The sequence below is a fragment of the Anaerotruncus sp. DFI.9.16 genome (genome assembly GCF_024461615.1).
In the GTDB taxonomy this organism is placed as follows: domain Bacteria; phylum Bacillota; class Clostridia; order Oscillospirales; family Ruminococcaceae; genus Anaerotruncus; species Anaerotruncus massiliensis.
Map to the genome: position 1 here is coordinate 1 of NZ_JANFZX010000019.1, position 49,038 is coordinate 49,038.

Consider the following 49,038-nt stretch of genomic DNA (forward strand, 5'->3'; position numbering starts at 1 on the left):
GTTCCTTTTCGTCCGTCCGAAAAGGAACCCGTGGCGCGCGGCGGAACGCGCAAGTGATTCTTGCCGCTTGGAAAGCGGCAATTCCCGTAAAGCGCCGCCGCCCGCAGGGCAAAAAATCCAAAACCGCCGGCGGCGCCAGACTCTCGACAATATCGTCCGTTTGCGGTAAAATCGATGGAGATCACCGGAAAGGGGGAGACGCCCGTGGCGAAAAAGATGAGGCTTTACCTGCTGGCCGAGGGCTATGTGCAGGGGGTGGGCTTCCGCTACTATGCCAGCTATACGGCGCGGGGGCTGGGGCTCACCGGCTGGGTGCGCAACCGGGAGGACGGCGCGGTGGACATGGAGGTGCAGGGCGCGCCCGACGCGGTGGAGGCGTTTACGGCGGCGGTGCGGCGCGGCAGCCACTACAGCGAGGTGCAAAACCTGACGGTGCAAAAGCTCGATCCGATCGAGGAGTACGGCTTCCGCACGCTGAATTAGGAGGGGAAGGGATGACGCGGACGGCGGGCGGCGTGGAATACGAGCTGACCCGGAAGGCGGTCAAAAACCTCAATCTGCGGGTGCGCGCCGACGGGTCGGTGCATGTTTCCGCGCCCCGGCGCACGCCGCTTTCCGAGGTGGACGGGTTTGTCGCGGGCCGTGCGGCGTGGATCGCGCGGGCGCGGGAACGCCTGACGGCGCATGCGGGGGAGGCCGAGGCGGCGCGTGAGGCGTACACCGACGCGGAATGTCTCGAGGCGTTCACGGAGGTGAGCGACCGGATCTATCCGCTCTTCGCGCGCCTGCTGCCGGAAAAGCCCGAGCTGCGGGTGCGGTGGATGAAGAGCCGCTGGGGGGTGTGCTGCCCGGCGAAGAACCGCATCACCCTCAACAAGCAGCTGATGGGAAAGCCGCGCGCGGCGATGGAATACGTGGTGCTGCACGAATACGTGCACTTCCTGCACCCCGACCACCAGGCGGGGTTCCACGCGGAGATGGCAAAATGGATGCCCGACTACAGGGAACGGCGCAAACTGCTGAAAACGTGAGGATTTGGATGAAATGACAAAAAGAGCGGAGGATTTTACATATTGTTAAAGAATTAACACATTGAAAAAGAAACCGAAATGTAGTATCCTTATAGAAAGAAAACGGATGGGGCCGTCGCGCGGGAAAAGGGGAACGAAACCGCGGCCCCGCCGGGAAAACAAGAACCGGAGGAAACGACATGGAAATTTACGTCTGCATCGGAAGCTCGTGCCATCTCAAAGGCTCTTACAACATCATCAACGCGTTCAAGGAGCTGATCGCGGAATACAAGCTGGAGGACCAGGTGAGCCTGAACGCCTCTTTCTGCCTCGGCCACTGCCAGCACGGCGTGACGATCAAGGTGAACGACGAAATCGTCACCGGGCTCAACACCGACAACGCCCGGGAAATTTTCATTGATAAGGTCGTGAAGGAGCTGCAGCCGCAATGACCGACGTACTGAGCCTCAAGAAGGCCAACTGTAAAAACTGCCACAAGTGCATCCGCTCCTGCCCGGTCAAATCGATCCGTTTCGCCGACAACCAGGCGAAGATCATCCCGGAGGAGTGCATCCTGTGCGGGCGGTGCGTCGTCGTCTGCCCGCAGAACGCCAAGCGCGTGCGCAGCGACCTGACCGAGGTGATCGGGGCGGTGGGCTCCGGCAAGCGGGTCATCGCGACGCTCGCCCCCTCGTTTATCAGCGAGTTCCCCGTCTCGGGGATCGGGGAGATGGAGGGCTACCTCAAAAAGCTCGGGCTGTTCGCCGCGCGGGAGACCGCCGAGGGCGCCTATATCGTCAAGAGCGAATATGAAAACCTCATCCGCGATCACAAACAGGAGGTCATCATCTCCTCCTGCTGCCACACGGTCGTCACCCTCATCCAGAAGTATTTCCCGGCGGTCATCCCCTGTATCGCGCCGGTGATCTCCCCGATGATGGCCAGCGCGAAGCTCATCAAGGAGGAATACCCCGACGCCTACGTCGTCTTCATCGGCCCCTGCATCTCCAAAAAGGACGAGATGCAGAAGGTCCCCGGCTACATAGACTGCGTGCTCACCTTCGACGAGCTCGTGCAGTGGTTCCAGATGCGGCATATCGAGGTCGCGCCCGCCCCGGTGGCGGAGAGCGAGGGACGCGCCTCCCGCTTCTTCCCGCGCACGGGCGGCATCATCGAGTGCATGCACACGCGCGGCACCGGCTACAAGTACATCGCGGTCGACGGGGTGGAAAACTGCGTGCGCGCGATCGAGGCGATCGAGCGCGGCGGCCTCAAGGGGTACTTCGTCGAGATGAGCGCCTGCGAGGGCAGCTGCATCAACGGGCCCGCGGCGCGCGCCTACCAGGAGAACCTGCTCGACAGCCGGGTGCGGGTGGACGAGTTCGCCCAGCCGGACGAGGACAAAAAGCCCGACTTCGACATCGCCTGCGATTTCGGCCTCGCGCGCCACATCCCCAACGAGTTCGTGCACGAGCCCGACCCGCCCGCGGCGGCGATCACCGACATCCTCGCGCGCATGGGCAAAACCAAGCCGGAGGACGAGCTCAACTGCGGCTCGTGCGGCTACCCGACCTGCCGCGACAAGGCCAAGGCGGTCTACAACGGCAAGGCGGACATCACGATGTGCCTGCCCTACCTGCTGGAGAACGCGGAGAGCTTCTCGAACAACGTGTTCGCGGTGTCTCCCAACGCAATCCTCGTGCTTGACGACCGGCTGACCGTCCAGCGGATGAACATGTCCGCCTGCCACCTCTTCAACATCCCCAAGTCGAAGGACGCGATCGGCAGGGACGTGATCGACCTGATCGACCCGACCGATTTCCAGGATGTGCTTGAGACGGGCAACGATGTGATCGACAAGAAGATGTACCTGGCGGACCTCGACAAGCACGTCGAGCTGACGGTGGTGCGCGACGCGGACCACCACTGCCTGTTCGGCATCTTCAAGGACATCACGGCGGAGCAGGCGCGCAGGGAGAAGTACATCGAGCGCCGCGCCCAGACGATCGACATCACCGACAAGGTGATCGAAAAGCAGATGCGCATCGTCCAGGACATCGCGTCGCTGCTGGGCGAGACGACCGCCGAGACGAAGATCGCGCTGACCAAGATCAAGAACACCGTGCTCTCGGAGGACGAGTAGCCATGGAAAAACTGTTTATGGAGAACGGCTACATCAGCCTCAACAAGTACGGCGAGCAGCTGTGCGGCGACCGCGTCGAGGTGAAGAACAACCCGAGCGGCGACTTCACGATGGTGCTGGCCGACGGGCTGGGCAGCGGCGTCAAGGCGAACATCCTCTCGACCCTCACCTCCAAGATCATCGCGACGATGATGGACAGCGACATGACGGTGGAGGACTGCGTGACGACGATCGCGCAGACGCTGCCCGTCTGCTCGGTGCGCCAGGTGGCCTACGCGACCTTCACGGTGATCAAGGTGCACGGGGACGAGGTCTCCCTCATCCAGTACGACAACCCCGACGTGATCATGCTGCGGGACGGCAAAAGCGTCGACTACGAGCGGACCGAAAAGACGATCGCGGGCAAGAAGATCTACGAATCCCGCTTCCCCGCGCGCCTGGGGGACGTGTTCGTCGCGATGAGCGACGGCGTCATCCACGCGGGGGTGGGCCAGTCGCTCAACTTCGGCTGGGAGCGGCCGAACGTCGTCGAATACCTCGAGGCCCACTACAACGCGGCCATGTCGGCCAAGGCGGTGGCGGGGCTCGTGAGCGACGCCTGCCGCGACCTCTACATGGGAAAGCCGGGCGACGACACGACGGTGGCCGCACTGCGCATCCGCGAGCGCCAGCTCGTCAACCTGATGATCGGCCCGCCGGTCAACCCGGAGGACGATGAAAAGATCATGCGGCTTTTCTTCGGGCAGGGGGGCAAGACGATCGTCTGCGGGGGCACGACCTCCACGATCGTGGCCAAATACCTGAACACTTCCGTCAGGACCTGCCTCGACTACCTCGACCCCGAGATCCCGCCGATCGGCTTTATCGAGGGCGTGGACCTGTGCACCGAGGGGGTGCTCACGATGAAGCACGTCGTCGAACTCGCGCGGCGGTATTCGTCGGGCACCGACACCTACAGCGAATGGATCGGCAAGAAGGACGGCGCCTCGCTGATCGCGCAGATGCTCTTTGAGAGCGCGACCGACGTGAACCTCTTCGTGGGGCGGGCGATGAACCCGGCCCACCAGAACCCGGATATGCCGATCGATCTTTCGATCAAGCTGCGGCTGATCGAAGACCTCGCCAAATACCTCGAGCTGATGGGCAAGACGGTAAAGGTGAGCTACTACTAGATGACCAAACCCGCGGCCAGCCGCGTCAATGGAGGGTAACAGATGCAAATTACCGAACGCAATTTCGACACCAACGTCCAGATGCTGAAATACAAGGTCCTCAAGGGGGTCGTCGAGCACTTCGACCAGGGGACGCTCGAGAGCGCCTACCGGGACATCCCGATGGACATCGCCCCCGGCCCCAAGCCGACGACGCGCTGCTGCGTCTACAAGGAGCGCGCGATCATCACCGAGCGGGTCCGCATGGCGATGGGCGGCGACAAGGAGAACGCCAACGTCATCGAGGTGCTGCGCATTGCCTGCGACGAGTGCACGGTCAACCGCTACCACGTGGGCTCGGCCTGCCGCGGGTGCATCGCGCACCGCTGCGAGCACGCCTGCCCGACGGGCGCGATCGAGGTGCGCGACGGCAAGGCGCGCATCAACCAGGAGAAGTGCATTGAGTGCGGCAAGTGCGCGACCGCCTGCCCCTACACCGCGATCATGAAGTACACCCGCCCGTGCGAGAACGCCTGCAAAATCGGCGCGATCAGCATGCACCGGGATAATTCCGCGAAGATCGACAACGACAAGTGCATCTCCTGCGGCGCCTGCGTCTACCAGTGCCCGTTCGGCGCGATCGTCGACAAGTCGTTTCTGCTCGACGCGCTGACGATCATGCGGGAGAGCGAGAACAACACGAAATACAAGGTCTACGCGGTCGTGGCGCCGTCAATCTCCTCCCAGTTCAGCTACGCCAAGACCGGGCAGGTCGTGACGGGGCTCAGGAAGATCGGCTTCCACAGCGTCATCGAGGCGGCGCTCGGCGCGGACATGGTGGCCTACGCGGAGGCCGCGGAGCTCGTTGAGAAGGGCTTTTTGACCAGCTCCTGCTGCCCGGCGTTCGTCGCCTACATCAAGAGCGCCTTCCCGGGGCTTGTGGACAAGATCTCCCACAACCCCTCCCCGATGGAGGCGGTCGCGCGGTTCATCAAGCAGACCGACCCCACCGCGAAGTGCGTCTTCGTCGGCCCCTGCACCGCCAAGAAGATGGAGTTCCAGCAGGAGCACATCACCGGCATCGACTGCGTCATCACCTTTGAGGAGCTCCAGGCCCTCTTCGACGCGCGCGAGGTGAACGTCGAGAACCTCGAGGAGAGCCTGCTCGACAACGCCTCCTACTACGGGCGCATCTTCGCGCGCAGCGGCGGCCTCTCCGACGCGGTGGCCGAGGCGCTCAAGGAGCACGGCATCCCGGAGGACCAGTTCAAGGCGAACCCGATTGCCTGCGACGGCATCGAGGAGTGCAAGATCGCGCTGCTCAAGGCGAACAAAAACCTGCTGCCCAACAACTTTATCGAGGGCATGGCCTGCGTGGGCGGCTGCATCGGCGGCGCGGCCTGCGTGACCCACGGCCCCAAGGACAAGACCGAGGTCAACAAGTACGGCCAGCTCGCCAAGGAAAAAACGATCCTAGACGCCATCGCCGTTACACAAATTGCCAAATAATCCGCCCCGAAATGCAGGACTTTGCAAAAAGTCCTGCATTTTTTCTGCCATTTTACCCGAACGCGCTTGATTTTCCGGCGGAATTCCGCTATGATAGAAAGCTGAAAGAGGATCACCTTGCGTTTTGCAGGATGCAGAAGGAAAGGATCGGATATGGGCCAGGATTTATTGGCGCTCATCGGCAAAATGACCCCGCAATTTTCCAAGGGGCAGCGGCTGATCGCCAACTACATGATCAACCATTTTGACAAGGCGGCATTCATGACCGCCAGCAAGCTGGGCAGCACGGTGGGGGTGAGCGAATCGACCGTCGTGCGCTTCGCGTCGGAGGTGGGCTTCGCGGGCTACCCCGAGCTGCAGAGGGCGCTCCAGGAGCTCATCCGCAACAAGCTGACCACCGTGCAGCGGATGGACGTGACGAGCGACCAGCTCGAAAACGCCGACGTGCTCGCCAAGGTGCTCGGCAAGGACATCGAAAAGATCCGCCGCACCCTCGAGGAGACGAGCCGCGCCGACTTTGAGTCGGCGGTCGGCTGCATCTGCGCGGCGAAGAGCATCTATATCATCGGCGTGCGCTCCTCGTCGGCGCTCGCGCAGTTTTTGAGCTTCTACTTCAACCACATCTTCCCGAACGTCCGCCTCATCAACACCACCTCCCGCAGCGAGATGTTCGAGCAGATCATGCGCATCGGGCCGGAGGACGTGTTCATCGGCATCAGCTTCCCGCGCTACTCCAAGCGGACGGTGCAGGCCTCCCACTTCGCCGCCCGGAGCGGCGCGAAGGTCATCGCGCTCACCGACTCGAACCAGTCTCCGCTGGCGGAGAACGCCGACTATGTGCTGATGGCGCGCAGCGACATGGTCTCCTTCATCGACTCGCTCGTCGCGCCCCTCTCCCTCATCAACGCCCTGATCGTGGCGGTGGGCATGAAAAAGCATGACGAGATCGCCCGCACCTACGACCGCCTCGAACAGATTTGGGACGAATACGAGGTCTACGAAAAGCGCGGGGAGGAAGCCGGTGTCTGACCTTGTCGTGATCGGCGGGGGAGCCGCCGGGCTGTTCGCGGCGGGCTTCGCCGCGAAGGGCGGCGCGTCGGTCACGGTGCTCGAGCGGGGGACGCGCCCCGCCCGCAAGCTGCTGATCACCGGCAAGGGCCGCTGCAACGTCACCAACAACTGCTCGCCCGAGGACTTTTTGCGGAATGTGCGCACCAACCCGCGCTTCCTCTACGGCGCGGCCAGCGCCTTTTCCCCGGCGGACGCGATGGCGTTTTTCGAGTCGCTCGGCGTGCCGCTCAAGACCGAGCGGGGAGGCCGGGTGTTCCCGGTGTCCGACCGGGCGGCCGACGTGGCGGACGCGCTCGTCCGCTTTGCGAAGGCGTCCGGCGCGCGGCTGGAAGCATCCGCGCGCGTGACTGACATTCTGGCGGAGGGCGGAGGCGTGCGGGGCGTGCGGCTGGAGGACGGCCGCGAGCTTTCCGCGGACGCGGTGCTCGTCGCCACCGGCGGGTGCAGCTACCCCGCGACCGGCTCGACGGGGGACGGCTGGCGGCTGGCAAAGGCGCTAGGCCACACGGTCGTCCCGGCGCGGGCCTCCCTCGTGCCGGTGCGCGCGAAGGAGCCGTGGTGCGCCGAGCTGATGGGGCTTTCCCTCAAAAACGTGACCCTCACCCTGCGGGACGCGCGGGGGAAGGCGGTCTTCTCCGAGCTGGGGGAGATGCTCTTCACCCATTTCGGCGTGTCGGGGCCGCTGGTCCTCTCCGCCTCCTCCTACCTGACGGGGGACCCGGGGGGCTTCCGGATGGAGATCGACCTCAAGCCGGGGCTCGACGACCGGCAGCTCGACGCGCGGCTGCTGCGGGACTTTTCCGCGGCGAAAAACCGCGACTTCATCAACGCCCTCGACCAGCTCCTGCCCAAAAAGCTCATCCCGGTCGCGGTGAAGCTGTCGGGCATCCCGCCCGACCGCAAGGTGAACGCGGTCACGCGGGAGGAGCGGCGGGCGTTCGCAGCGCTTTTAAAAGCGCTGCCGGTCACGCCGGCGGGGCTGCTGCCCGTCGAGGCGGGGGTGGTCACGGCGGGCGGTGTGGCGGTCCGGGAGATCGACCCGCCCACGATGGAGTCCAAGCTCGTGAAAGGGCTCTATTTCGCGGGGGAAGTGATCGACGTGGATGCGCTGACGGGGGGCTACAACCTCCAGATCGCCTGGTCGACGGCCTTCCTGGCCGCGAAGGGCGTCAATCGGAACGGATAAAAGGAGAGAAACGGATGATTTCGATAGCGATAGACGGACCCGCGGGCGCGGGCAAGAGCACGATCGCCCGCGCGATCGCGAAGGAGCTCGGCTATATCTATGTGGACACGGGCGCGCTCTACCGCGCGATCGGCCTCTACGCCAACGCCAACGGTGTGGCGACGGACGACCCGGCGGGGGTCGAGCGGCTGCTCGGCGGCATCAAGGTGGAGCTGCGCTACAAGAACGGGGAGCAGCGGGTGTTCCTCAACGGCTACGACGTGTCGGAGGAGATCCGCCGCCCGGAGGTCTCGATGGCCGCGAGCAATGTGAGCGCCATCCCGGCGGTGCGGCAGTTCCTCTTCGCGCTCCAGCAGAATATGGCGGTCGAGCACGACGTGGTCATGGACGGCCGCGACATCGGCACGATCGTGCTGCCCGGCGCGCAGGTGAAGATCTTCCTGACGGCGTCGCCCGAGGAGCGGGCGCGCCGCCGGTACGACGAATTGAAGGCCAAGGGGCACGACGTCGACTACGACGCGCTGCTCGAGGAGGTCAGGCAGCGCGACTACAACGACTCGCACCGGGCGATCGCGCAGCTTAAGCAGGCGGACGACGCCCTGCTCGTCGACACGACGGGCAACACCCTCGAGCAGTCGGTCCAGGCGCTCACCAAGCTGGTGAAGGAGAGGCTGCGCGATGTTTTATAAGGTCGTAAGGGCGCTGTGCGCCGTCTTCCTGCGGCTGGCCTTCCGGTTCCGGGTGGTCGGCCTCGAAAACGTCCCCGACGGCGGGGGATTCATCCTCGCGGCCAACCACCGCTCCAACTGGGACCCGGTGCTGGCGGGGATCCCGGTCAAGCGCCACAAGGTCTGCTACATGGCCAAGGCGGAGCTCTTCCAGAAGAACGCGCTCTTCGCCAGGATCATCACCGCGCTGGGCGCCTTCCCGATCGAGCGCGGCAAGGGGGACACCGGCGCGATCGACTGGGCGGACCGCATCATCACCGGGGGCGGCGTGCTGGGGATGTTCCCCGAGGGCACCCGCTCGAAGACGGGAACGCCCGGCCGCCCCAAGTCGGGGGTCGCGATGATCGCACAGCAGACGGGGGCGGACGTGGTTCCCTGCGCCGTCTGCTTCGGGGAGCGGATCGGCTTCCGGTCGCCGGTGACCGTCCGCTACGGAAAGCCGATTGAAAACGCGCGGTTCGGGTTCGGCGCGGAGATCGCGCCGCACGAGCTCAAGGAGGCCAGCCGCCTTGTGATGGACGAGATCGTCAGGCTGCTGGAGGACGGGATTTGAAACGGATCACGGTGGCGAATACGGCGGGCTTCTGCTTCGGGGTCCGGCGGGCGGTGGACGCCGCCTTCGCGGAGGCCCGTTCGGGGACGCCCGCCTGCACGCTCGGGGAGCTCATCCACAACCCCCGGATCGTGGAGGAGCTCGCGCGCGCGGGCGTGCGGGTGATCGAAAGCCCCGCGGAGAACACGGACGGCCGGACGGTGATCATCCGGTCGCACGGGGTGCCGCCGCAGGTCTACGAGGAGCTGGCGGCGTCGGGCGCGCGGGTGGTCGACGCGACCTGCCCCTATGTCGAGAAGCTCCACCGGCTGGCGGCGGAGCACTCGGGGGAGAGCGTCACGCTCATCGCGGGGGACCCCTCCCATCCGGAGGTGGTGGGGATCGCGGGCTTCTGCGAGGGGGAGACGCACATCTTCCGTTCGGCGGAAGAGCTTGACAAAATCATTCCGATTTTGGATAATGGTGGAAATCGGCCCGTCACCCTGCTTGCACAGACGACTTTTTCGGTGCCGGAATGGGAAAAATGTGTAGAAAAACTTAAAAAAGTGTGTACAAAGCTCCGAATATTTGATACAATATGTATTGCTACTGAAAAACGACAGTCTGAGGCGCGGGAGCTGGCGGCCCAAAGCGATGCGATGATCGTGATCGGCGGCCGGAAAAGCTCCAACACCGCCAAGCTGGCGCAGCTCTGCGGGGCGTATTGCGACACCTTTCTGATCGAGTCTGCGGCGGAGCTGCATGATCTCGATCTGGGCGGTTATACTAGGATTGGCGTTACAGCGGGCGCGTCGACGCCGGCTTGCATAATTAAGGAGGTACATAAAACCATGAGTGAGATTCTTAAAGATCAGGACGAGCTTTCTTTTGAAGAGATGTTGAATGAATCCTTCAAAACAATAGATAACAGGGAGAAGGTCACAGCGACCGTCACGGGGATCGCGCCGAACGAGATTTCCGTCGACATCGGCACCAAGCACGCGGGCTACGTCCCGCTGTCCGAACTGACCGACGACCCCAACGCGAAGCCTGAGGAGCTCGTCAAGGTTGGCGACCAGATGGACCTGCTGGTCGTGCGCGTCAACGACGTCGAGGGCACCGTGATGCTCTCCAAGAAGCGCCTCGATGCAATTGCCGGTTTCGAGAAGGTCATGAACGCGGTGGACACCGAGGAGATCCTCGAGGGCACCGTCGTGGAGGTCATCAAGGGCGGCGTGCTGGCGCTGACCAACGGCGTCAAGGTCTTTATCCCCGCCTCCCAGGCCACCCTTTCCCGCAACGACAGCCTGGAGGACCTGCTCAAGAAGAAGGTCCAGTTCAAGATTCTGGAAGTCAACCGCCAGCGCAAACGCGCAGTCGGTTCGATCCGTGCGGTCCTGCGCGAGCAGCGCCGCGAGCTCGAGGAGAAGTTCTGGCAGGAGGTCGAGGTCGGCAAGCATTACACCGGCGTCGTCAAATCCCTCACCAGCTACGGCGCGTTCGTCAACCTGGGCGGCGTGGACGGCATGGTGCACATCTCCGAGCTGAGCTGGAACCGCATCAAGCATCCCTCCGAGATCGTCAGCGTGGGCGATACGGTCGAGGTCTACATCAAGGACATCGACGCGGAGAACAAGAAGATCTCCCTAGGCTACAAGAAGGCGGAGGACAATCCGTGGGTCATCATGCAGCGTGACTACGCGGTCGGCACCGTCTGCACCGTCAAGGTCGTCTCGATGACGCCGTTCGGCGCGTTCGCCCAGATCATCCCGGGCGTGGACGGGCTCATCCACATCAGCCAGATCTCCAACGAGCGGATCAACAAGCCCTCCGGCGTGCTTTCGATCGGCCAGGAGGTCGAGGTGAAGATCACCGAGCTCGACAGCGAGAAGAAGCGCGTCAGCCTCTCGATCCGCGCGCTGCTCGCCGACAAGGCGCCCGCGCCTGCCGAGGAGGAAGCTCCCGCCGCCGAGGAGTCCGCCGTTGTCTACGAGGCCGGCCCGGACGGCGCGCAGGGCGAGATCCCCGAGGATTCCGCGGAATAAACAGAACCGTTTTACCGGCAGGGCGCTTCGCGTCCTGCCGGTTTTCATTTGGGAACGGCGTTTTGGGACGGGGCCTGCCGAAGAAACCGCTTTGGAGCCGTATATTGTGTTTTTGGCAAAAAAGTGGTACAATATCTCTTGCTGTATGAATGGCAAGCATTGATGACTTTTACGGTTTTCCCGCCGCGCGGGGCCTTCCGGCCTTCGCGCCCGGTTTCCTGCGGATTTTCCGCGGGGACGGCGGGAGGTATCTGCGGAAAACGGAGGAATCTACGTGCCGATAAAACGCTGGAACGTCCGGCGCCCCGACGAGGCGGCGGCCAAGCGGCTCGCGAGCGAGCTGGGCCTGCCGCTGATTGCCGTGCGGGTGCTGGCCGGCAGAGGGTATGACACCCGGGAAAAGATTGAACGGTTCCTGTCTCCGGACGGGACGCTGACCGACCCGCTGGCGATCCGCGACATGGATAAGGCCGTGGCGCGCATCCGGCGGGCGCTTTCCGAGGGGGAGCGGATCGCCGTTTACGGCGACTACGACTGCGATGGCATCATGTCGACGGTCGTGCTCTACAGCTATCTCGAGTCCGCGGGCGCGGACGTCTGCTATTACATCCCCCAGCGCGACCGGGAGGGCTACGGCCTCAACCGGGAGGCGCTGAAGCTCATCCACGACGACGGGGTGCGCCTCGTCATCACGGTGGACAACGGCATCACGGCGATCGGCGAGGTGGAGTACGCCTCCTCGCTTGGGCTCGACGTGGTGATCACCGACCACCACAAGCCGCGCGAGGTGCTGCCCGCGGCGGCCGCGGTGGTCGATCCGCACCGCCTCGACGACGAGAGCGGATGCGAATACCTCGCGGGCGTGGGGGTGGCCTTCAAGCTCATCTGCGCGCTCGAGGGGGACGACGGCGAGCTGATGCTCGACCAGTACGGCGACCTCGTCGCCGTGGCGACGGTGGCGGACATCGTGCCGCTCACCGGCGAAAACCGCACGATCGTGCGGCGGGGGCTCGAGAGCCTCCAGAACACCGACAACGAGGGCCTGGCCGCGCTCATCCGGGTGTGCGGCATGGCGGATAAGCAGCTCTCCTGCGAGAACATCGCTTACGGCATCGTGCCGCGCATCAATTCGGCGGGCCGGTTCGACTGCGTCGACAACGCGATCGAGCTCTTCGTGGGAGGCGGCGACGAGCCGGAGGAGCTGGCCGGGGGGATCAACACCCTCAACGAGAAGCGCCGCGCGATCGAGGACCAGATCGTCCGGCAGATCATGCAGCAGCTTGAATCGGACGCCGAGGCGCTCGGCCGCCGGGTGATCGTCATCTACGGCGAGGGCTGGCACCACGGCATCGTGGGCATCGTGGCCTCGCGCATGGTCGAGCGGTTCGGCAAGCCCTGCATCGTGCTGTCGGTCGAGGGGGAGAACGCGCGCGGCTCGGGCCGCAGCGTCGAGGGCTTCTCAATCATCGACGCGATCGACTCCTGCTCCGAGCTGCTCGTGCGCTACGGCGGGCACAACCAGGCCGCCGGACTGACGGTCCCGATGGAAAAGCTGCCCGCCTTCATCGAAAGAATCAACCTCTGGGCGGCGGAGCACTACCCCGAGATGCCCCAGCAGACGATCAACATCGACTGCGCCCTTTCGCCGCGCCAGCTCAACGTCCACTCGATCCAGCCGCTCGCGCTGCTCGAGCCGTTCGGCTCGGGCAACGAGCTGCCCGTCTTCCAGATTCCCGGCTGCACCCTCCAGGGGGTCTATCCGATCGGGGAGGGCAAGCACCTGCGGCTGCGGTTTGCGGGGGAGGACACGGTCTTTTACGCGGTCTATTTCGGCATGTCGCAGGAAAACTTTCCCTATGCGGTCGGCGAGGTGGTCGATCTGGCCGTGACGGTCGACGTGGGGGAGTGGAACGGCGAGCTGCGCGTCTCGGTCAAGGTGAAGGATATCCACCTGACGGGGATCGATTACGATAAGATCCACCACTCGGAGCAGGTCTACCAGCGGCTGCGCCGCAGCGAGCCGGTGGAGGAGCCGGCGAGGGCGCAGGTGGTGCCCAGCCGGGACGACATCGCGGTGGTCTACCGCTACCTGCGCTCAAAAGGCAACCTTTCGGCGCCCGACGAGGTGATCTACGCGAAGCTGCGGGGGAACATCTCCTGCCTGTGCAAGCTGAAGCTCGCGATCGACGTGCTCGACGAGATGCACCTCGTTACCCGCGGCCCGGGCGGCAGGCATGTGGCGGTGGTGCCCAATCCGCAGAAGGTGGATATCTCCCAGTCGAAAATTTTGCGGGAGCTGCAATCCCGAAGCCTGCCGGCCGGCGTATGAACCGGCAACCTGGTTGCGGGCAATCGCCCGTGATGGAGGAAGCGAATGAAATACTATGTAATTGAAGATCTGCTGCAGGCGATCGAAAAGAGCGGCCGTCCCTACGACCGCGAAAAGATCCTTGCGGCCTACGAGGTGGCCAGAGAGGCCCACAAGGGCCAGTGCCGCGTATCGGGGGAGCCGTATATCTCCCACCCGATCGCCGTCTCGATCATCCTGGTCGACCTCGGTATGGACAGCGAATGCGTCGAGGCCGCGCTGCTGCACGACGTGGTGGAGGACACCGACGTCACGGCCGAACAGGTGCAGAAGCAGTTCGGCGCGGACGTGGCGCTGCTCGTGGAGGGCGTGACCAAGCTGGGCAAGATCAGCTTCACCTCCCGCGAGGAGCAGCAGGCGGAGAACGTGCGCAAGATGCTGCTCGCCATGGCGCAGGATGTGCGCGTGATCATCATCAAGCTGGCCGACCGGCTGCACAACATGCGCACGATCGAGGTCATGCCCGAGCAGAAGCGCCGCGACAAGGCGCTTGAAACGATGGAGGTCTATGCGCCGCTGGCGCACAGGCTTGGTATCCGCGCGGTCAAGGAGGAGCTTGAGGACATCTCCCTGCGCTACCTCGACCCGGTGGCCTACCACGAGATTGAAAAGATGCTCGAGCTCAAAAAGGCCGACCGCCAGAGCTTCCTGGAAAAGATCAAGGCGAAGATCCGCGAGCGGCTCGCGTCGGAATACAGCGAGGTCTACATCGACGGGCGGGTCAAGAGCGTCTACGGCATCTACCGCAAGGTCTACATCCAGGGCCGCGCCTTCGAGGAGATCTTCGACATCTACGCGGTGCGTATCATCGTCGACTCGGTCAACGAGTGCTACAACATCCTCGGCATCATTCACGACCTCTTCCGGCCGCTGCCCAACCGCTTCAAGGACTACATCTCCACCCCTAAGCCGAACATGTACCAGTCGCTCCACACGACGGTCATCGACAAGGAGGGCATCCCCTTCGAGGTGCAGATCCGTACCTGGGATATGCACCACACGGCGGAATACGGCATCGCGGCCCACTGGAAATACAAGGCGGGCATCACAGGGCACGACAAGCTCGAGGAGCGCCTCGCGTGGATCCGCCAGCTCATCGAGAACCAGAAGGAGGCGGACGACGTCGAGGACATCGTCCGCTCGATCAAGAGCGACCTCTCGCCCGAGGAGGTCTACGTCTTCACGCCCAAGGGGGACGTGATCGCCCTGCCGGTGGGCTCGACGGTCATCGACTTCGCCTACGCCATCCACACCGAGGTGGGCAACCGGATGGTGGGCGCGAAGATCGACGGGCGGATGGTCGCGCTCGACACGCCGGTGCGCACCGGCCAGATCATCGAGGTCGTCACGACTAACGCGAAGGACCACGCGCCGAGCCGCGACTGGCTCAAGATCGTCAAGACGACCGAGGCGCGCAACAAGATCCGCAACTGGTACAAGAAGGAGCGCCGCGAGGAGAACATCGAGCAGGGCCGCGCCGAGCTGGAACGGGAGTTCCGCCGCAACATGATCACCCTGCCGGAGGGCAAGGCGAAGGAGTTCCTGCTCGCGATCGCCAAGCGCCAGCACTTCGAGGTGGTGGACGACTTTTTGGCGGCGGTCGGCTACGGTGGCGTGCTGCTCTCCAAGATCATGCCGCGCGTCAAAGAGGACTACGTCAAGATGTACCGCACCGTCGAGCCGGAGGATCCGACCGAGCGGGTGCCAATCAAGCCGCACCGCGTGAAGGGCGCCTCGAGCGGCGTGATCGTCGAGGGGCTGGACAGCTGCCTGGTCAAGTTCGCGCGCTGCTGCAACCCGCTGCCGGGGGACGAGATCATCGGCTTCGTGACGCGGGGCTTCGGCGTGTCGATCCATAAAAAGGACTGCGCGAACGTCATAAACTCCATCAACGACCCGAACAACGCCGAACGCTGGGTGCGGGCCGAATGGGCGATGGAGAGCGCCAAGAAGGAGCACTTCAAGAGCACGATCGAGATCGTCACCGACGACCGCATCGGCGCGCTGGCGGATATCTCGGTGGCGCTTTCCACGATGCGCATCTCGATCAGCACCCTGATGGCCCGCGAGGTCAAGACGGGGGAGAACATCGTGACGGTGACCTTCACGGTCAGCGACATCGATCAGCTCAACTTTATCATCGGAAACCTCAGAAAGATCCCGGGCGTGACGAGCGTCACAAGGTCTGTGCAGTAGCGGCCCGGAATAAACTGGTAGGGGGATCGCCATGAAAGCGGTATTGCAGCGGGTCTCGTCCGCGAAGGTCACGTCCGGCGGGCGGGTGCTCGGGGAGATCGGGCAGGGGCTCGCGGTCCTGCTCGGCGTCGTGACGGGCGACGGGGTGGACGAGGCGGATTTCCTCGCGGAAAAGGCCGCCGGCCTGCGCGTCTTCGAGGACGAAAACGGCAAGATGAACAAATCCCTGTTGGAGGTGGGCGGCGGGATGCTCGTCGTCTCCAACTTCACCCTCTGTGCCGACGCGCGGCGGGGGCGGAGGCCCTCCTTTACGGGCGCGGCCGCGCCGGAGGAGGCCAACGCCCTCTACCTGCGGTTCGTCGCCGCGGCGAAGGACACGGGCGTCTCCCCCGTCGAGACGGGGGCGTTCGGCGCGGATATGCGCGTCTCGATCGAGAACGACGGGCCGGTGACCATCCTGCTCGACACGGACGAAATCATGAAGAAATAACCCGCGCCCGGTCCCGGCGGCGTTTCCGCCGGGGACGGCGCGGGAATTGCTGCCAGAGGTGAAAAGATGAAAGTATACACGATGCCGGTCGGCACGATGGGCACCAACTGCTACATCGTCGCGGACGGGGAGGCTAGCGTGGTCATCGACCCGGGCTTCCAGGCGGAAAAGCTCGAGGCGTTCCTGAGGGAAAAGGGCCTGCACCCCGAATACATCCTGCTGACCCACGGGCACTACGACCACATCGGCGCGGTGCGGGCGCTGCGGGAGGCGTTCGGCTGCAAGCTGGCGGTCGGGCGGCGGGATCTCGAGATGCTCGCCGACCGCCGCAAGAGCCTCGCGATCATGCGCGGCATGACCGACGAGGACTACCTGCTCACCCCCGACCTGCTGCTCGGGGAGGGGGACGCGGTCACGGCGGGGCCGATGCGCTTCGAGGTGATCGACACCCCCGGACACACGGCGGGCGGGGTCAGCTACAAATGCGGCGACCTGCTCTTCACGGGGGACACCCTCTTCGCGGGGGACATCGGGCGGATCGACCTCTACGGCGGGGACTACCCGTCGATGCTCGCCTCGCTCAAAAAGCTCGCGGCGCTGCCGGGGGATTACCGGGTGCTGCCCGGCCACGGCCCCGAGAGCACCCTCGAGCGGGAACGCAGGCACAACCCCTACATGAGCGGAGCGGCGCATGACGGTCTTTATTGACGGGCACGCCTGCGGCTACGAGCTCCAGCGGCTCACACAGATGTTTTTCCCCGGCGAGAAGGTCGCCGTGGAGCAGGGCGCGCCCCCGGAGGATTTCGCGGGCGATTTTCTGCACGCCCGGTACCGGGAGGGGCTTCTCGAGGCGGTTTCGCGCCTGGGGGACGGCTCCCCCCGCGCCCTGCGGGCCGAGGCGCCCGCCGGGGGAACCGCCGGGCTGGAGCACCGCTTCGGCGTGCTGGCCTATACGCTTTTGTCCGAGGGGACGGGCGTCCGCCCGCCCTGGGGGGTGCTCACCGGCATCCGGCCGGTCAAGCTCTTCGCGGCGCGGATGGAGGAAGGGATGGACGAGGCGGCCCTGCGCCGCCATTTTATGGACGAGCGGCTGGTGAGCGGGGAAAAGTTCTCCCTCGCCGTGGAGACGGCCGCCGTTGAGCGGGAGCTGCTTTCCCGGTCGACGCCCGACAGCTTTTCCCTCTACGTCTCAGTGCCCTTCTGCCCGACCCGGTGTGCCTACTGCTCGTTCGTCTCCCACTCGGTCGAGCAGGCCGCGAAGCTGATCCCCGACTATGTGGACCGGCTGTGCGGCGAGCTGGCCGCCACCGGAGAGATCGCGCGGGAGCTGGGGCTTCGGCTGCGTACCGTCTATTTCGGCGGCGGCACCCCCACCACCCTCACGGCGGACCAGCTCTCCCGCGTGATGGACGCGGTCGCGGCGCATTTCGACGTGGCCTCGGCGTGGGAATACACCGTCGAGGCGGGCCGCCCCGACACGGTCACGGAGGACAAGCTGCGCGCCATCAAGGCGGGCGGCGGGCGGCGGGTGAGCATCAACCCGCAGACCCTCTCGGACGGGGTGCTCGCGGAGATCGGCCGCCGCCACACGTCGGCGCGGTTCTTCGAGGCGTTCGAGCTCGCGCGGAAGGTGGGCTTCGACTGCATCAACACCGACCTGATCGCCGGACTTCCGACCGACACGCCCGAGGGCTTTCGCGCGAGCGTCGACGGGGTGCTCGCCCTCGCGCCCGAAAACGTCACGGTGCACACGCTGACGGTCAAGCGGGCCTCCCGGCTCTCCTTCGGCGAGGCGCGCGCCGAGCTCGCGCTCGTGGACGGGATGGTCGGCTACGCGCGCCGCGCGGCGGCGGCCGCGGGCCAGCGGCCCTACTACCTCTACCGGCAGAACGGCACCCTCGCAAACCTCGAAAACGTCGGCTATTCGCTGCCCGGCCGGGAGGGACTCTACAACGTCTACATCATGGACGAGACGCACACCATCCTCGCGGTGGGGGCGGGCGCGTCCACCAAGCTGCGCCACCCGGTCACCGGGGAGATCGAGCGGGTCTATAACTACAAGTACCCCTACGAGTACCTTTCCCGGTTCGACGAGGTCCTGCGGCGCAAAAAGCGGGTGCGGGAATTTTACCTGGAATAGGAAATCCGCGGCGGGCGCTTGTAAAAGCCCCGGCCAGCGTGTATAATATCCCTAGAATCTAACGGACGGAGGTCATGCTGATATGGGAACCATTGATAACCTGATCATCAAGGCGAAGGATTTGGCGAGCGCGGCCGGGAGCAAGGCGCAGGAGGTCGCGGAGCAGACGAAGGTCCGCGTGCAGGCCGCGCAGCTCAAAAACGACATCGACGCGAACTACCTGAAGCTCGGGGAGATCATCTACGAGCTCCGGAAATCGGGCGCGGAAAACGAGGAGCTCATCAACATGTGCATCGAGGAGATCTCCTCCCAGCTCGCGGAGCTCGACGAGCTCAACGGCCGGCTCGACGAGATGAAGCGGGTGCTGCGCTGCCCCGAGTGCATGAAGGAGAACCCGCTCGACGCGCTCTACTGCCAGCGGTGCGGCGCTTCCCTCAAGGAGCAGGCGCCCATCGAGCCGGAGGCGGCCGAGGCCCCGGAAGCGCCGGAGGCGCCCGCCGGGGATACCCCCGCGGAATAAGAAAACCATGAAAAAGGCGGAGATTCGTTTAGAATCTCCGCCTTTTTGCGTCTGTGGTCAGTCGTCCTCGAAGTCGAGGAACTTATACGCGGGCACGCCCAATGTCTTCGCGATATCGAACAGCAAATCCAAAGAAATGGCTTGTGCGATATTCGGTGCCTCAACCTGGCCGATATACGATGGATTCTTTCCGATCCTCTCAGCCAACTGTTCTTGAGACAAACCGCGCAGCCGCCGATAGTAGGAAACTTTTAAACCCAGCTTTATATACTCATCCCGATATTCAAACTTCATATTGGATTCCCCCCATATAAAGTTTACCAAGACCTCTTGAAAATTATTATCAAGTGATATATAATGAACATTAGGTATTAACTAATAAAAATTATATTCCAGACAATAAAGGAGAAAAGGATGGACGTTTACAAGGAAATGTATCTGAGGCTGTTCAACGAGATGACGGACATCAAAGACCTTGCGTCGGGCATGGCGACGCAGGCGTCGGAGATCGGTTACCGCGTCAAGGCGGCGCAGGCCGCGGTGGAAGAGATGTTTTTGGCGGCCGAGGAAAAAAAGGAAGCGGGCACGGATTAGTGCCCGCTTCCTTTTTACCGTCACAGCTTCTTTCATTTCGGGGTTGATGTATCGTCCGGGATATGCTATACTATTTATTTATCTAATAGACACGAATGTGGACGAAAAAGAGAGAAAAGAAAAAGGAAGGGTCCAATGGAAGAGAGAAAAGAAAACCGCATGGGCACCATGCCGGTGGGCAAGCTGCTGGTGACGATGTCCCTGCCGATCATGATCTCGATGCTGATCCAGGCGCTCTACAACATCGTGGACAGCATCTTCGTGGCGCAGATCGGGGAGAATGCGCTCACGGCGGTGTCGCTGGCCTTCCCGGTGCAGAACCTCATCATCGCGGTGGGCATCGGCACCGGCATCGGCATCAACTCGCTGCTCTCCCGCAGGCTTGGGGAGCGTCGCTTTGACGACGCGAACGCGGCGGCGGAAAACGGCATCCTGCTCTCCCTCTGCAACTGGCTGGTCTTCGCCATCTTCGGGGGGCTGTTTTCGGAGGCGTTTTTCCGCGCCTTCACCGAGAACCCCGAGATCATCTCGATGGGCACCGACTACCTGACGGTCTGCACCGTCTTTTCGTTCGGCTGCTTCATGCAGTTCGCCTGCGAGCGGATCTTGCAGGCCACGGGCATCACGATCTACAACATGATCACCCAGGCGACCGGCGCGATCATCAACATCATCCTTGACCCGATCATGATCTTCGGCCTCTTCGGGTTCCCGAGGCTGGGAGTCAAGGGCGCGGCGATCGCCACCGTCATCGGGCAGATCGTGGCGATGCTGATGGGGCTGTGGTTCAACGCGAAGAAAAATAAGGAAGTCCACATGGATTTCCGGCATTTCCGTCCGAACGGCCGCATCATCGGAGAAATTTACAAGGTGGGCGTGCCGTCGATCGTCATGCAGTCGATCGGCACGGTCATGACCATCGGCATGAACAAGATCCTCATCGCCTTTTCGGAGACGGCGGTCGCCGTGTTCGGCGTCTACTTCAAGCTCCAGAGCTTCGTCTTCATGCCGATCTTCGGGCTCACCAACGGCCTCGTGCCGATCGTGGCCTACAACTACGGCGCGCGCAAGCGCACCCGGATCACCGCTTCGATCCGCCTGGCGCTCGTCTACGCGCTGAGCATCATGGCGCTCGGCCTGCTGATCTTCCAGCTCTTTCCGGTGCCCCTGCTCCGCCTTTTCAAGGCGTCCGACGCGCTGCTCTCCATCGGCGTGCCCGCCCTGCGGATCATCAGCATCAGCTTTTTGGGCGCGGGGGTCGGCATCGTGCTCTCCTCGGTCTTCCAGGCGATGGGCAACGGCGTGCTCAGCCTGACCATGTCGGTCGCGCGCCAGCTCGCGGTGCTGCTGCCGGTGGCCTGGCTGATGGCGCGGTTCGTCGGCCTCGACGCCGTGTGGGCCGCGTTCCCCGTCTCGGAGTACGTGTCGGTGACGATCGCGCTTTTCATGTACCGCTATGTCTACCACAACCACATCGCGACCCTCGCGGACGAGGCGTAGCCGCCCCGCTCCCGCGTACCCGTTTTCGCAAACGGAAAAGCCGCCTCGTCAGAGGCGGCTTTTTTTCACGCGGTGCGGGGGACGCGCCCGGCCGCGGGCCGGGCGGACGCGTTCTGCGAACGCGTCCCCGCGCGGATGCGCGGGTTCCGCCGCCTGTGTCTCCCGCCGCGCTCAGATGCGGTCGATGAGGCCGAGAGTGATTTTGGCGCAGCGCCGGGCGGCGTGCCCGACGAAGGTGTCGTAGTCCATGCCGCCGCTGTCGTCGGCGCCGTCCGAGATGCACCGCACGACGGCGAAGGGCACCCCGCTCAGGTAGCAGGCGTGGCCGACCGCCGCGCCCTCCATCTCGATGGCGTCGGCGCGGGTTTCGCGGGCGATCCGCTCCTTGACGGCGGAATCGGTGACAAACTGCTCGCCCGAGACGATCTCTCCGCGCACGCAGCGGACCCCCTGTCCGGCGGCGAGCTCCTCCACGAGGGAGGCGAGCCGCTCGTCGGCGGGAAAGCGGGAGCAGTGGGGGAAATACTTTTGCAGCAGGCGTTCCTCGAGGTCGTGGTAAAAGACGGTGCGCGCCGCGACGAGGTCGAGGATGCGCAGCCTGTCCGAGAGCGCGCCGGCGACGCCGCTGTTGATCACATAGTCCGCGCCGAAGCGGGAGATGAGCATCTGCGCGCAGACGGCGGCGTTGACCTTGCCGACGCCGCAGGTGGCTGCGACGACCCGTTTGCCCGCGCGCTCGGCCGAAAGGAATTCACAGCGGCCCACGGTTTGGATTTCCCCGTGGGAGAGGGCCTCGCGGATGAGGTCAAATTCGCTGTCCATCGCGCAGATGACGCCGATCGTAACCATAAAAATCAAGTCCTCCAAACGGTTCAGATGCTCCCATTCTACCCGAAAGGGCGGGGGAATGCAACCGCGGTATAGTAATAAACGGCCCGCTGTGGTAATATAGGTGTATTAATTCGGGACGGGGGTGTGGGAATGGAGCAGCGCCACAGGCACGGCTATCTGTATGGGACGATGGTGCTGGCGGCCGGGACGGTGGTCGTCAAACTGATCGGCGCGCTTTTCAAGATCCCGCTCACCAACATCCTCGGCGGCGTGGGCATGAGCTACTTCAACGTCGCCTATGAGCTCTACTATCCGCTCTACGCCCTCTTTGTGTCGGGCGTGCCGGTGGCGGTCTCCAAGCTCGTCAGCGAGAGCATGGCCTGCGGGCGCGCGCGCGACGCGCGCAAGCTCCTGCGGGTGGCGGGGGCGGCCTTCCTCGCGGTCGGCGCGGCGGGAAGCCTGCTCATGTTTTTCGGCGCGGGGTGGTTTTCCGCCCGGGTGCAGAACCCGGGCTCGGTGTGGGCGGTGCGGATGCTCTCCCCGGCGCTCTTCTTCGGCTGCCTGATGGCGGCGCTGCGCGGTTACTGGCAGGGGATGCAGGACATGGCCCCCACCGCCGTCTCGCAGATCGTCGAGGCGGTCGCGAAGCTCGCGTTTGGGCTGGCGCTCTCCTACGGCGTGACGGTGGCGGGCCTGCGGCAGTTCTCCCTGGAGGAGACGGTGTTCGGCGCGCCCTGCGCCTCGGCGCAGGAGGCGCAGATCGCGGTGCTGCCCTACGCGGCGGCGGGCGCGATCCTCGGCGTGACGGTCAGCACCCTCTGCGGCGCGGTCTACATGGCCGCGCGCCACAGACTCGGGCGCGGCGCGATCACCCCCGAGCAGTGGAAGGCGTCGCCGCCCGCGGCCCCGTCCCGCGCGCTGCTCAAACGGCTGGTCGCGATCGCGGTGCCGGTGTGCGTCGCCTCGCTCATCACCAACCTCACCTCCTTCATCGACCTCATCTCGGTGATGAACCGCCTGGGCCACGCGATCACCCGGCACCCGGGCGTGATCGAGGGCATCTACGAGGGGCTCATCCCGGGCGGGGTGGGCCGGGAGATGCTCGCCTCCTACCTCTACGGCTGTTATTCGGGGCTGGCGGTGCCGGTCTATAACCTGGTGCCCTCGCTCACCACGACGATCGGCGTGAGCCTGCTGCCCGCCGTGTCGGCGGCGTGGGCGGTGCGCGACCGGAGGGCGCTGGAGCGCAACGTCGCGTCCGCGTTGCGGCTGGCCTCCCTCATCGCGATGCCGGCGGGGCTGGGCATCTGCGCGATGGCCGGCCCGGTGCTGCGGCTGCTCTTCTTCTCCAAGCCGATGGAGTCGGCGGTCATCTCCCCGGCGCTCCACCTGATGGGGCTGAGCGCGATCTTTGTGGCGCTCTCGCTGCCGGTCAACGCGATTTTGCAGGCGGTCGGGCGCGCCGACCTGCCGGTCAAACTGCTGCTGGCAGGCGGCGGGCTCAAGCTCGTGCTCAACTTCCTGCTCGTGGCGGTGCCCCGGCTCAACATCCAGGCCGCGCCCGTCGGGACGCTCGTCTGCTACGCGTTCGTGCTCTTCGTGAGCTTTGGGGTGCTGGTAAATTCTACCGGGGTGCGCATCCCGGTGGGGCCGGTCTTCGGGAAGCCGTTTTTCGCGGCGGTCTGCTGCGCGGTCGGGGCATGGGCCGCAAACGGACTTCTGGAGCGGGTTTGCGGCAGTCAGCTCGCGGCGGTGGGCGGCGTGTCGATCGGCGTCGTCATTTATGTTTTTGTCGTCTTATTGACTAAAACCGTCACCAAAGAGGACATATTAATGGTGCCGGGCGGCGAAAAGTTTGCAAAGCTACTTGAAAAGCGCTCCCTTTTAGGGTAGAATACTAAAAGCAGCCCCAAATGGGCCTGTAAAGGGGGCGCGGCGGGCATGCCGGTGCAGTTTGAGCGCAAGCAGAAATACGACGTGGGGGACCTGATTACGATCATGTCCCTGCTCCGCGGAGAGGGCGGCTGCCCGTGGGACCGCGAGCAGGACCACCACTCGATCCGCAGGAACTTCATCGAGGAGACCTATGAGGTCTGCGAGGCGATCGACAACGACGACCCGGTCCTCCTTCAGGAGGAGCTGGGGGACGTGCTTCTTCAGGTGGCGTTCCACGCGCGCATGGAGGAGGAGGCGGGCCGTTTCGATTTCGGCGACGTGTGCGACGGCATCTGCAAAAAGCTGATCGTCCGCCATCCCCATGTGTTCGGCGAGACGAAGGTCGCGGACAGCGGCGAGGTGCTCGTCAACTGGGACCGCATCAAGGAGCGGACCAAGGGCCAGAAGACGGCGACCGAGACGCTCAGGAGCGTGAGCGCGGCGCTTCCGGCGCTCATGCGCAGCGAAAAGGTGCAGCACCGCGCAGCGAAGGTCGGGTTCGACTACCCGGATACCGACGGGGCGCTGCGGGACCTTGAAAGCGAGGTCGCGGAACTGCGGGAAGCGATTTCCGAAGGGGACGCGGCGCACATCGATGAGGAATTGGGGGACGTGCTCTTCGCGGCGGTCAACGTGTCCCGGTTTACCCATGTGGACGCGGAGCAGAGCCTCGGGCAGGCGTGCGAAAAGTTCATCGACCGGTTCGAGCAGGTGGAGGCGCTTGCGCGGGAGCGGGGCGTGGACATGAAGACGGCCGGCATCGAAAAGCTGGACGAGCTGTGGAAGCAGGCCAAGAAACGAAACGCCGCCAAGCCAACCGACTGATTATCCCAGGCAGTTGCTGTCTGAAGATATAACAATGTTTAATTTAATTTACGGAGGGCATTCAAAATGACAAAAGCAGAGCTCATCACCGCGGTTGCGGAGAAATCTGGACTTTCCAAGAAGGACAGCGAGAAGGCCGTCGGCGCGGTTGTCGACGCGATCACCGACGCGCTGAAGGCCGGCGAGAAGGTTGCTCTGGTCGGTTTTGGAACCTTTGAGACCAAGACCCGCAACGAGCGCAAGGGCATCAATCCGATCACCAAAGAGGAGATCACGATCGCCGCGGCGACGGTTCCCTCCTTCAAGGCCGGCAAGGCGCTCAAGGACGCTGTCTCCGGCAAGTAAGACCGTTTCACCAAAAGGCCTGCCGCGTCGCAAGATGCGGCAGGTTTTTGCATCTGGAGGAAGCATATGCGACTGGATAAATATCTCAAAATCACCCGGCTCATCAAGCGGCGCACCGTGGCCAATGAGGCGTGCGACGCGGGGCGGGTGACGGTCAACGGCAAGGTGGCGCGCGCCTCCTACGACGTGAAGGAGGGGGACGTCGTCGAACTGAACCTCGGCCATAAGCCCCTGCGGGTGCAGGTGCTCAAGGTGAGCGAATACGCCACCAAGGACACCGCCGCCGAGGGCTACAAGGTCATCGACTGAGGATCGGCGCACGGGCCGCCGGAGGATTCCCTCCGGCGGCCCGTTCATATTTTGGCGCGCCCCCTCATAGGTATTAGAGATCAATTGACGGGGGAGGCGGACGCGGGTGGTCGAGGAAAAGAGGAATCTGGGGCCGCACAACATCATCATGGAGGACCGCAGGAGGCTGACGGTGACGGGAGTGACCGACGTGGACAGCTTCGACGAGCAGACGGTGGTCGTCTACTGCGAGACGGGGGAGCTGGCGATTCGCGGCGAGGGGCTGCACATCAGCCGGATCGACGTGGAGACGGGGGACCTGAACCTCGAGGCCGCGCGGATCGACGGGCTGTCCTACGCGGATAACCACCCGGCGCGGGGCGGTTTTTTCGGCAAATTATTCCGCTGACGGAAGGTAGAATGGAAGGACGGGGGGAAGCCGATGGAGATCACGGTCGCGGGGCAGACGTGGCTCTTTTTACTGTCCGTCGCGCTGGGCGCGGCGCTCGGGGTGTGCTACGACGTCTTCCGGATTCTGCGCATCGCCTTCCGGCATCCCTCCCTGGCCGTCCTGCTGGAGGACATCCTTTTTTCGCTTGCCGCGGCGGGCGCGACGTTCGCTTTCCTGCTCACAACGGGCAACGGGCAGCTGCGCGCCTTTTTCCTGATCGGGGAGCTGGTGGGGTTTTCCCTCTACCACTGCACCCTCGGCGCGCTGCTCATCGGCGCGGCCAAAGGGATCATCGCGGCCATCCGGTGGCTTTTTGGGCTGATTTACCGGATCTTTGTGGCGCCGGTCCTGCGCCTGTTAGAAAAGATTCAGGGCTTTTTGGCGAAAATCATGAAGCAATCGGCAAAATGTATAAAAAATAAAGCGAAAAATTCGAGGATACCCTTGAAAAAGCACAGTCATTTATTGTATAATTTAAAAAAGCGACTTCAGTGGGACGGACAGAAGAAAAACGTGAAGGAACAGGAGCAACCCGGTTCATGAAAAGTGTACGTGGAAAAAAGAAGAGCCTGTTTATCCGGTTTTGTATCTTCGCCTTCGCCGCTTACGTCGTGGTAAGCCTGATTACGCTGCAGATGGAGATCTCCTCCAAGCGTAATCTGCTCGCTAACGTAACCGCGCAGCTGGAAGACCAGGTCGTTGCAAACAAGGAGGTCGAGCGGCAGATCGCCTTGGGGGACGACCGGGATTTTATGGCCCGTATCGCGCGCGACAAGCTCGATATGGGTGTGGCGGACGAGCGCGTATTCCGTGACACAGCGGGCACGTGAGCCCGCTTTTTGGCGTGTCTGGAGCCGGAAGGGCTTCTCGATAAAACACAAGATCGTTAAGGAGGCAGCGTAACATTTATGCAGCTTGAGGTAGGGAGTATTCTGGAGGGCAAGGTCACCGGCATCACAAAGTTCGGCGCGTTCATCGAACTGCCGGGCGGCAAGACCGGAATGGTACATATTTCGGAAGTGGCGTCCTCCTATGTCAAGGAAATTTCCGATTACCTGTCGATGGGCCAGATGGTCAAGGTCAAGGTCATCGGGATCACCCCTGAGGGTAAGGTCAGCCTGTCGATCAAACAGGTGGCGCCCGCCCCGGCTGCGGCTGAGCGTCCCAACACGCCGCGCCCCTTCCGCCAGGGAGGCCCCGGCGCGCCCGGCGACCGTCCGGCGCGCCCGCCCTATCAGCGCAGGCCGCCCCGCGAGGTCTCCTACGGGTTCGACCGGCGACAGGACATCACGAGCGAGAACATGTCCTTCGAGGACATGATGAGCAAGTTCAAGCAGAAGAGCGAGGACAAGATGTCCGACCTCAAGAAATATACCGACATGAAGCGCGGGACGGCGCGGAGCAGAAATTCACCCAAATGATTCCAAAGGGCGCCGCGGCGCCCTTTTCCTTTTGAAAAGAGAAGCGGAAAACAGGAGGACGGGCATGGTAATCGTCAACGCGGACGTCCGCACGATGGCGGGCGAAAGATTTGAACACGGATACATCCACATGGACGGCGGAAAGATCGTCTCGGTCGGCCCGATGGAGCGCGCGCCGCGGGACGCGGAGCGGTTCGACGCGGCGGGCGCGGTCGCGCTGCCCGGGCTGGTCGACGCCCACTGCCACATCGGCATGTGGGAGGACGGGCTCGGCTTCGAGGGGGACGACGGCAACGAGGACACCGACCCGGTCACGCCGCAGCTGCGCGGCCTGGACGGGGTGAACCCGCTCGACCGGGCGTTCACCGAGGCGCTCGACTGGGGGGTCACGACCGTCGTGACCGGTCCCGGCAGCGCCAACCCGATCGCGGGGCAGATGTGCGCGATGAAGACCTGCGGCCGCCGGGTGGACGACATGCTCCTCGCCGCGCCGCTGGCGGTCAAGATGGCGATGGGGGAGAACCCCAAGACGAGCTACCACGAGAAGCAGCAGGGCCCCGCCACCCGCATGGGGATCGCGGCGGCCATCCGCGAGCAGCTCGCGAAGGCGAAGAAGTACGGCGAGCAGCTCGAGCGGGCGGCCGCGGACGACGACTTCGACGAGCCCGAGTACGACGCGAAGTGCGAGGCGCTGCTGCCGCTCCTGCGCGGGGAGATCAAGGCGCATATCCACGCCCACCGCGCCGACGACATCTTCACCGCCATCCGCATCGCGAAGGAATTCGGCTTTCCCTACGTGATCGTCCACGGCACCGAGGGGCACCTCGTGGCCGACCTGCTGGCCCGGGAGGGCGCGGCGGTCATCGCCGGTCCGCTGCTCGGCGCGCGCTCCAAGCCGGAGCTCAAAAACGCCGACGACGGCGGCGCGGGCGCGCTCGACCGCGCGGGGGTGAAGGTCGCGGTCGCGACCGACCACCCCGAGCTGCCCTGCCGCTTCCTGCTTTTAAGCGCGCAGGTCGCTGCCCAGAACGGCATGGACCCCGGCGCGGCGCTGCGGGCGGTCACCTCCACGGCGGCGGAGATCTGCGGGCTGGAGGGCCGCGTGGGCGCGCTCGCGCCGGGACGGGACGCGGACGTTCTGCTCTATGAGGAGGAGCCGCTGGAGACCCACCAAAAGCCGTTCGCGGTCTTCGTCGACGGAAGGAGGGTGCGCTGATGCGGGAGATTCCACGGGAGGCCGTCGTCGAGGCGGTGAAGGCGCTCTGCATCGAGGCCAACCGGGTGCTTCCGGCCGACCTCAAGGAGCGGCTGTGCGGGGCCTGTCGGGCGGAGGAGTCGCCGCTCGGACGGGAGGTGCTCTCCGACATCGTGCGCAACTACGAGACGGCCGAGGCGCTCTCCATCCCCGTCTGCCAGGACACCGGCATGGCGGTCGTCTTTGCCGAGCTCGGGGAGGACGCGCATGTGTCGGGCCTGGAGGAGGCCGTCAACGAGGGGGTGCGCCGGGGCTACACCGAGGGGCTGCTGCGCTGCTCGGTGGTCGGAGACCCGCTGCGGCGGCAAAACACCGGCGACAACACCCCCGCCGTGCTGCACCTGCGGCTGGTGCCGGGGGACAGGCTCACCCTCACCGTCGCGCCCAAGGGGGCGGGCAGCGAGAACATGAGCTCCATCCGCATGATGACCCCGGCGGCCTCCGAACAGGACCTGATCGACGCGGTCGTGCGGGCGGTGGAGGCGGCGGGGAGCAACCCCTGCCCGCCGGTCGTGGTCGGGGTCGGCATCGGCGGCAACTTCGAGGGGTGCGCGCTGCTCGCGAAACGCGCCCTCTGCCGGGACACGGCCGTGCGCAATCCCGATCCGCTCTACGCCTCGCTTGAGGAACGGATGCTCGAGGGGATCAACCGCACAGGCATCGGGCCGCAGGGCTTCGGGGGCCGGGTGACGGCGCTGGCGGTCAACATCGAGGCGGGGGCGACCCACATCGCGAGCCTGCCGCTGGCGGTGAACATGGGCTGCCATGTGACGCGGCACGCCTGCCGGACGATTTGAGTCCTGTTTGTTAATTTTCCACGAACCCTCCGATACCCCCTTGTAAATTCGCCCAATGTCCTGTATAATAAAGGTAAGATAATTGGGTAAAATGTTAAAAGCAGGCTTGCCTGTTTTGCTATAAAACAAAGGGGTTGAATTTATGAACATCACCATCACAGCACGGAAAACCTCTGTTCGCGACTCTTTCAAGGAAAGGATCGACCGGAAACTCGCCAAGCTGGACCGGTTCTTTGACGACAGCGCGAACGCGATCGTCACGGTGACCAACGAGGGCGACCGCGAGACCGTCGAGGTCACCATCCAGTCGCGGGGTATGTTCTATCGCGCGGAGAAAACCACCTCCGACCGCTTTGACTCCCTGGAGGCCGTGGTGGACTCCCTCTTCCGCCAGATCGTGAAGAACAAGAACAAGCTTGGCAAGCGCCTGCGGGACACCGCGTTCGACGCGGCGAACGTCGAGGTGGGCGAGGAGCAGGAGTCGGAGGCCCCGGAGTACGCCGTCAAGCGTGTCAAACGGTTCGCGCTGCGCCCGATGGACGTGGAGGAAGCGATCCTCCAGATGAACATGGTCGGGCACGAGTTCTTCGTCTTCCTCAACGCGGAGACGAACGAGATCAACGTGGTCTACAAACGCCACAATGGAACTTACGGGATTCTCGAGCCGACGGTCGGCTGACGATACAGCACTCCCACAGGCCGGTCCCCCACGCTCCCCGCGTGGGGGACCGGCTTTTCGGCGGGAATTTCTTGTAACCGCCGGGCATTTGTGATAGGATAAAGGTAATTTCACGGGCGGAGGTGCGCGGATGCTCTGCAAAAAATGCGGAAACAACGTCAAAAGCGATTTCAAATACTGCCCCTACTGCGGCGAACGGATCGTCAGCGACTACCACGACCACTATGAGGAGCTGACCCCGCCCTTCCTCGTCCGGGAACCGGACGAGCCGGACGATGCGGCGGCGTGGTACGCGTCCGTGCCGGGGGAGCGGGCGCCCGACTTTTCGCTTCCGCCCACGGACGTGCCGGAGGAGCCTCCCCTCGCGCCCGGGGTCTTCCCGCAGGAGGACCCGGAGGACGACCTCGCGCCGCCCCATTTCCAGGTTTCCCTGCCGGAGGAGCCTGCTCCCGGCGGGTACGGCGACCCCCTCTTCGGCGCGGACGGACCCCCGGCAAGCGGGAGGTACGCCGCGCCCGCAGGCTTCGAGCCGGTGGACGACCCGGCCGGGCCGTCGGAGGCGCCCTATTTCGTCTACCGTCCGGAACCGGCCGCGCGGATCCCCGGAACCGAACCCGCCGGGGAAACGCCCTCCGCGCCCCCCGCGCGGGAGATTCCCCGCAGGGGCGCGGACAAGCCGAAGGCGGGCCCGGGCATCGTGGTCAAGCTGCTGATCATCGTGGGGGTGCTGATCGCCGCGGGAGCGGCGTCCTGGTTCGGATACCGCCTGCTGGGCGGCGGACCCGCGCCCTTCCGGAATACCGACTTTTCAGCGATGTTTGCGCGGGTTTACGGTCTGTAAACATTTAAAAACCCCCTTGCGCATTGGCAATACAGCGTGTATAATATAGACATGCCACATATGAAAAGATCTGGAGATTCGGAGGGGGGCCCCTGGGGGGCATACCGAAAGAACGGACTCATATGTGCGGTAAACAGGCGGAGCCGCGCGAAGCGAGGCTTCGCCTGTTGCGTTGAAGGGAGGCGCGTGAAAATGAAAAAGGTGCTGGTCGCCATGAGCGGCGGCGTGGACAGCTCGGTGGCGGCGCTGCTCCTGAAGGAGCGGGGCTATGAGGTGGGCGGCGCGACGTTCGAGCTCTTCGACGGCTGCCCCGAGCAAAACGTCTCCGACGCGAAGGCGGTCTGCGAAAAGCTCGGCATCCCGCATTACGTCTTCGATTACCGCGCCCTCTTTTCCGAGCGGGTGCTCGACTGCTTCGCGGACGGCTACCTGCGCGGCGAGACGCCCAACCCCTGCATCGCCTGCAACCGGAGCATCAAGTTCGGCGCGTTCGCGCGGGACGCCGAGCGTCTCGGGTATGGCTGCATCTCGACGGGGCACTACGCGGCGGTGCGGTTCGACGAGGCGTCGGGCCGCTACCAGCTGTGGCGCAGCGCCCAGCCCCGCAAGGACCAGTCCTACGTGCTCTACCACCTGAACCAGCGTCAGCTTTCGATGCTGCTGCTGCCGCTCGACCGTTATGACAAGAGCGAGGTGCGCGCGCTGGCCGCGAAAGCGGGGCTGCCGGTGCAGTCCAAATCGGACAGCCAGGACATCTGCTTCGTGCCGGACGGCGACTATGTCTCCTTCATCGCCCGGCACACCGGAAAGCCCCCCGAGGAGGGGGATTACCTTGACGACGCGGGCAACGTGATCGGACGGCACCGGGGGGTGCTGCACTATACGATCGGGCAGCGCAAGGGGCTTGGGGTCGCCTTCGGAACCCACCGTTATGTGAGCCGCCTTGATCCGGAGCACAACACTGTCACCCTGTCGGACGAGTCGGCGGTCTTCCGCGACACGCTGTTCGCGGACGGGCTGCGGCTCATTTCGGGCGGCGCGCTCGGCGGGCCGCTTTCGGTGCGGGCCAAAATCCGCTACGCGCACACCCCCGCCCCGGCCACTGTCTATCCCCTCGGAGAGGGGGAGGTGCGGGTGCGGTTCGATTCCCCGCAGCGCGCGATCACGCCGGGACAGGCCGTGGTCTTTTACGACGGGGAACGCGTGGTGGGCGGCGCGACCATCCGCGCGGCAGGACAGGATAAGGAGTGATATCGATGAACCTACTCGTCCCGATTGTCATGATCGTGGCCTCCAACGTGCTCTACAACCTCTTCACCAAGACGATGCCGGCGGGTGCGAACCCGTTCGCCGCGCTCGTGATCACCTACCTGACCGCGGGCGCGGTCTCCTTCGGGATGCTGCTCGTGACCGCGCAGGGGGATTCGGCGGCCGCCTTCCGCTCGATCAACTGGACGAGCGCCGCGCTCGGCGCGTCGATCGTCGGGCTGGAGCTCGGCTATATCTACGCCTACCGCGCAGGCTGGAACATCAGCGTCTGTTCCCTCGTCGCCAACATTGCGCTCGCCGTCATCCTGCTCTTTGTGGGACTGCTCTTTTTCAGCGAGAAGCTCTCCCACAACCAGCTGATCGGTATCGTGCTCTGCGTAGCCGGACTGTTCTTCCTCAACCGCCGATAGGTGTAGTTGCCGGGTCCCGCCCCGGCGGGCGGCCCCATTTCTTGTACGGACAAGAAATGGGGGAAAGAAGCCGCAGGGGGCTGCGCCCCCTTGACCCCCACGCCGCGACAAATGGGCCTTTGGCCCAGAAAGTCGCGTCCCCGTATGACGGATCGAAGTACCAGTCTACAGCAGCCCGTCAGCCGCCGCGCCGCAGGCGCAACGCCTCTTCCCGAGAGCCTCAGGAACGCTCTTACAGGTGCACCCGGGGAGATACGGCGGTTGGGAGCGCCCGCAACCTGAATTGAGCCCTCAGCTAGTGTACCTGTGGGGAGTGACGGTAACCGGCGGGTACTGGCAAGGCGTCTCCCGGGGATTCCAAAGGACCCGGCGGAGGGTCCTTTGGCGTCCTTCTTTGGTGACTTTCTTTGACGTAAAGAAAGTCACTCGCTGTCGGTCGACTACCGACAAGCTCCGCCGCTCACGAGCGGCAAATCTAAGAAGCGCCGCCGGTCGACCACCGGCAAGCTCCGCTGCTCGATGAGCGGCAAACCTAAGAACGCCCCTACCGGCGGGCAGACGGCAAGCTCCGCCGCTCGAGGAGCGGCAAACCAAAAAGGAACCGGCCCTGCGGCCGGTTCCTTTTGTTTCTCACTTCACTTTGATGAGGATGGGATTTTCGAGCACCCCGACGACGTCGAGCGTCTTGGGGTCGACCGCGCTGAGATAGACGGTGCCCTCGTGCTCGCCCGGGGCGAGCGGCTCACGGAGGTCGACCTGGGATATGTACTGGTTGGGGGCGATGTACTGGGAGCGGTAGAGGACGCTCTCGTCCCCGTCCGCGGTCAGCTCGACGACCATAAGGTATTCGTTGAACGCGGGGTTCTGCACGTTGAGCCCGCCGCCCGTGCCGTCCGACTGGAAGGTGACGGTGGAGCTGACGCGGTATCCGAAGAGGTTTTCACCGGGGGATTTTTCATTCCAGGGCGCGCCGGGCGGGGTGCCCGTCTGGGCGGCGGGGTCGAGCCCCTCCACCCGGAAGGCGCTTTTGACTTCGCCGGAAGAACCGTTCAGGTTGCGAAGGAAGAGGAAAAGCCCCAGCGCGATGAGGATGGCGCAGAGGATGGAGAGCACCAGCACAAGCGCGGTATGGGGACGGGAACGCTGTCGCAGCATAAGCAATCACCTCGAAAAAATCCCCGCCGCGCGGGGAAGAATCAAGCCCGTCAGGTGATCTTGCGCAGGATCTTTGGGCGGAACCAGCCGCGGTAGATGCGCAGCACCTGGGAGAGCAGAAAATCGTACATAAAGAGGGTGAAGTTGACCAAGGCGAGGGCGACGACGATGGTATACTTCCCGAAGTCGCCCCAGCCCTCGAGCATGTCGGGGATACCGAAGACGTAGAGCATCACATAGTAGAAGGCGACGATGACGCCGTTGAAGAGCAGGAATTTGAGCAGATAGGCGATGGGCCGGGGGGCGCGTTCGAGACGGGACTTGAGCATGGGGTAGTAGCCGAGCAGCATGACGAAGAGGACCTTGGCCTCCTGGTCGGGGACGATGAACATGGCGAGCACCGAGACGGCAACGTAGACAAGCATGGCGGTCTTGGTGCCGTTCTCCTCCTCGACGGCGATGAGGACGATGCCGGCCATCGCGGGGAAGACGTAGGAGGAAAAGGGGATCAGGCCGGTCATGAACATCATCAGCAGACAGAGGGCGGCGGAGAGGCCGCCGATCGCCACCTGGGTACTTTTTTTCATAGACGGACGCCTCCGATGGTTCTGATGCGGGCCTGCGGCGCCCGGAAAGCGCGAGGGACGGCGGGCGGCTCAGAAGCAGCTGTTGCCGCAGCAGTCCATGCAGCAGTTGGCGCAGTACATGGCGGCGCAGATGTCGCAGCAGCTGCACCCGCCGACGGAGCCGGTCTGGTAGGAGCCGCCGCCGTACTGGGGGCGGCCGTTCTGCCGCTGCCAGAGCAGCTGATTGTAGGCGGCGGAATACTCGCTGTTCTGGGGGTTCATCTGGCAGGCCTTCTGGAAGCTCTGGAGCGCGTCGTCGAGCCATCCGCGCGAATAGTAGATGCTGCCCTTGAGGAAGTACCACTCCGCGTCGCGGCTGGCGGCGGCCACGCCGTCGAGGAGCTCCTGCGCCTCGGCCAGCCGTCCGGAATTGATCATGCGTCGGATGTCCGCGAACTGGGAAGCGCCCTGCGCATAGGCGCCGCCCGAATAGCTGCCGGACTGTCCGCCCGCCCGGCGCTGCGCGACGATCGCGTCGTATGCCTGGTTGATCTCCTGCATCTTCTCCTCGGCCAGGTCGGACAGGGGGTTGTTCGCATAGTTGTCCGGGTGATACTTTTTGGCAAGCTCCCGGTATGCGGCCTTCACCTGTTCGTCGGTGGCGTTGGGGGAGATCCCTAAGACCTTATACGGATCTGTCATCGGTTTTCAGTCTCCTTTGGCAGCAAGATTCGTTCGACGGTATCACGCAGGCCGAGGTGGATGACGTTGTCCAGGATCGGCTTATAGTCGTGCAGGCCGATCAGCTCGTACGCCTTGATGATCTCCCCGATCGTCAAAAAGAGGGAGCCCTTGGCGTTTTCGCGGATGGAGGCGAGCTGTTCGGGCGTGGGGGAAGGCGTCTTCTCCCGCAGCAGGAAGGGGTTGTAGCTGTGGCGGCGGGCGTCCTCCTCGAGGTCATCGAGCGCGTCGGCCAGATAGACGTACCGGCCGAGCAGGTAGCCGAACCGTTCGAGCACCCGCTTCTGGGTGCTGTCGTTGGTGAGCAGGCCGCAGATGCCCGAGAGGGCGAGCGCGGAGGGCTCGCAGGCGCGGTCGACGCTGTCGCACTGTTCGTCCTCGAGCGCGCTCTGCTTGCTGATCGTCTCATAGATGATCTGCGCCACACCGGGGAAGCGGTCGGCCGCCTTTTTGTAGGCGTGCCGCGCGAAGGGCGTGGCGAGCGCCGCGCCCAGCCGGGAGCCGAAGCCGCCGTCGCGGTAGTTGTCGAGCACCTTGTAATAGAGCATGATCATCGCGACGCCCGAGGAAAAGTCGAGCTGCCCGCAGCTGGGGCAGCAGGGGATTTTTCTGAGCGGGTTGAGCATGCAGCGCCCGGGGGCGAAGGCGAGGTGTTCTCCCGAGAGGGACAGGTCGAGCAGCGCGAGGAAGGTGAAGTCGTAGCTGAGGGTCAGCCGGGCGAAGGGGCCGTACTCCCGGCCGAGCTGTTTGCAGAGTCCGCAGTAGACCGCCTTATAGGTTTCGTACTCGCAGACCCGCAGCATGCCTTTGAAGGGCTTGATGTAACCAAACATTAGTGTCTCCCGATCGGGTGAAGATTTTCCGCGGAACGGCAGGTTTTTTCACCCTGTCCGCGATGGGCAAAACCGGGGAATCCTTGTAAAAAACGTGCGATCCGCGCCCGGGGCGCGGATTTTCCGGCAATTTTCACAGAACTTTCTGAACTCTCTTATTTTACACGAAAAGGCCGTGAATTTGTTTAATAAACTATGAATTCCACGAAATAACGTTATGGATTTGTGATTCAAAAAGGCCTTGTTTGCGTAAACCGTGCCCGGGCTCCGCTTTTGCGCCGGCAAAGCGCGGGCCCGGACGCTTCCACGCGGAGGACTGTCCGCACCGGGCGGACCGGTTTTTCGCCCGGAGGCGCCGGATCAGACGAAAAAGAGCGGCGCGGGCGTGCGCCCGTGCCGCTCTTTTTTCTGTGATGGCCTGAGTCGTCCGCAGAAAGAACGCCGCGGTCATTCGACTCTCCGGTTCCGGGTGATGAAGATCGCGTAAAGCCGGGTGAGCAGGTCCCAGGAGAGGTTGTCGAAGACCCCGGACTCCTCCAGGTTTCCCCTGCTTTGCAGCCAGAGGGTGTTGGCCGCGGCGCCGTCCACGTGCCGGCCGTCGACCTCCGCGTCCTGCACCTCATCCAAAACGTGGGAGAGGGATTTGAACATCGACTGGACGACCAGCAGATGCAGCGTCTCCCCGCCCGGCTCCACCCGGAAGGAGGGGGAGGGGTAGACGTCCGCGCTCCGCGGCAGGCGCGTGCGCGCGACGACGCCGCGGTAGACGGACGCGACGGCGTCCCAGGTGTCGTTGTCGACCGTGCCGGTGGGCGGCAGGCCGAAGTTCTGCTGGAAAAGGACGACCGCCTGCTCCGTCCGTTCCTCGAAGATGCCGTCGGGAACGAGCCGGGGCAGGAAGGGGTAAGAACGCGAAATGGCGCGCAGCATGGTTTGGAGGCTCCGGACGGGACGCCCGAGCAGAAAACGTTCCGGAAGCATCAGGCGGCGCCCCCTTTCCGGTCCCGGCTGCCCAGAGAGAGCGGGTATCCGGGGAATTGGGTCAGGCGGGTCGAGAGGGCGTAGGTCTCGAACTCCTCCCGCGCGGCGCTGTCGGAAAGCTCCGTGGGGAAGCGGATCCCGTCGCTGAGGATGGCGGAGGCCGCCCCCGCGTAGGCCTCATAGATCGCGTCCCAGGTCGTTTCATCGGCGACGCCCGTCTGCGGCAGGCCGGCCATCTGCTGGAACGCCGTGACCGCCTGCCTGGTTCTCGGGCCGAAGACGCCGTCCACCGGGAGGAAGGGGAGGTCGTCGTAAAACTCGGACAGGACGGCGAGCATGAACTGAAGGGCGACGACGCCGTCGCCGGAGGACCGCTCCCGCGACTCGCCGGGATACTGGAAGGAGACGTTATAGAAGGTCTGCCCCTCGCTCACGAGCTCGGCGAGGTCCTTTACGCCGACGTAGAGGAGCACCAGCTTATACCAGGTGGCCCTGCCGACCACCCCGTCGGCGGTCAGGTTGAAGATGCTCTGGAACCGCTTCACGGCGTTTTCCGTGGCGGGGCCGAAAATCCCGTCCACCGGCCAGATCTTGGGGATGGCGGGGTAGTCCTGGGAGATGCGGTTGAGGGAGGTCTGGACGACCACCACGGCCTCGCCGGCGGAGCCCTGCCGCAGGGGGGAGCCGGGGTAGGAGGCGCGCACGCCCTGCACGGGGGCGTCGGGCACCAGCTCGATGCCGTCGCCGTAATAGGTTCGCAGGATTTGCATGGAGTCGTAACCGTCCTGCGCCAGGTATTGGCTGCCCCACTGGGAAAGCCCGTCGCAGGTGGTGGTCGTGCCGTTGCAGAATTTCGCGGCCAGCGGCTCCACGTAGCCGATCCGCCGAATGTATGTATTGAAGATGTCGTCGACGATCTGCTCGATGTTGTCGAAGATGTTCCGGCCGTAGATGAATTTCTGGTCGGTGGCGGTGCTGTTCGTGATGTGGAACGAGTAGCCCCGGCTGGGATAGTATTCCGTGTAGACCCGGTTGAGCGCGAAGGAGATCTGCGCCAGGATGTTCGCGCGCAGGGCGGCTGGCTCCCAGGTGGGATAGATCTCGCTGGAAGCCACGTTCTTGATATAGTCGGGGAAGGAGACGGTGACGTTCTCCGCGCCGGAGCCGGGGGGCCCGAGATGGACGGTGATATACTCCGGGATATAGGGAATGACGGTGATTGGCATGGGGAAGCCTCCTTTACAGGTCTTGGGGGGTGACGCGCACTTCGCCCGCCGCGTCCCGGGGCGCCGTGTTCTCCGGAAGCGGGATCAGCTTCATCTCCTGGAGCGTCTCGACCCCCGCGAAAATCTGGACGTCCTCCACCGTCAAAAGCTCGTAGAGCGGATGCTCCGCCCATACGTCGCAGACGGAAAAGGGCGCTTCCGCGGCGCCCGGCGAGGTGCTGTCCGCCGCGGCGGGGGCGGGGATGGCGACCGGGTCGATCTCCCCGCTTTCCCCCGTGACGCGGACGGCGATCAGGCGGTGCCTGCCGTCCGGGGATTTTTGGGTGATCGCCACCGTGGCGTCCTCCAGCGGAATCTGTGCCCGGCCCGTAAAAACACGGACGCGGATTGTGCCGTTTTCATCCAATGGGACCCCTCCTTGCTGGATAGTTCTTACCAACAGCTTATGCGGGAGAGGGGCGCGCCTTGTCAGGAAAGGGCGCGAAAGAAGCAAAAAAAGCCGGAGGGGGATCATTCCCCCTCCAGCCCCTCCTGCGCCGGGTTATCGATGAGGCGGCCGCGGAAGTCGAACCGGGAGCCGTGGCAGGGACAGTCCCAGCTCTTCTCGTCCGGGTTCCACTCCAGCTGGCAGCCCAGATGGGGACAGCGGACCGATACGATGAACGCTTCGCCGTTCTCATCCTTATAGACCCCGACCTTTTCGCCGTCGTACTCCACCACGCCCCCGTGCCCGCGGGGCAGCGCCTCGATATCCTCCCGCGGCGGCGTGAGGAATTTGCGCGCCAGCCCCTTCGCGGCCTGGGCGGTGTCCCGCATCAGCGTCCTGGCGGAGGCGGAGGGGTTGAACCGCTGGGGTGTGAACACCTGCTCCCAGGGGCTTTTCCCCTCTGTGATCAGGCCGGTGATCAAAAGGGCGGACACCATGGAGGAGGTCATGCCCCACTTTTGGAAGCCGGTCGCCACGTACCAGTCGGGCGTCGGGGCGGAGTACCGGCCGATATAGGGCACCCCGTCCAGCGTCATGCAGTCCTGGGCGCTCCACGCCGCCGCCTCGGCGCTCTCGGGCCAGTAGGTTTTCGCCGCTTCCCGCAGCCTTTGGTACTGCCCGCCCGCGGAGTTTTCGCCGGTGCGGTGGTTCCCGCCGCCGAGCAGCAGCAGGTCCCCCTGCGGCCGGAAGGAGAGGCCGTCCGCGTCGACGCCGAGGTACATCCCGGTGAGTTTGGACGCGTTTTTGAGCGCGAGGACATAGCTGCGCTCCTGGTGCATCCGCATGAAGTAGTAGCCGGGCGCGTTCAGAAAGGGGTAGTGGCAGGCAAACACGATCTTTGCCGCTGTCACTTCGCCGCGGTCGGTGAAGATCCGGTTGCCCTCCACGGAGCGCACGGGGGTCCCTTCGTAGATTTCGAGCGGCCCGGCGACGGCGCGCAGGAACCTGAGCGGATGGAACCGCGCCTGCCCGTCGAAGCGCAGGGCGGCGGCCACGGGGAAGGGGAGCTCCGTTTGGGAACCGTAGGCAGCGCCGATGCCGAGCGCTTTCGCCGCCTCGAACTCCCGCGCCAGCGGCTCCCGCTCGGCGGTGGAATAGAGGTACGCCGGGGCCTCGGTGAAATCGCAGTCGATCCCGAGCTCCCGGACCATCCGCCGGTATTCCGCGACGGCGCGCTGGTTGGCGTCGGCGTATTGCCGCGCCGGCTCCTCCCCCGACCGCTCGATCAGCCGGTGGTAGATCAGCCCGTGCTGGCTGGTGATCTTGGCGGTGGTGTTTTTCGTCTGCCCGCCGCCCACGCGCGAGGCCTCCAGCAGCACGGTGCGCAGCCCCGCCGCCTTCAGGAAATGCGCGGTCAGCACGCCCGCCATCCCGCCGCCGATGACGGCCGCGTCCACGTCGAGGCCGCCCGCGAGCGCGGGTCGTTCCGGCAGCCCGGCGGTTTTGCTCCAGATGGATTCGCTCACGGCTTTTTCACCCCCGCGCGGCGGACCGCCCGATTGACGACTGTTTCCATATGACCACGCTCCTTCGATTTCTTATTCCTAGCGTGGGTCGTCGGATGAAAATTATTCCCGCCGGGGAAAAAGTTTCCCGCCGCTGGCGGGAAAACCGCCGGGGGCCCGGCCGCCGGGGCGGCATTTTGGGGAAAAATGTCCGCCCGGCGGGGAAAGAAGTGAAAAAAAGATGGCGGAAGGCTTGATTTTGGAAGCGGATCGCAGTATGATAAAGCAATAGGGTTTAACGAATAAATGCGTTAAAGCGCCCGGCGGCGACGCCGCAAAAGGAAACGGAGTGAAGGTAATCATGATCTACAACCGGCAAGCCGAAACGATGCCGCGAAAGCAGATAGAGGCGCTCCAGCTGGAGCGGATGAAGCACATTGTGCGATACTGCTACGACAACGTGAAGCTCTACCACGATCGGTTTGACGCGGCCGGGTTCGACCCCGACAAATTCAAAGCCCTCTCCGACATCAAGTATATCCCGCCGACGACCAAGGACGACCTGCGCGACAACTACCCCTTCGGCCTCTTCGCGGTGCCGCAGAAAAAGGTCGTGCGCATCCACGCTTCGAGCGGCACCACCGGCAAGCCCACCGTCGTCGGATACACGAAAAACGACCTCGACATGTGGAGCGAGATCATGGCGCGCCTCATCGCCGCCGCGGGCGTGAACGACGAGGACATCGCGCAGATCTGCTTCGGCTACGGCCTCTTCACCGGCGCGCTCGGCCTGCACTACGGCCTCGAGCGGCTGGGCGCCTCGGTCGTGCCCTCCTCCTCCGGCAATTCGGAAAAGCAGATCATGCTGATGAAGGATTTCGGCACCACGACGCTGATCGCCACCCCCACCTATGCGCTATACCTCGGGGAGCTGGCCGCCGAGCTCGGCTACGGGCCGGATGATTTCAAGCTGCGCATCGGCCTCTTCGGCTCGGAGGGCAGCACCCCCGAGATGCGGGCGAAGATCGAGCAGAAGCTCGGACTCTTCGCCACCGACAACTACGGCATGAGCGAGCTCATCGGCCCGGGCGTCTCGGGCGAATGCGAATTCCGCGACGGCTTACATATCAACGAGGACCACTTCTTCACCGAGGTGGTCGACCCCGACACCCTCGAGGAAAAGGCGGAGGGCGAGGTTGGCGAGCTGGTCATCACAACGCTGACCAAGGAGGCGCTGCCTCTGCTGCGCTACCGCACCCGCGACCTCTCCCGCGTGACCTACGCCCCCTGCAAATGCGGCCGCACGACCGCCCGCATGGACAAGATCATGGGCCGCAGCGACGACATGATCAAGGTCAAGGGCGTCAACGTGTTCCCCTCCCAGATCGAGAGCGTGCTCATGCCGATGAGCCAGATCAGCCCGCACTACATGCTCTATGTGCGGCATGAGGGCTACACCGACACGCTCGAGGTCAAGGTCGAATTGATCGACGGCTCGCTGCTCGAGCGGTGGTCCGACCTCGAAAAGCTCCAGGAGACGATCCACGCCAAACTGCGCACCGTTCTGGGCATCGACGCGAAGGTCACCCTCGTCCAGCCCAAGACGATCGAGCGGTTCCAGGGCAAGGCCAAGCGGGTCGTCGATCTGCGCTGAATAAGTAATTCATTAAAGGAGTACATATATGAAACAGCTGATGCTTGGCAACCAGGCGGTTGCCAGAGGACTCTTCGAGGCAGGCTGCCGGTTCGTCTCGAGCTATCCCGGCACCCCTTCCACCGAGATCTCCGAGTACGCGAGCGAGTACGACGAGATCTACGCCGAGTGGGCCCCCAACGAGAAGGTCGCCATGGAGGCGACGCTCGGCGCGGCCATCGGCGGCGCGCGCTCCTTCTGCGCGATGAAGCACGTGGGCCTCAACGTCGCGGCCGATCCGCTCTTTACCGCCTCCTACACCGGCGTGAACGCCGGCATGGTCATCGGCGTGGCGGACGACCCGGGCATGCATTCCTCCCAGAACGAGCAGGATTCCCGCCACTACGCGATCGCGGCCAAGCTGCCGATGGTCGAGCCCGCCGATTCAAAGGACTGCATCGACCTCGTGGCGGCGGCGTACGAGATCTCCGAGACGTTCGACACGCCGGTCATTTTCCGCACCTGCACCCGCATCGCCCACTCCCAGAGCATCGTGGAGCCGAAGGAGCGTACCGAATACCCGCTGAAGGTGTATGAAAAGAACCCGAAAAAGTACGTCATGATGCCCGCCAATGCGGTCGGGCGGCATGTCTTTGTCGAGGAACGGATGAAAAAGCTCGCGGAGTTTGCCGAGACCACCCCGCTCAACCGGGTGGAGATGGGGGACGCGGAGGTCGGCTTCATCACCTCGGGCACCTGCTACCAGTATGTGAAGGAGGCGTTCCCCGCCGCGAGCGTCCTCAAGCTCGGGCTTGTGAACCCGCTGCCCGCGAAGCTCATCCGGGATTTCGCCGCGAAGGTGAAGACCCTCTACGTGGTCGAGGAGCACGACCCGGTCATCGAGACCTTCTGCCGCGCGAACGGCGTGCGGGTCGACGGCGGCAAGGACCGCCTCGGCCTCTGCGGGGAGTATTCCCAGCGGATGGTCGCCAAGGCGTTCGGCGGGGAGGTCCCCGGCGGGCTCTCCTTCGGCGAGGCGGTGCCCGTGCGCCCGCCCGTGCTCTGCCCCGGCTGCCCTCACCGCGGCCTCTTCTACACGCTGCACAAGCTCGGCGTGATGGTCAGCGGCGACATCGGCTGCTACACCCTCGGCGCGCTGCCCCCGCTCGGGGCGCTCGACACGACCGTCTGCATGGGCGCGTCGATCTCCGGGCTGCACGGCTTCAACACCGCGCGCGGCGGCGACTCGGCCAAAAAATCCGTCGCGGTCATCGGCGACAGCACCTTCATGCACTCGGGCATCACCGGGCTCATCGACATCACCTATAACCGCGGCAACTCGACGGTGATCGTGCTGGACAACTCGATCACCGGCATGACCGGCCACCAGCAGAACCCGACGACCGGCCTCACGCTCAAAAACCAGCCCACCCCGCAGGTTTCGATCGAGAAGATCTGCGAGGCGGCGGGTGTCAGGCGGGTGCGCGTCGTCGACCCGAACGAGCTTCGCGAGCTCGAGGCGGTCATCAAGGAGGAGCTCGCCGCCGACGAGCCGTCGGTGATCGTCACCCGGCGGCCCTGCGCGCTGCTCAAATATGTGAAGCACAACCCGCCGCTCACCGTGGACGTGGAGAAGTGCAAAAACTGCAAGGCCTGCATGAGGATCGGCTGCCCCGCCATCAGCGCGGCGGAGGGCCACGTCACCGTCGACCAGACCCTCTGCGTCGGCTGCGGGCTGTGTGAAAAAATGTGCGCGTTCGGCGCGCTGAAATCTTCCGCGGAGGTGCAGGGCTGATGGCAAACGTAAAAAGCGTCATGATCGTGGGGGTCGGCGGGCAGGGCTCGCTGCTCGCCTCCAAGCTGCTCGGCAACGTGCTGCTCTCGCGCGGGTTCGACGTCAAGGTCTCCGAGGTGCACGGCATGAGCCAGCGCGGCGGTTCCGTCGTCACCTATGTGCGCTACGGCGACAAGGTCTATTCCCCCATCGTCTCCGAGGGGGAGGCCGACGCGATCGTCTCCTTTGAGCGGCTCGAGGCCGCCCGCTGGCTGCCCTACCTGAAGGAGGGCGGACGGCTCATCGTCAACGACCAGCGCATCGACCCGATGCCGGTCATCACCGGCGCGGCCCAATATCCCGACGGCATCCTCGAAAAGCTCGCCGCCACCGGCGCGAACCTGCTGGCGATCGACGCCCTCTCGCTGGCCGAACAGGCCGGCAGCGCCAAGGCGGTCAACGTCGTGCTGATGGGGGTGCTCTCCACCCTGCTCGACATCCCCGAGGAGGCGTGGCAGGCGTCGCTCGAGGCCTGCGTGCCCGCGAAATTCCTGGAGCTCAACCGCCGCGCGTTCGCGCTCGGCCGGAACCATACCGCGTGATCCCAATCTTAATGACAGAAAGGAATGGATTCCTTTGCCAAACTACTACCAGCCCGAAATCGAGTGCGCCTCCCGCGAGCAGATCAGAGCCTGGCAGGACGAGCGCCTCGTCGAAACGGTCGAACACGCCTACAAAAACGTGGAGTTCTACCGCAGGAAGATGGACGAGAAGGGGATCAAGCCCTCGGACATCAAATCCGTTGACGACCTTTGCAAGTTGCCCTTTTTGACCAAGGCGGACCTGCGCGACGCCTACCCCTACGGACTGCTCGCCGTTCCGCGCGAGGACGCGGTGCGCATCCAGTCGACGAGCGGCACCACCGGCAAGCGGGTCGTCGCCTTCTACACCCAGGACGACATCGACCTGTGGGAGGACTGCTGCGCCCGCGCGATCGTGGCCGCGGGCGGCACCCGCAGCGACGTGGTGCAGGTCTCCTACGGCTACGGCCTCTTCACTGGCGGCCCCGGCCTCAACGGCGGCTCCCACAAGGTGGGGTGCCTCACGCTGCCCATGTCCTCCGGCAACACCGCGCGGCAGATCCAGTTCATCCAGGACCTGGGCGCCACCATCCTCTGCTGCACCCCCTCCTACGCCGCCTTCATCGGCGAGACGTTCGAGGAGATGGGCATCGGGCCGGAGGAGATTCCGCTCAAGGCGGGCATCTTCGGCGCCGAGGCGTGGACCCAGGAGATGCGCCGCGACATCGAAAAGAAGCTCGGCATCAGGGCGTATGACATCTACGGCCTCACCGAGCTCTCCGGCCCCGGCGTCTCCTTCGAGTGCGCCGAGCAGACGGGCATGCACATCAACGAGGACCACTTCATCGCCGAGATCATCGACCCCGACACCGGCGAGGTGCTCCCCGAGGGCTCCAAGGGCGAGCTCGTCTTCACGAGCATCACCAAGAAGGCCTTCCCGATGCTCCGCTACCGCACCCGCGACATCTGCGTGCTCACCCGCGAGCCCTGCTCCTGCGGACGCACCCACGTCAAGATGTCCAAGCCGATGGGCCGCAGCGACGACATGCTCATCATCCGCGGCGTCAACGTCTTCCCGTCCCAGATCGAGACGGTGCTCATGAACCACGGCTATCCGGCCAACTACCAGATCGTCGTCGACCGCGTCAAGAACAGCGACACCCTCGACGTCTACGTCGAGATGACGGGCGCGATGTTCGGCGACACCGTCAAGGACATCTCCCGCCGCGAGAAACAGCTCGTCGACGGCTTCAAGTCGATGCTCGGGCTCGCCGTCCACGTGCACCTCGTCTCACCCAAAACGATCGAGCGCAGCGAAGGAAAGGCGAAACGCGTTATCGACAAACGCCATCTGGTATGATATAATTGGCATAAGAAAGGGAAGCTTCTTCCCGGATTTTTGGGCATTATCGTCAAACTAACGCCGGCACAGCGGCAGAATGGGTGTGTAATATGGTTATCAAGCAGCTTTCCGTCTTTGTCGAGAACCAGCCGGGCAGGCTTTCGGAGATCACCGACGTCCTCAGCGGCCGGGAGATCAACATCCGCGCCCTCTCGATCGCCGACACCACCAATTTCGGTATCCTGCGCCTGATTGTCGACCATCCCTCCCGCGCCGAAAGCGCCCTCAAGGAGCAGGGCTTCACCGTCTCCCAGACGAGCGTCATCGGCGTCGGCATCGAGGACCGCCCCGGCGGTCTCGCGGAGGCGCTCGACATCCTGCGCGAGGCGGGTATGGACGTGGAGTATATGTACGCCTTCGTCAGCCACGCCGAGAAGACCGCCTACGTCATCCTGCGCGTCGCCGACAACGACGCCGCCGAAAAGGTCCTGCGCGACCACGGCATCCCCATCCTCAGCGGCGAGGACGTGTATTAGGGTTACGGGCATTTTTGGAGTTACGGGCATTTTTTTGTCGGCCTTTTGAAAAAGGCCTGGCGAAAACTTTTATCAGGCGCGGCGCCGCCTGTCCGTGCACGCGGCCCGTGCGATGGGGAGCGGAAGGGCGGACGCGCGAAAACAGCATCAGCCGGTTGGGCGGAAATTTTTCCGCCCAACCTTTTTTGGAGGAATGTGCAAATGTCCATCGAAAAGGTACGGGCGTTCTTTGCCGCGCGCGGGCGCGGCGGGGACGTCCTGGAGTTCCCGGTTTCAAGCGCCACCGTCGAGCTGGCCGCGCAGGCGGTCGGCGTCATCCCGGCGCGCATCGCCAAGACCCTCTCCTTCAAGAGCCCGGAGGGTTGCGTCCTGGTCGTCATGGCGGGCGACGCGCGCATCGACAACCGCAAGTTTAAGGACCAGTTCTCCATGAAGGCGTCGATGCTCCCGCCCGAGGACGCGCTCGCCCTCACCGGGCACGCGGTCGGCGGCGTCTGCCCCTTCGCGATCGAGAACGAAGCTGTAAAGACCTACCTGGACGTGTCGATGAAGCGGTTTGAAACCGTCTTCCCGGCGGCGGGCAGCGGCAATTCCGCCATCGAGCTCACCTGTGCCGAGCTGGAGGACTATTCCGGCGCGGCGGGCTGGGTCGACGTCTGCAAGGGCTGGGAGGAGACGGCGGTATGATGCGTGATCCCGTCCAGACGGTCGGCAACCTCATCGACCGCGCGGGCGTCTCCTACATCGGCTCGGTCGACGGCGAGGGCTTCCCCGAGATGAAGGCGATGCTCCCGCCCCGCCGCCGCGAGGGTGTCCGCGAGCTGTGGTTCACCTCCAACACCTCCTCGATGCGCGCCGCCCACTACCGGGAAAATCCAAAGGCGTGTGCCTACTTCTGCGACCGCCGGTTCTTCCGCGGGGTGATGCTCAAGGGGCATATGGAGGTGCTTACAAGCCCGGAGATCCGGCGGGAGATCTGGCGGGAGGGGGACGAGCGGTACTATCCCGGCGGGGTGGACGATCCCGACTACTGCGTCCTGCACTTCACCGCGTTTTCGGGGCGGTACTACAGCAGCTTCCATTCGGAGGACTTCCCCGTGGAGGGGTGAAAAAAGCGCCCGGCCGTTGAGGCCGGGCGCTTTTTGATACGTTCAGGAGGCGAAGTACTGGACGACCGCGTCCGCGACCGCGCTGCCGTAGCGGTACATCGCGAACGCGTCGCAGATCTGCTGGTACTCGGCGGGATTGGTGATGAAGCCGGATTCCAGCAGGATGGAGGGGCAGGCGGTCATCATCGTGACGCGGTAGTAGGAGCGTTCGACCGAACGCAGCCTGCGCCCGCTGTCCTCCGCGAGGCTCTGGCCCGCGAGCTCGGCAAGGCGCTGCGACTGGTCGTTCCAGTAGTAGACCTCGATGCCGGAGACGCCGACCGAATCGGCGGTCACGCCGAGGGAATTGTGGTGGCAGGAGATGAAGAGGTCCGCGTCGAACTGCTGGGAGAGCTCCATGCGCTCATTGAGGGTCATTGTCTCGTCGCTGTGCAGCACGTGGACCGTCGCGCCGAGCGCTTCCAGGCGGCTCTGGGCCGCGTAGGCGTTGGCGAGGTTGAGGGTCTTCTCCCACGGGCCGCCGTCGCCCGCCACGCCCGCCGCGCCCGGATCGGTGCCGCCGTGGCCCGGGTCGAGCACGACGGTCACGTCCGAGAGGGGGGTGGCGCTCAGGCGGTCGAACGCGGGCCGCTCGCGCAGGTAGACGACCGTGTCGTTCCCGTCGAACTGGACGTCCCAGCCGCTCAGGCGCACCCCTTCGTTCAGATGGAAGGTGAGGGTCACGGCGCCGTCGTCGCTGATCGACGATTCGACCGACGAGCAGAGGGTGCTCTCGAGCATCGAGGTGTTCATCTTTTCAAAGCCTTCGAGGTGGTGGAAGGTGACGGTCACCGAATCCTCGTCCATGCTCCCGGTGAAGGCGGGGCGCGCGGTGCCGCCGATCGTCAGCTTTTCCCCCTTGGGGGCCTTGGCCATCGCGATCGAGGCGACGGCGCTCTGCGCGGTGGCCGCGCCCTCGTCGACGTCGACGGCGGATTTGAGCACATAGCCGCCCGAGGAGAGGCGGTAGTAGCCGCCGCCCGCGTTTTCGGTGATGTAGTCGACGCAGTCCTTCTTGAGGATGGTGAGGTACTGCCCGTCGTCCGCCGCGTTTTTGTTGACGGGGACGATGAAGGTCTTCATCCGCGCGACGGGGACCGCCCCCTCGCCCGCGACATAGACCTCCCCGGCGGTCTGCTGGCTCGAATTGAGGCCCGCGTAGTTGAGGCGGTAGGTGACGGGGCCGATGTTCTTGACCTGCCCGGACAGGGCGAGGGAGGAGACGTCGAGGGTGGCCTGGTAGGTGACGGCGACGCCGTTTTGCACCGCCGCGACCGGCTGGAGGGTGGCGGTGAGCCCGCCCACCGCGGCGGTCACCGTGCCGCCGCCCGGCGCGGTGCAGGAGAGCTTCAGGAGCTGCCCGGCGAGCACCGCCTCCGAGTTGGCGGGATAGGCGCTTGATTTGACGATGGTGGAGATCGTGGTCGTCTCGGACGGGTAACTGCGGGTGATCGCGGCCGTCCTGCTGATCCCGCCCTGCGTGAAGGTGTAGGTGTTGGAGCCGTAGGCCACGTCGACAAGGACGCCCCACAGCCCTTCGGACGAGCGTTCCAGCTCGCGTCCCTCAAAGAGGAGAGGCTGGGCGGGGTCGGAGGTGCCCATGATGTAGTAGGTCCCCCAAGAGGGGTCGGCGGTCACCGGCTCGGCCGGCCGCCCGATCGTCAGGGTCTTCTGGTAGCTGAGGTCGGGCATGCCTGCGGGCTCCTTCTGGCTGAAGGCGGCAAAGAGCGTATAGGCCGCGGTGCGCGACTCGGTGTCGAGGGCGCTGTAGTTGCTGATCACGATGCCGCCCGCGCCCGACTGCCGTTCCAGCCAGAGGCTGTTGTCGATCCCGTGGGAAAAGGCGGACGCGTCGTCCGCGCCGTGCAGCGGGTAGTAGGCGGCGTCTTTGGCTTCGCAGAGGGCCTGCCAGTCCGAAAGGAGGGCGGGCAGCTCGTCGGGGGAGACGCCATCGAAGGTCGGCACGACGAAATCGAGGTCGCCGCTCCCAAGCGGCGCGGAGAAGAGGTCGCGGGGGGCGGGGCCCCCCCCCCCCCCCCCCCCCCCCCCGCCCGCCCCCC

51 protein-coding genes are annotated in these 49,038 nt (G+C 64.4%); 40 read left to right on the forward strand and 11 right to left on the reverse strand.

Annotated elements, in window-relative coordinates; all coding sequences use genetic code 11:
• Positions 1-204: 204 nt before the first annotated feature.
• The 17 genes from NE609_RS09155 to NE609_RS09235 all read left to right on the forward strand — a co-directional run bounded on the left by NE609_RS09155 (position 205) and on the right by NE609_RS09235 (position 19,089).
• A complete protein-coding gene (locus NE609_RS09155; protein ID WP_256152345.1) occupies positions 205-483 on the forward strand; it encodes an acylphosphatase in 279 nt (92 codons plus the stop codon).
• Between the two features lie 11 nt (positions 484-494).
• Complete coding sequence (locus NE609_RS09160) at positions 495-1,031, forward strand: M48 family metallopeptidase (protein WP_256152346.1); 537 nt, start codon at positions 495-497, stop codon at positions 1,029-1,031.
• A 179-nt stretch (positions 1,032-1,210) separates the two neighbouring features.
• Positions 1,211-1,462 (forward strand): (2Fe-2S) ferredoxin domain-containing protein, encoded by a 252-nt coding sequence (locus NE609_RS09165; RefSeq protein WP_121586520.1) that lies wholly within the window; start codon positions 1,211-1,213, stop codon positions 1,460-1,462.
• Positions 1,459-3,153, forward strand: a complete 1,695-nt coding sequence (locus tag NE609_RS09170) for a [Fe-Fe] hydrogenase large subunit C-terminal domain-containing protein (RefSeq protein WP_121586521.1) — start codon at positions 1,459-1,461, stop codon at positions 3,151-3,153. The genes NE609_RS09165 and NE609_RS09170 overlap by 4 nt, the downstream gene beginning before the upstream one ends.
• A 2-nt stretch (positions 3,154-3,155) precedes the next feature.
• Complete coding sequence (locus NE609_RS09175) at positions 3,156-4,325, forward strand: SpoIIE family protein phosphatase (RefSeq protein ID WP_256152347.1); 1,170 nt, start codon at positions 3,156-3,158, stop codon at positions 4,323-4,325.
• 42 nt (positions 4,326-4,367) lie between these two features.
• The gene (locus tag NE609_RS09180; RefSeq protein WP_256152348.1) at positions 4,368-5,813 is read left to right on the forward strand and encodes a 4Fe-4S dicluster domain-containing protein; all 1,446 of its coding nucleotides are present in this window, start codon (positions 4,368-4,370) and stop codon (positions 5,811-5,813) included.
• A gap of 153 nt (positions 5,814-5,966) precedes the next feature.
• Complete coding sequence (locus NE609_RS09185; RefSeq protein WP_101551465.1) at positions 5,967-6,842, forward strand: MurR/RpiR family transcriptional regulator; 876 nt, start codon at positions 5,967-5,969, stop codon at positions 6,840-6,842.
• Positions 6,835-8,070 carry an NAD(P)/FAD-dependent oxidoreductase gene (locus NE609_RS09190; RefSeq protein ID WP_256152349.1) on the forward strand — a complete coding sequence of 412 codons (1,236 nt, stop codon included), beginning with the start codon at positions 6,835-6,837 and terminating at the stop codon, positions 8,068-8,070. The genes NE609_RS09185 and NE609_RS09190 overlap by 8 nt, the downstream gene beginning before the upstream one ends.
• Positions 8,071-8,084: 14 nt before the next feature.
• Positions 8,085-8,759 (forward strand): (d)CMP kinase, encoded by a 675-nt coding sequence (cmk, locus tag NE609_RS09195; RefSeq protein WP_121586525.1) that lies wholly within the window; start codon positions 8,085-8,087, stop codon positions 8,757-8,759.
• On the forward strand, positions 8,749-9,351 hold the full coding sequence (locus NE609_RS09200; RefSeq protein WP_101551459.1) for a 1-acyl-sn-glycerol-3-phosphate acyltransferase: 603 nt from the start codon (positions 8,749-8,751) through the stop codon (positions 9,349-9,351). Before cmk ends, NE609_RS09200 begins: the two co-directional genes overlap by 11 nt.
• The gene (locus tag NE609_RS09205; RefSeq protein WP_256152350.1) at positions 9,348-11,375 is read left to right on the forward strand and encodes a bifunctional 4-hydroxy-3-methylbut-2-enyl diphosphate reductase/30S ribosomal protein S1; all 2,028 of its coding nucleotides are present in this window, start codon (positions 9,348-9,350) and stop codon (positions 11,373-11,375) included. Before NE609_RS09200 ends, NE609_RS09205 begins: the two co-directional genes overlap by 4 nt.
• 274 nt (positions 11,376-11,649) lie before the next feature.
• A complete protein-coding gene (recJ, locus tag NE609_RS09210; RefSeq protein ID WP_256152351.1) occupies positions 11,650-13,704 on the forward strand; it encodes a single-stranded-DNA-specific exonuclease RecJ in 2,055 nt (684 codons plus the stop codon).
• Positions 13,705-13,749: 45 nt separating this feature from the next.
• A complete protein-coding gene (locus NE609_RS09215) occupies positions 13,750-15,939 on the forward strand; it encodes a bifunctional (p)ppGpp synthetase/guanosine-3',5'-bis(diphosphate) 3'-pyrophosphohydrolase (RefSeq protein WP_121586529.1) in 2,190 nt (729 codons plus the stop codon).
• Between the two features lie 31 nt (positions 15,940-15,970).
• Positions 15,971-16,429 (forward strand): D-aminoacyl-tRNA deacylase, encoded by a 459-nt coding sequence (gene dtd, locus NE609_RS09220; protein WP_256152352.1) that lies wholly within the window; start codon positions 15,971-15,973, stop codon positions 16,427-16,429.
• Between the two features lie 66 nt (positions 16,430-16,495).
• Complete coding sequence (locus NE609_RS09225; protein ID WP_101551450.1) at positions 16,496-17,137, forward strand: MBL fold metallo-hydrolase; 642 nt, start codon at positions 16,496-16,498, stop codon at positions 17,135-17,137.
• Entirely contained in the window at positions 17,121-18,569 is a 1,449-nt protein-coding gene (gene hemZ / locus NE609_RS09230) for a coproporphyrinogen dehydrogenase HemZ (RefSeq protein WP_256152353.1), read from the forward strand. The genes NE609_RS09225 and hemZ overlap by 17 nt, the downstream gene beginning before the upstream one ends.
• 82 nt (positions 18,570-18,651) lie before the next feature.
• Entirely contained in the window at positions 18,652-19,089 is a 438-nt protein-coding gene (locus NE609_RS09235; protein ID WP_121586532.1) for a hypothetical protein, read from the forward strand.
• Positions 19,090-19,146: 57 nt separating this feature from the next.
• Here NE609_RS09235 and NE609_RS09240 read toward each other — a convergent pair whose 3' ends face one another.
• The gene (locus tag NE609_RS09240) at positions 19,147-19,383 is read right to left on the reverse strand and encodes a helix-turn-helix domain-containing protein (protein WP_101551444.1); all 237 of its coding nucleotides are present in this window, start codon (positions 19,381-19,383) and stop codon (positions 19,147-19,149) included.
• Between the two features lie 120 nt (positions 19,384-19,503).
• Here NE609_RS09240 and NE609_RS09245 point away from each other — a divergent pair, with 120 nt between their 5' ends.
• Both NE609_RS09245 and NE609_RS09250 read left to right on the forward strand, forming a co-directional pair.
• Entirely contained in the window at positions 19,504-19,683 is a 180-nt protein-coding gene (locus tag NE609_RS09245) for a hypothetical protein (RefSeq protein ID WP_121586533.1), read from the forward strand.
• Between the two features lie 135 nt (positions 19,684-19,818).
• Positions 19,819-21,183: an MATE family efflux transporter gene (locus tag NE609_RS09250; RefSeq protein WP_101551439.1), complete on the forward strand. Its 1,365-nt coding sequence runs from the start codon at positions 19,819-19,821 to the stop codon at positions 21,181-21,183.
• Between the two features lie 171 nt (positions 21,184-21,354).
• On the opposite strand, the gene NE609_RS09255 is transcribed toward NE609_RS09250, so the two are convergent.
• The gene (locus NE609_RS09255) at positions 21,355-22,032 is read right to left on the reverse strand and encodes a 5'-methylthioadenosine/adenosylhomocysteine nucleosidase (RefSeq protein ID WP_121586534.1); all 678 of its coding nucleotides are present in this window, start codon (positions 22,030-22,032) and stop codon (positions 21,355-21,357) included.
• Positions 22,033-22,164: 132 nt separating this feature from the next.
• On the opposite strand from NE609_RS09255, the gene NE609_RS09260 reads away from it, so the two are divergent.
• The 14 genes from NE609_RS09260 (at position 22,165) to NE609_RS09325 (ending at position 32,530) form a co-directional block, all read left to right on the forward strand.
• Positions 22,165-23,907, forward strand: a complete 1,743-nt coding sequence (locus NE609_RS09260) for a polysaccharide biosynthesis protein (RefSeq protein WP_256152354.1) — start codon at positions 22,165-22,167, stop codon at positions 23,905-23,907.
• Positions 23,908-23,955: 48 nt separating this feature from the next.
• Positions 23,956-24,774 carry a nucleoside triphosphate pyrophosphohydrolase gene (mazG, locus tag NE609_RS09265; RefSeq protein WP_186895821.1) on the forward strand — a complete coding sequence of 273 codons (819 nt, stop codon included), beginning with the start codon at positions 23,956-23,958 and terminating at the stop codon, positions 24,772-24,774.
• Positions 24,775-24,840: 66 nt separating this feature from the next.
• Entirely contained in the window at positions 24,841-25,119 is a 279-nt protein-coding gene (locus NE609_RS09270) for an HU family DNA-binding protein (protein ID WP_101551433.1), read from the forward strand.
• Between the two features lie 66 nt (positions 25,120-25,185).
• Positions 25,186-25,428 (forward strand): RNA-binding S4 domain-containing protein, encoded by a 243-nt coding sequence (locus tag NE609_RS09275; RefSeq protein ID WP_121586536.1) that lies wholly within the window; start codon positions 25,186-25,188, stop codon positions 25,426-25,428.
• A 106-nt stretch (positions 25,429-25,534) separates the two neighbouring features.
• On the forward strand, positions 25,535-25,816 hold the full coding sequence (locus NE609_RS09280) for a YabP/YqfC family sporulation protein (RefSeq protein ID WP_101551428.1): 282 nt from the start codon (positions 25,535-25,537) through the stop codon (positions 25,814-25,816).
• Between the two features lie 33 nt (positions 25,817-25,849).
• Complete coding sequence (gene yabQ, locus NE609_RS09285) at positions 25,850-26,401, forward strand: spore cortex biosynthesis protein YabQ (protein WP_256152355.1); 552 nt, start codon at positions 25,850-25,852, stop codon at positions 26,399-26,401.
• Positions 26,398-26,688 (forward strand): septum formation initiator family protein, encoded by a 291-nt coding sequence (locus NE609_RS09290; protein ID WP_121586537.1) that lies wholly within the window; start codon positions 26,398-26,400, stop codon positions 26,686-26,688. Before yabQ ends, NE609_RS09290 begins: the two co-directional genes overlap by 4 nt.
• A 78-nt stretch (positions 26,689-26,766) precedes the next feature.
• The gene (locus NE609_RS09295) at positions 26,767-27,279 is read left to right on the forward strand and encodes a S1 RNA-binding domain-containing protein (protein ID WP_101551421.1); all 513 of its coding nucleotides are present in this window, start codon (positions 26,767-26,769) and stop codon (positions 27,277-27,279) included.
• Positions 27,280-27,343: 64 nt separating this feature from the next.
• Positions 27,344-28,495, forward strand: a complete 1,152-nt coding sequence (locus NE609_RS09300; RefSeq protein ID WP_121586538.1) for an amidohydrolase — start codon at positions 27,344-27,346, stop codon at positions 28,493-28,495.
• A complete protein-coding gene (locus tag NE609_RS09305) occupies positions 28,495-29,331 on the forward strand; it encodes a fumarate hydratase (protein WP_121586539.1) in 837 nt (278 codons plus the stop codon). Before NE609_RS09300 ends, NE609_RS09305 begins: the two co-directional genes overlap by 1 nt.
• Positions 29,332-29,473: 142 nt before the next feature.
• Positions 29,474-30,010, forward strand: a complete 537-nt coding sequence (gene hpf / locus NE609_RS09310; protein ID WP_101551415.1) for a ribosome hibernation-promoting factor, HPF/YfiA family — start codon at positions 29,474-29,476, stop codon at positions 30,008-30,010.
• 130 nt (positions 30,011-30,140) lie between these two features.
• Complete coding sequence (locus tag NE609_RS09315; protein WP_256152356.1) at positions 30,141-30,851, forward strand: hypothetical protein; 711 nt, start codon at positions 30,141-30,143, stop codon at positions 30,849-30,851.
• 186 nt (positions 30,852-31,037) lie between these two features.
• Positions 31,038-32,102 (forward strand): tRNA 2-thiouridine(34) synthase MnmA, encoded by a 1,065-nt coding sequence (mnmA, locus tag NE609_RS09320; protein ID WP_186895822.1) that lies wholly within the window; start codon positions 31,038-31,040, stop codon positions 32,100-32,102.
• Positions 32,103-32,107: 5 nt separating this feature from the next.
• Positions 32,108-32,530 (forward strand): EamA family transporter, encoded by a 423-nt coding sequence (locus NE609_RS09325; protein ID WP_101551408.1) that lies wholly within the window; start codon positions 32,108-32,110, stop codon positions 32,528-32,530.
• Positions 32,531-33,160: 630 nt separating this feature from the next.
• Here NE609_RS09325 and NE609_RS09330 read toward each other — a convergent pair.
• The 8 genes from NE609_RS09330 to NE609_RS09365 form a co-directional block, all read right to left on the reverse strand.
• Entirely contained in the window at positions 33,161-33,685 is a 525-nt protein-coding gene (locus NE609_RS09330) for a hypothetical protein (RefSeq protein WP_256152357.1), read from the reverse strand.
• A 50-nt stretch (positions 33,686-33,735) separates the two neighbouring features.
• On the reverse strand, positions 33,736-34,272 hold the full coding sequence (locus NE609_RS09335) for a hypothetical protein (RefSeq protein ID WP_256152358.1): 537 nt from the start codon (positions 34,270-34,272) through the stop codon (positions 33,736-33,738).
• Positions 34,273-34,341: 69 nt separating this feature from the next.
• The gene (locus NE609_RS09340; protein ID WP_256152359.1) at positions 34,342-34,953 is read right to left on the reverse strand and encodes a J domain-containing protein; all 612 of its coding nucleotides are present in this window, start codon (positions 34,951-34,953) and stop codon (positions 34,342-34,344) included.
• Positions 34,950-35,825: a DUF5685 family protein gene (locus NE609_RS09345; protein ID WP_256152360.1), complete on the reverse strand. Its 876-nt coding sequence runs from the start codon at positions 35,823-35,825 to the stop codon at positions 34,950-34,952. The genes NE609_RS09340 and NE609_RS09345 overlap by 4 nt, the downstream gene beginning before the upstream one ends.
• A 447-nt stretch (positions 35,826-36,272) precedes the next feature.
• Positions 36,273-36,806, reverse strand: coding sequence for a peptidoglycan-binding protein (locus NE609_RS09350; RefSeq protein WP_121586544.1), 534 nt, complete (start codon positions 36,804-36,806; stop codon positions 36,273-36,275).
• On the reverse strand, positions 36,806-38,032 hold the full coding sequence (locus tag NE609_RS09355) for a peptidoglycan-binding protein (RefSeq protein ID WP_256152361.1): 1,227 nt from the start codon (positions 38,030-38,032) through the stop codon (positions 36,806-36,808). The genes NE609_RS09350 and NE609_RS09355 overlap by 1 nt, the downstream gene beginning before the upstream one ends.
• A gap of 13 nt (positions 38,033-38,045) precedes the next feature.
• Positions 38,046-38,438, reverse strand: coding sequence for a spore cortex-lytic protein (locus NE609_RS09360; protein WP_256152362.1), 393 nt, complete (start codon positions 38,436-38,438; stop codon positions 38,046-38,048).
• A gap of 104 nt (positions 38,439-38,542) precedes the next feature.
• On the reverse strand, positions 38,543-39,985 hold the full coding sequence (locus NE609_RS09365) for an FAD-dependent oxidoreductase (protein WP_256152363.1): 1,443 nt from the start codon (positions 39,983-39,985) through the stop codon (positions 38,543-38,545).
• Between the two features lie 340 nt (positions 39,986-40,325).
• Between NE609_RS09365 and NE609_RS09370 the strand changes: the two genes are divergently transcribed.
• The 7 genes from NE609_RS09370 to NE609_RS09400 all read left to right on the forward strand — a co-directional run bounded on the left by NE609_RS09370 (position 40,326) and on the right by NE609_RS09400 (position 46,939).
• Positions 40,326-41,618, forward strand: a complete 1,293-nt coding sequence (locus NE609_RS09370; RefSeq protein WP_121586562.1) for a phenylacetate--CoA ligase family protein — start codon at positions 40,326-40,328, stop codon at positions 41,616-41,618.
• 28 nt (positions 41,619-41,646) lie between these two features.
• Complete coding sequence (iorA, locus tag NE609_RS09375; RefSeq protein ID WP_256152364.1) at positions 41,647-43,392, forward strand: indolepyruvate ferredoxin oxidoreductase subunit alpha; 1,746 nt, start codon at positions 41,647-41,649, stop codon at positions 43,390-43,392.
• Positions 43,392-43,973 carry an indolepyruvate oxidoreductase subunit beta gene (locus tag NE609_RS09380; RefSeq protein WP_121586549.1) on the forward strand — a complete coding sequence of 194 codons (582 nt, stop codon included), beginning with the start codon at positions 43,392-43,394 and terminating at the stop codon, positions 43,971-43,973. Before iorA ends, NE609_RS09380 begins: the two co-directional genes overlap by 1 nt.
• Before the next feature lie 34 nt (positions 43,974-44,007).
• Complete coding sequence (locus tag NE609_RS09385) at positions 44,008-45,312, forward strand: phenylacetate--CoA ligase family protein (RefSeq protein ID WP_121586550.1); 1,305 nt, start codon at positions 44,008-44,010, stop codon at positions 45,310-45,312.
• Between the two features lie 92 nt (positions 45,313-45,404).
• Complete coding sequence (locus NE609_RS09390) at positions 45,405-45,830, forward strand: ACT domain-containing protein (RefSeq protein WP_121586551.1); 426 nt, start codon at positions 45,405-45,407, stop codon at positions 45,828-45,830.
• 201 nt (positions 45,831-46,031) lie between these two features.
• A complete protein-coding gene (locus tag NE609_RS09395; protein ID WP_256152365.1) occupies positions 46,032-46,517 on the forward strand; it encodes a YbaK/EbsC family protein in 486 nt (161 codons plus the stop codon).
• Positions 46,517-46,939, forward strand: coding sequence for a pyridoxamine 5'-phosphate oxidase family protein (locus tag NE609_RS09400; RefSeq protein WP_367379958.1), 423 nt, complete (start codon positions 46,517-46,519; stop codon positions 46,937-46,939). Before NE609_RS09395 ends, NE609_RS09400 begins: the two co-directional genes overlap by 1 nt.
• Before the next feature lie 42 nt (positions 46,940-46,981).
• Here NE609_RS09400 and NE609_RS09405 read toward each other — a convergent pair.
• On the reverse strand, positions 46,982-49,038 hold a 2,057-nt coding region (locus NE609_RS09405), incomplete at its 5' end, for an N-acetylmuramoyl-L-alanine amidase (protein WP_256152366.1).

What these genes read in the sequence shown, in the direction of transcription:
- NE609_RS09395 (WP_256152365.1), top strand. Translation starts at nt 46,032, where the DNA reads ATGTCCATCGAAAAGGTACGGGCGTTCTTTGCCGCGCGCGGGCGCGGC.
- hpf (WP_101551415.1), top strand. Translation starts at nt 29,474, where the DNA reads ATGAACATCACCATCACAGCACGGAAAACCTCTGTTCGCGACTCTTTC.
- NE609_RS09250 (WP_101551439.1), top strand. Translation starts at nt 19,819, where the DNA reads ATGGAAGAGAGAAAAGAAAACCGCATGGGCACCATGCCGGTGGGCAAG.
- NE609_RS09350 (WP_121586544.1), bottom strand. Translation starts at nt 36,806, where the DNA reads ATGCTTCCGGAACGTTTTCTGCTCGGGCGTCCCGTCCGGAGCCTCCAA.
- NE609_RS09325 (WP_101551408.1), top strand. Translation starts at nt 32,108, where the DNA reads ATGAACCTACTCGTCCCGATTGTCATGATCGTGGCCTCCAACGTGCTC.
- NE609_RS09245 (WP_121586533.1), top strand. Translation starts at nt 19,504, where the DNA reads ATGGACGTTTACAAGGAAATGTATCTGAGGCTGTTCAACGAGATGACG.
- NE609_RS09180 (WP_256152348.1), top strand. Translation starts at nt 4,368, where the DNA reads ATGCAAATTACCGAACGCAATTTCGACACCAACGTCCAGATGCTGAAA.
- NE609_RS09270 (WP_101551433.1), top strand. Translation starts at nt 24,841, where the DNA reads ATGACAAAAGCAGAGCTCATCACCGCGGTTGCGGAGAAATCTGGACTT.
- NE609_RS09380 (WP_121586549.1), top strand. Translation starts at nt 43,392, where the DNA reads ATGGCAAACGTAAAAAGCGTCATGATCGTGGGGGTCGGCGGGCAGGGC.
- NE609_RS09225 (WP_101551450.1), top strand. Translation starts at nt 16,496, where the DNA reads ATGAAAGTATACACGATGCCGGTCGGCACGATGGGCACCAACTGCTAC.
- iorA (WP_256152364.1), top strand. Translation starts at nt 41,647, where the DNA reads ATGAAACAGCTGATGCTTGGCAACCAGGCGGTTGCCAGAGGACTCTTC.
- NE609_RS09170 (WP_121586521.1), top strand. Translation starts at nt 1,459, where the DNA reads ATGACCGACGTACTGAGCCTCAAGAAGGCCAACTGTAAAAACTGCCAC.
- NE609_RS09340 (WP_256152359.1), bottom strand. Translation starts at nt 34,953, where the DNA reads ATGACAGATCCGTATAAGGTCTTAGGGATCTCCCCCAACGCCACCGAC.
- NE609_RS09335 (WP_256152358.1), bottom strand. Translation starts at nt 34,272, where the DNA reads ATGAAAAAAAGTACCCAGGTGGCGATCGGCGGCCTCTCCGCCGCCCTC.
- NE609_RS09160 (WP_256152346.1), top strand. Translation starts at nt 495, where the DNA reads ATGACGCGGACGGCGGGCGGCGTGGAATACGAGCTGACCCGGAAGGCG.
- NE609_RS09290 (WP_121586537.1), top strand. Translation starts at nt 26,398, where the DNA reads ATGAAAAGTGTACGTGGAAAAAAGAAGAGCCTGTTTATCCGGTTTTGT.
- NE609_RS09370 (WP_121586562.1), top strand. Translation starts at nt 40,326, where the DNA reads ATGATCTACAACCGGCAAGCCGAAACGATGCCGCGAAAGCAGATAGAG.
- NE609_RS09215 (WP_121586529.1), top strand. Translation starts at nt 13,750, where the DNA reads ATGAAATACTATGTAATTGAAGATCTGCTGCAGGCGATCGAAAAGAGC.
- NE609_RS09400 (WP_367379958.1), top strand. Translation starts at nt 46,517, where the DNA reads ATGCGTGATCCCGTCCAGACGGTCGGCAACCTCATCGACCGCGCGGGC.
- NE609_RS09390 (WP_121586551.1), top strand. Translation starts at nt 45,405, where the DNA reads ATGGTTATCAAGCAGCTTTCCGTCTTTGTCGAGAACCAGCCGGGCAGG.
- NE609_RS09175 (WP_256152347.1), top strand. Translation starts at nt 3,156, where the DNA reads ATGGAAAAACTGTTTATGGAGAACGGCTACATCAGCCTCAACAAGTAC.
- NE609_RS09240 (WP_101551444.1), bottom strand. Translation starts at nt 19,383, where the DNA reads ATGAAGTTTGAATATCGGGATGAGTATATAAAGCTGGGTTTAAAAGTT.
- NE609_RS09330 (WP_256152357.1), bottom strand. Translation starts at nt 33,685, where the DNA reads ATGCTGCGACAGCGTTCCCGTCCCCATACCGCGCTTGTGCTGGTGCTC.
- NE609_RS09235 (WP_121586532.1), top strand. Translation starts at nt 18,652, where the DNA reads ATGGGAACCATTGATAACCTGATCATCAAGGCGAAGGATTTGGCGAGC.
- NE609_RS09255 (WP_121586534.1), bottom strand. Translation starts at nt 22,032, where the DNA reads ATGGTTACGATCGGCGTCATCTGCGCGATGGACAGCGAATTTGACCTC.
- yabQ (WP_256152355.1), top strand. Translation starts at nt 25,850, where the DNA reads ATGGAGATCACGGTCGCGGGGCAGACGTGGCTCTTTTTACTGTCCGTC.
- NE609_RS09295 (WP_101551421.1), top strand. Translation starts at nt 26,767, where the DNA reads ATGCAGCTTGAGGTAGGGAGTATTCTGGAGGGCAAGGTCACCGGCATC.
- NE609_RS09300 (WP_121586538.1), top strand. Translation starts at nt 27,344, where the DNA reads ATGGTAATCGTCAACGCGGACGTCCGCACGATGGCGGGCGAAAGATTT.
- NE609_RS09355 (WP_256152361.1), bottom strand. Translation starts at nt 38,032, where the DNA reads ATGCCAATCACCGTCATTCCCTATATCCCGGAGTATATCACCGTCCAT.
- NE609_RS09305 (WP_121586539.1), top strand. Translation starts at nt 28,495, where the DNA reads ATGCGGGAGATTCCACGGGAGGCCGTCGTCGAGGCGGTGAAGGCGCTC.
- hemZ (WP_256152353.1), top strand. Translation starts at nt 17,121, where the DNA reads ATGACGGTCTTTATTGACGGGCACGCCTGCGGCTACGAGCTCCAGCGG.
- NE609_RS09165 (WP_121586520.1), top strand. Translation starts at nt 1,211, where the DNA reads ATGGAAATTTACGTCTGCATCGGAAGCTCGTGCCATCTCAAAGGCTCT.
- NE609_RS09345 (WP_256152360.1), bottom strand. Translation starts at nt 35,825, where the DNA reads ATGTTTGGTTACATCAAGCCCTTCAAAGGCATGCTGCGGGTCTGCGAG.
- NE609_RS09275 (WP_121586536.1), top strand. Translation starts at nt 25,186, where the DNA reads ATGCGACTGGATAAATATCTCAAAATCACCCGGCTCATCAAGCGGCGC.
- cmk (WP_121586525.1), top strand. Translation starts at nt 8,085, where the DNA reads ATGATTTCGATAGCGATAGACGGACCCGCGGGCGCGGGCAAGAGCACG.
- NE609_RS09260 (WP_256152354.1), top strand. Translation starts at nt 22,165, where the DNA reads ATGGAGCAGCGCCACAGGCACGGCTATCTGTATGGGACGATGGTGCTG.
- mazG (WP_186895821.1), top strand. Translation starts at nt 23,956, where the DNA reads ATGCCGGTGCAGTTTGAGCGCAAGCAGAAATACGACGTGGGGGACCTG.
- NE609_RS09185 (WP_101551465.1), top strand. Translation starts at nt 5,967, where the DNA reads ATGGGCCAGGATTTATTGGCGCTCATCGGCAAAATGACCCCGCAATTT.
- dtd (WP_256152352.1), top strand. Translation starts at nt 15,971, where the DNA reads ATGAAAGCGGTATTGCAGCGGGTCTCGTCCGCGAAGGTCACGTCCGGC.
- NE609_RS09315 (WP_256152356.1), top strand. Translation starts at nt 30,141, where the DNA reads ATGCTCTGCAAAAAATGCGGAAACAACGTCAAAAGCGATTTCAAATAC.
- NE609_RS09200 (WP_101551459.1), top strand. Translation starts at nt 8,749, where the DNA reads ATGTTTTATAAGGTCGTAAGGGCGCTGTGCGCCGTCTTCCTGCGGCTG.